The following is a 57,671-nucleotide window of genomic DNA, read 5'->3' as shown; positions in this document are numbered from 1 at the left end:
TACCTCTTTGGCCTTTTCCTTGCTCCACAATTTTTTGCGGTAGTTCAGGTCAATGCTGGTAGTCACACCTTTGGCTTTCGCAGCTTTTAACGCTGCTTCGGTCAGTGCTGCTGCCTTGTCACTTAGTGCAGGGGTGATCCCTGTGGTATGAAACCAAACGGCTCCGTCAAATATTTTATCAAAATCAAAATCAGCAATTTCAGCTTCAGCTATGGAGGCATCTGCGCGATCATACACCACCTGGGAAGCCCTCATGGAAGCTCCTGTTTCCAGAAAGTAAATGCCAAGTCTTTTTCCTCCCTTAGCGATAAATTGGGTGTCCACGCCATACCTTCTCAAATGATTGATGGCAGATTGGCCGATAGGGTTGTCAGGTACCTTGGTTACAAAGGTTCCTTCCAGCCCGTAATTACAAAGTGCTCCAGCTACATTTGCCTCTCCACCGCCATAAGTGATGTCAAAAGTGTCAGTTTGGACAAAACGTTTAAAGTCAGGGGTTGATAGACGAAGCATTACTTCACCAAGGGTTACGACTTTTTTGGACATGATTATTTGATGTGTTTAATGATGAATTGAAATATTGATTTGAAAGCTTAATGGGTTAGCTTTTCGAAAGCAATTACGCTACAAAAGCCCTTTTCAAGACAAGACTACTGCTTTATTTTCGAAAAACCAAATAACATCCCTGGTTCGGAAAGTATTTGATTCGTAATCAATAACATAGAAAAGAGTATCGATTTTCAGTGATTTGTACATGTATAGAATAAAACCTTTCGCTTTTGGGAAGATTGTTTGAAATTTACCCAAAAAAATAGGGGGAAAGCGGTGGTGGTAGTTCCTGAGGTACTTTTATTCCTTTATTCCGCTATTCCTCCTGATTTCCCCGGTATTTTTTTTGCATTCCCTGGAGAAAGTTGCGCATGATCTGGTCTTTACAAACACGGTACTGGCTTTGCTCTGGTTTTCTGAAAAAAGCACTCAGTTCATGTTTGCTGATTTTTCGCCCGGCCAGCTCCAGTATTTCCAACATGTCTTCATCTTTCAATTGTAAAGCTATTTTTAACTTCCTTAGAATGACATTATTGCTAAGTCTGCTTTCAGGCACAGGCTGAGAGCCGTCTTTTTTACCCCTTTTATAATTGATCAAACCATTTAGAAATACAGCTAGCTTAAAATCACTGAGTGGGTGAAAGGCTTCATCGTCATTTTTTTTAAGCCAGTCGCTGACTTCAGCCCGGGAAACTTCCATGTCAGCCTGAGAAAAAATGTGAATCATCTGATCATCACGGAAATCAAAAGTATACCGAAGACTCCTTAGAATATCGTTGTTGTGCATAAGATTCAAATATAGCTATTACATTTGGAAGGGATAAAATCAGTTTTAAGATTAAATGTCAAAAAAAGCATTGTCGCTGAAAATACCCAAAATCATTTCGGTTTTTTTTACCTTCAGGCAATGAAAATGAATACCTACACCCTGATTACCGGAGCTAGTATGGGCATTGGTAGGGCATTTGCCTTTGACTGCGCCAAAAGGGGCATGAATTTGCTTTTAGTGGCTTTGCCGGGTCCTTTATTGGAAGAAACCCGGCAACAGCTTTTGCATTTGTATCCAGTTAAGGTCCTTATTTATGCCACTGACCTAACCATAGCCCATTCAATTATTGAACTATATGAATTTTGTAAAGAAAACCGGCTTGAAATCAACATGTTGATAAATAATGCAGGTGTAGGGGCAGGGGGGCGATTTGAAAATATTCCCTTGGAAAAATACCTGAAGATAATAGACCTGAACAACAGGGTTTTGGTATTAATGTGTCATTATTTTTTGCCGATCTTAAAAAAACACCAGCATGCTTACATGTTGAATATGAGCAGCATGGAAGCCACTTTGCCCTTGCCTTATAAGGCCGTATACACGGGTACCAAAAATTTTGTATATGCTTTTTCCCTGGCTCTAAGAGAAGAGCAAAGGAAAGGACCGGTAAAAATAACGGTAGTCTGTCCCGGCCCTGTCATGACCAATGCGGAAGCCCTAAAGCGCATGGAGGCTCATGGCAATCGGGCCAAATGGCTTCTGAGCAGTCCTGAGGAAGTGGCTGAATTGGGGTTAAATGGTTTATTGAAGGGAAAGGCCGTCGTCATACCCGGCAAAATCAATTGGATTCTGGTAAAACTGATGAAAGTTTGTCCAACTGGATTAAAGATGAGGCTTTTGGAAAGACTTTTTCGGGTATATAGCAAACATTGATTTATTTCGGAAAATACGTTTTGATCCCACACATGTCCATGCTCAAGTCCCAAAGTTTGGCTGCATTTACGGACGAATCGGCTGAAGAAGAGGTACTTTTTATATTACAATTGTCCCAGTATTTGCCAGATATTCCTTTTACCTGATCGGAACTAGCGAGGTAAATACTCGTCTCGGCCCCCTTTTTAGGAGATTTTCCACAAAGTCTTCTGATTTTCCACAAGAACCCGTGCAAGGAAAAAGTATGTTTCAGGCCGATATCTGTTTTGACCAAACCAGGCTGTACTGCATTAATGGTAAGTTTCTTTTCTGTTTTTCTTACTTCGAATTCATGTGTAAAGAGCACATTGGCCAGTTTGGATTGGGCATAGGCCCTTAAACCATGGTATTTTTTTTTCAGGTTGACATCATCAAAATGAATTTTACCATGAAAATGAGAATCGGAACTCAAATTGATGATTCTCGGGTCTTCTGCTTGTAGCAATAAAGGAAGCAGCAAATGGGTCAAAAGAAATGGGGAAAGATGGTTGATGGCCCATTGCCTTTCAATTCCGTCTTCTGTAAGTTTGAATTCAGAAAACCAGGACCCTGCGTTGTTGATCAGGACATCTACTTTTGGATAGGACGCTGCGATTTCCTTGGCCACTTTCCTGACCTGTTTTTGGGAAGTCAGGTCGGCAATGGCCAGGTCAATTTCTGCATCCGGGTTGGATTTAAGGATTTCTTCTTTGGCGCTTTTGGCTTTTTCTGCCGAGCGGCAAAGCAGGATTACACGAAATTCCCTCTGAGATAGTTCTTTAGCTGTTTCAAAACCTATTCCTGAATTGGCACCTGTTATCAGGCAAATTTTTTCTTTCATATTTTAGAATAATTAGGATTGGGGAAAAATGAAAATTCAAATAAACCTGGAAGGGTACAGTTTTATGTAAATAACAAGTCATATGTCTTTAAAACCCTTTCTTTGAAAATCAACAGAACATTTCGAGGCTTCCTTAATGTTTATGTTTTACCTTTGCCGTTCAGAATGGAGAAAAGCACCTATAAATATGCCAAAAATTATTGTGAGGAGAACGTATGGCAATTGTGTGTTCATCCGGATATCGAATCACAGGAAAATGTAGTATTGATCATATCTAATACAAGTAGAAATTGCCCTTTTTGGTTTCATAATCCTGTAGAAAATGAAAATCCAGTCTGCTGGGATTACCATGTGGTCTTATTGGCCCGGAAGCAGGAAAAATGGTGGATATATGATTTTGATTCTACCCTTGAATTCCCCTGTAGCCTGGATTCTTATCTCAGTCAAACTTTCGGAAAGGAAAGATTATCTCCGGAAACTGCGCCTTTATTTAAAGGATTGCCAGCCAAAGATTTTGCCAGCAACTTTTTTTCCGATAGAGCACATATGAAAGATGCCATTGGCAACTGGATTTTCAGTCCGCCTTCCTGGCCTGAAATTGAGCATGGCCATGACAAAAGGTTGGAAATAGCAGAAATCATGGATTTTAGCGATTCCAGCCAATATGAAATCATCCAACTGGATGAATTGAAAGGCAGGTACCTGTAGGGTTCAATTTTCAAAGTTTATAAACCTCAAAGTTGAAAGGAAATCGGCTACTCATTTTGGCTTGCTTTTAAATTTTCTTTTGCCTCCTTAATGTGGGGATACAGGTCATAGGTTGGGTAAAACTCTGTAGAAAATGCCCCCCAGACACTTTTCTCTACGGCCATATTCAGGGTACGCAATTCACTTGCCGGTATTTTCAAGGTGACCACCTGCCCAATACCCATCAGTACGTACCAGCTGACTACTTTTGCAGAAGGGGGAGGGAAATTTTCCAAAAAGCCGTTGTTATTCCGGATCTCCCGCAATTCATCAATATTCTTGTCCTGGTGGTGCTTCATAAATATTGTGATCATCAGACTGTCAGAGGGAGTGGTTTGCGCCTTATCCTGGGCATAGGAAGAAAAACAGCTGAGGAACAAAAGCAATACAGGGGTTAAGATTTTCATAAGCCTGTTATATTGGTTTAACCAAATGTATAAAATAATTTCATGTGTTTATAATTTGTTATTAGCGGTCACATGCCTGCCCGGATGATGTCAGTCGGACGGGGAATCTCGCATGTTTGATAATCATCCCTCCGTTAGTCGCTTGCGTCATGCTTGATTTCTTATGTTAATTGGAGTCCGCAAACCTGAAATTGTTGGTCTGGAAGAAAGGTAATGCCCAAAATGCCTAAAAAATTGGCAAACATGACCAAGGAGGCTTTATTTTTATAAAAATAGCATGATTATCCCGGGCCAATTTGATGTTAAGATGTAGAAAGCAGAGATCAAAAAATCCCGGGAATATTTCCGGGGATTTTTGGTCTCTGCTAAGGGTATGGATGCATAACCTTTATTTGCAAAACAATACCCGGTCCCAAATACCATCATGTTGGGATTCACCATTGGTTAGTTTAAGTTCTGCATTCAACCTTACCTCATAAGAGCAATTGGGTAAAGCTGTTACATCCCCCGTATAAGCTGATGTTCCATGGGCTTCTTCTCCCGGAGAAGGAAAGACGATCGGAGCAAAATTATGGGGACCTCCCGGACCTGTCATTCCTAAACTGACGACGCCTAAATTGGGATTGGCAGCGGTATATTTAACGGTCAGGGAATCTGAAATGGTGCTGCAGCCTCCCGCTGTAGCCAACTCCTCCAGATCTATGGAAGCCACACCTAACTCGTTGCTGTTGGTTGTTGGAAGCCATGATCCACGTTGGGGAACATTGAGGTATTTGGTGTTGAAAACGGCTAAAGGTCTGGACACCCCTGCTACTACTTCGGAGGCTGAATTTCCCGCCTCCCTCTTAACCATTCGCAAGCTGAAATACCTGTTTTGCTGAAGGGGATTTATGGTGGTGGTACTATTCCCTGGAACCAACCCCCCCATATCTACAGGTGTATTGGCAATGGTAGTAGAAATCAATTTAATCAAAGGCCCATTATTGTTCAAAACTAGGTTGTACCCCATAGGCAAGGTCCCACTCTGGGGTACTTCGATCCAATTTCCGTTGAAACTTACCGGAATCTGGCTGCCAATGGCATTGATTGCGATATCCTCGTATTCAAATAATGGGGTTAACCTCCAACCATAACCGATAACTGTATTCGCAATTTGACTGGGAATAACATCCGTCCATGCCCCTGGTGCTCCCGGTACCGGATCTGTGGGATTGGCAAGTTCGGTATATTGAAATTTGTATTCCATGGGCTGTCCGTTGAGCTTTTCAGTAATGGCACCTACCAGAGCCAGGTTATTGTAAAAGGCCAGGTCGTTCCAGGAAGCTGTAGGCTTGCCAATGGTTTTTCCGTTTGCCGGATTGATGTTTAAAATAGAATTATACCGCCTTAATTCTCCGATGGCAAAGAAATATCCCACAGGTTCCGTACCATTTCCTCCATCAGGTTGGTCCTTGAGGCACAGTCTAACGCAGAAGCAGTTACCCACATTTTCACGATCCGCCTGCCTGGCACGTGAGGGAGGTTCTTCGGAAAAAACAGTCCCGGCAAAGGCAAATTTAAAGTAAATATCAGGGCCGTTTCCCCATGGAAACAGGGGCGTTTCTACATTTATCAATGGAGAAAGAAATGTCTTTTTAAAATCTTTCGACCTGTAGTAAATGCAAAAATGACCATTGGCATCCGTTAGGGCAGTACCCAAAAGGTCATCAGAAATAATATCATCATCCATGGCCTGCACCTCAATACCTGACAGTGCCTGCTGTGTTTCACAATTAGTCAGAATACCACAAATCACCCAAATATCCAAAATAGAAAGAATCCTGCACCATATTCTATTCGAAATGCGGTAATTCCAACTCGCTTCCAACCCATTGTTGGTTTCTCTCCATTTGGGCTGAATCACATTCAAGGTTGCCTGAAATGGTTTGAAATTCTTCGGTTTCGATGTGTCTTCTTGACCATAATCAGGAATTTCAGCATAATGGATATCAAATTCGACTGCTTCCCCTTTATATTTAGATTTGTCACCATCAATTTGAAAAATGTAGTTACCCGATTCGTCTGTTTTGGTCTCAGCCAGCAGTTGTTTTTCTTTGGCCTTTATTCCTTTTTCGTCAATGAGCTGAAAAGTCTCTTTGGCTTGTGCGGCTACCAAAACGGTAGCCTCTTCAACATTTGCTCTCGATCTGTAAAGTCTGACAGTCGTGTTTGCCAGGGGCATAAAATGATCATCACATTTTACCCCAATTAGGTTACCTTTGAGTGTGTATAGCATTTTTTTAACATTTAGGGAATTGGAAATGAGTTACTTATAACAAAATGTAGCCATTTTATTATATTTAAACAAAAAAAATTCAAATTTTTTAGGAATGTATTTTCACTCTTTTACTAATCGTTCTTCCAGAATGAAGCCTCAGGTTAAACTACAGCTTATCCCATATCCGGAAGGACATTAAGTGCTATCAAATCAGCCTGTTATCCAGGCAAAAATCGGCAGCAATAATTCTGCACTCTGGTCTTGACTTGCTGATGTATATTCAAGGATTTAAATGTTGAGAAAGTCGCCGAATAGGCTTAGGAAATGATACAAATTAGGAAATTTCTGAGATAAAAAAGCATTTGGAAAAAGTTAAAATGGGGGTTAATTTTTTAGTGGCTTGGAAAAATCAGGTGACAATTGCCGCGCTGCTTCCTCAAAATCGATGAATTCTTCCAAATCCAATAAGGATAAAACCACAAATTCATTTTCGCTGAGGTAATCCAGATATCTGCCAAAAAGCTCCGGCGAGGTATTTACCCATGGATGCTCCAGGTCAGGCACCCCATGTAGGGTCAGAATAACCACCTTTCCATCCTTAGCTTTTGTAAGTGCATCAAAAATCACCTGTTCGTTCGTATCATCCGTGGCCCAGCTAGGCAGGAGATAGGGGTGGTCATTAAGGGGATCGTATACCCGGCTTCCACCCGCTCTTGCTATCCGGTATTCCTTCTCCTCCAGTACATCTAATACCGTTTCGCTCATGCTATAACCCGGATAAGCAAAACTTACAGGACTTCCCATATCCAGAGAATCCATTTTACCCTCAATGTATTCAATTTGATTGAGGATTTCATCTTTTAACAGTTTTCCCACAGGTGCATGGGTATGGGTATGGTTGGCTACTTCAAACCCCATCCTGTCAAGGGCTTGCATTTGCCGCCAGTTCATGTATTTGCTGCTATCCGCATGGTTAGGCGGAAATTCGCAAACAAAAAAAGTAGCTCCAAAGCCCCTTTCCCTTAGCAGTGGTGCAACGTGGGCATAATGGCTTGCGGGTGCATCGTCAAAAGTCAACACTACCGTTTTATCTGGTATAGGTTTTTTGAGGATCTGTGCCTGGCCTAAACCCGGAGAGAACCCCAAAGAGAACAGGAGAGAGACAAGAAATACCTCTCTCATGTTATTTGCTATTATATGTTGTGCCAAATAAAAGATTTGGATCATTTCAATTTTTCTTTATCAACGGGCATATAGTTTAAGGTTCTTCATGGCCCAGGTTTCATCCCGACCTTCCTTCAGCACCATGCGAACATGTGTTGCAGGGCTTTCAGCATCCCATGGAATCTGATTGATTCCTTTTTTACCTTTTTCTGAGGCCACTTCTTTCCAGGAATTACCATCGGGAGAAACCTCTATCGTAAAATGTTGCGGATATTGTTCATCTCCTGCATCAAACTGTATTTCCACCAGGGTTTGCGGACTGGGGAGGTTTATCTGGAACCACATACCCTTTTCTTGTTCGTCCTCTGTTCTCCAACCCTTAAAGCCAAATGCATAGCTTGGATCACGTGTTGAGCCTACACCTTGCAGGGCAGTACTGCTGGCACTTACCTTCCAGTTGTCCTGGGGAAAAAGCTGTTTGGGAACTTCCGCCACCAGGGCATCATGGGAATAATTGCCACTTTGTTCTTTGGTAGCTTCCCGAATTTGAGAAACGTATTCCGGGCTGATAAAGCTACCCTGATTGCCAAAGTCATTGCGGATATAGGATACCACAGATGCTATCCACTCGTCTGTATTTTCTCCCATGGCTATCATGACCCCCTCATATTCTTTCCCTTCTATGGCACCTGTGAGGCCATGCAATAAGGTCTTAACAGCATATTCCGGGTGACCTTGTATCCTTGGAGATCCGGAAAAACCAGGTGCAATAAGGTCTCCATCATCTCCTGTTGGCGTTCCCAGCCCTTTTATCCCATGGCAAGTGGCGCAATAACTGTCAAAGATGGATTTTCCATGATCAAAAAGCACCCTTTCTTCTGCCGTATACCGGGTGGCTGCACGCTCCTTAGCAGCAGCGATTTTCTCAAGTATTTGCCGGGCAACGGTTTGCACCCCTTTGGCTTGATTGTTGGAAAGGACCGTTTGTAACTGATCTTCAATGCCTTCAAAATTCAGTAGATAGGCACTCAGCAAAGCCTGCACAGCAACCTCAGGATCAGAATCTCCGATCATTTTTTTGTAATCCATTTCAAGGCTTTTTTCACCGTATTTATAGAGGGTTTCTCCAGCTCTTAGCGCCTGAATTCGAAGGTTTGGATTACTTTCCTCAAACCATTCACGCAGCAAATTTGCCTTTAAAAATCCTAATCCCTCTAATGTCCATAAAGCATGGATGCGGGCCAGTTCATTGTCATGATCTCTGGCCATTTGCTCTAGTTCGGGAACGACCGAACGGTCCTGGCGCAAGATCAGTAGTTGCTGGGCTTTGTCCCGCCACCAGCCATTGGAATGAGTCAGGTGCTGAACGAGTTCACTAGCCGATTCTTCAAACATGCGTGGTTTCTCGGTACCTCTGGAATGGTCCTTATGTGTCAGCCGCCAGATGCGTCCATTGCCGACGATATCGTCCATTTGGTACTGCTGCAGTTTGGTACGCAGGTAACTGCCTTCCTGGGTCCAATTGCCCTCCTGTATGATACCCCGGTACATGTCAACAATGTACATGGTGCCATCCGGGGCTGTGGCCATGTCTACTGGTCGGAACAGCGGATCCGTAGATTGGATAAACTCCGTTCCCTGCTCACGGTATTCGTTTTGAATATAAGTCAGTCCTTCTGACTTATCAGACCTGACCTGCCTGACAATCCGGCCTACGGGTTCCCCGTAAAAATATTGGTTGACCAGTTCTTTGGGCAGCCGGTCCCCACGGAACACATCGTTTCCTGCTGCGCCGGTCACGTTATTTAAGGAACCATCGGGTTTGGTTTCTCTCATGCCCGGTTCGAAATCGGCCAAGGCGACCAGGCTAAAGGGTTCCCGAAACCCCTCCTGAAACTGTCCTTCAATCCTGAAATTACCGTAAACGATAGGGAAATTAAAATTTTGAGGTACACCCCCGGCACCATCCTGAAACCATACCTGACCATAATTGTCCTGGGTTACGCCCCACTGTCCATAAGGATTTCCGGTGGGTTCCTGGATCACCCCATCGGGTGTCCAACGGATCCGGCGCATGTTATAAGTACTGTACATCCAATTGTCCATGGTCCAGGTCAGAAAGCTGGTTTGGTGCTCCACATTGCCCGAGCGGCCTAATCCAGTGGCAAAAAGCTCCTTGGTATCCGCCTGGCCATCATTATCGGTATCGGTGTATTTATAAACATGGTCTTCATTGGATTCCATGGATAGAATGGTATTGGGTCCGAAAGGAACCACAAACCGAGGGAACACCAGGCTGTCCAGAAAAACCACTCCTGTTTCGTAGATACCATCGTCATCCTTATCCTCCCAACGGGAAATGCGACCTGCTGGCATCAGCTCCCCCGTGGCATCAATATCTTGCATATAGGTCCTTAATTCCAATACGTACATCCTTCCATTGCCATCAAATTGGATGGCTGCAGGTTCCTGAATATGTGGTTCGGCCAGAATTGGCTCTATTTGATAGCCAGGTTGAAGGTGAAAGGTCTTTTGCTCTTCAACAGCGGATAAGGGAACTACCGGTGCGGTGGGGGTAAGGTCAATGCCATTCCAGCGGGCAGACTCCATATCCACTCCATCGGGGATGCCGACTTGGGGATAGGGAGCTTCGGTTCTTTTAGGATCCAGGCGGTCTGCAGGAGAAATATCAAAAACAGGTTTTTGTAATTCCTGTTTTTGACAGGCGGCAAGCAGGAAAAACAAATAAAAACAGTAAGCGAAATATTTATTCATCAGTAAAATGGTGTTTTTTCTCTTTCAATTTTGAGGGATTCAATTCCAGATGGTGCAGCTGAAAATGAAAAGCAACGGCCAAAATAGGGCATTTTTATAAAAAACCACGTACCGAAAAAATAATTTTTAGCGGTTTTTCTGTCAAGTTCACCAATTATGTACTAATTTGATTGGATAACCAAATGCAATATGAAAACAGAATGGCAACCGACCGGATATATTTTACTTTTCATTTATTCATTTTTGGGAATGGCTTGTGGGTCCGATTCCAATAATTATACCTTAGAGAACTATTCTGAGGTCCCCAAAATGGACGTTCACGTCCATATAGAGACCGATCGCAGCCTGTTTGTGGAAAAGGCTGCCAGGGATGGCTTTAGGTTGATCAATGTAGCCCTGGAATATACCGATGGATGGAATGATGTATACCAGAAATTTGACTATGGCAGGCAGCAGGAACAGGCCAATCCTGAAAAGTTAGCCAATGTGACCGCTTTTGCGGTATCAAATTGGGACAGTCCGGATTGGGAGGAAAAAGTGATCCACTGGTTAGACAGCTGCTTTGAACAGGGAGCACTGGGCGTCAAAGTCTGGAAAAATATAGGCATGGTCTCCCGGGATACAGCCGGAAACCTGATACAAATTGACGATGCTCGTTTTGATCCCATTTTTGAACATATTCAAAAGCGGGGTAAAACCCTTATGGGTCATCTGGCTGAGCCTAAGAATTGCTGGCTTCCCCTGGATGAGATGACCACAAATAATGATAGGAATTATTATGGCAACCATCCCGAATACCACATGTACCTGCAGCCCGAAATGCCCAGCCATGAGGAGCTGATCCAACGTAGAGACAACATGCTGGAAAAGCATCCTAACCTAAAATTTGTAGGAGCCCACATGGGAAGCCTGGAATACGATGTGGAAGAATTGGCCAGGACCCTGGACCGTTTTCCCAATATGGCTGTGGATCTGGCGGCACGCATGGGGCAGGTATTTTACCAAACAGCTGAAGACCGTGAAAAAGTGCGGGAATTCTTTATCCGGTACCAGGACCGCCTCCTTTATGCCACAGACCTGTCCGATAACGGAAGCAGGACTGAGGAGGAGTTGTACGCTGCCATGGATGCGGCCTGGAAGCGGGATTGGGAATTTTTTGTTAGCGATAACATGATGGAAAGCGACCTGATCAACCGGCCCTTTAAAGCGCTGCAATTGCCCAAAGAGGTGGTCGATAAGGTGTTTTATGAAAATGGCCTGAAGTGGTTTGGGATGAGAGATTAAGGGATTTTTACAATAAATTTATAGGGTGTAAACAAAAAATTCCAGTCAATTTCACATAAACACGATTCAACTAAATAATTTCTTTTGAAAATGAAAACAACTTTACTCACATTGCTGGTAGCAACGGTATGGACTACTGTCGTGTCACAGCAAATTCAGGGTGAAATTCGGTCTCACCCCAAAAAAGCAATGGACATGGTGCTCATGCCATTTGGTTTGGATCATTCGATTTCAACCGGGACAGTTGATAAAAATGGTGCTTTTTCCATTGACCTGGGGAGTAAAGATTTCCAGAATGTACCGCAGGAGGTTAAATCCATGTTTATGAGTGATTTGTATTTTAGCTTTCATTTCAATTGTGGGGATGGCGATGATTTCGGAGAAAATCATGATGTGCCGGCTGCCCGGGTAGACTATGTTCGGCTTCTTCAGAAAGACCAATGGGCCGGAACCGTTTTTTTGGTATCTGAGGAAAAACTCATACCCTGGCTGGAAGACGAAGCCTATAATCCGGCTGTAGTAGGCAAGTTTTGGGAGGTAGTATATTTGGAAGGTGATTTGAAAGTGAATACAAGTTGCACTTTCCCGAAATTTGTGGACTCAGATACGAATGTTGAAGTCACCTATGCCTATCAATTGGACTTAAAGCCGGGATTCAATTGGGTTGAATACCAAATAGAGGAGGTACACCAAACCGAAGAAGGCCAAATGGCTTCTTTTCCTTCAAAAGTAAATATCACAAACTTGTCCGACCCTTCAGAAATGTTATGGATAGGTAAATATTATTGACATGGACAAGGATGGTGATAAGGATATTGTGATAGCAGACAGTGATCAGACCGCTTGCCGGATTGCCTGGCTTGAAAACGATGGGCTTGATTCCCCTACTTTTAAGGCCCACTATTTGCCTGTGACAGCACCGGGTACCAATGGCTCATTTCATTCCCTTGCTCTTGCGGATTTTGATGGAGACGGGGATATGGATATTTTTACTGTCGAACAGGAAGACCCTACTATTTTTCCTGAGGGTAGGGGACCACGCTGGTATATTTGGGAAAATATGGATGGCAAAGGGGGTGAATTTGAGGAGAGGGTGATATTTGACGGAAACCTGGGGGGGCACGATGCATTGATTGGAGATATTGATGGTGACGGTGATCCGGATATCGTATCCAAAATCTGGAAACGCTGGCCTGGCAATGCCAATGGTGGTAAGGAACATGTTTCCTGGCTGGAAAATCTTGCGATATAATAAAATAATTTCAATGACAAATTTTTAAATGGCTACTGCAGAGCGATAAGTTTGCAGTTCTCAATTTAATGATTGTAACTAATCCATCTGTTTAGAGAATAATTTGATCCTTGCCTTTATTCAATGCTGTTGAGTAATTCAGTACTTAAAAATATAAAATTAGTTTAAAACCTGCTATGCCCGAAATCGTCATTAATGCCCGAGAGGCTGCCATAGGACCAGGAATGAAGGTCAATCGTATTTTGCCATTTCGCAAACGCCGCATGGTAGGTCCTTTTATCTTTATGGACCATGCCGGACCGGTCAGCCTGGGTACTGAAAAAGGCAAGGATATGGACGTGCTTCCTCATCCTCATATTGGCCTGTCTACCGTAAGTTATTTGTTTAAAGGCAAGGTTACCCACAGGGATAGCCTGGGTGTAAAGCAAATTATCGAACCTGGAGAAGTCAACTGGATGACGGCTGGAAAGGGCATTGCCCATAGTGAACGCTTTGAGGATCCTGCAGTGCTGGCCGGAGGGCAGCTGGAAATGATCCAGACCTGGGTGGCCTTGCCTGAAAAAGACGAAGAGTCGGATCCTACTTTCTTAAATTATCAAAAAGATCGGTTGCCTGTATTCGAGGAAAAAGGAATATGGATGCGGCAGATAGCAGGGGAGGCCTATGGTTTGAAAAGTAATGTACCTACCCACTCCCCGCTGTTTTACCTGCATGTGGAATTGAAAAAAGGTTATCGCCTGGATGTTCCGCTGGGGTACGAAGAGAGGGGATTGTATGTAGCCAAAGGTACATTGGCATTGGGTAGCCAACAGTATACCAAAGGGCAATTGCTGGTATTTTCGAAAGAGGAGCAAGCCAATATCTTTGCGCAGGAAGATTGTACGCTGATGTTGCTTGGCGGAGATCCGGTAGGAGAGCGCTTTATCTGGTGGAATTTTGTGAGTAGCCGTAAAGAACGCATAGAGCAGGCGAGGGAGGACTGGAAGCAAGGAAGAATTGATTTGCCACCGGATGATAAGGATACCTTTATTCCACTACCTGATGACAAATTCCGCAGAAAAGATCCTCCACCGGAAGCCTTATCATAGGGCTGTTTGTTGGGATTAGTATACATCCATACCCTTAAGTAATTGGTAGAACTGGATTTCCATTTAAGTTAGCTCTGGTATTCTACCCAGAATGATAAAGATTTCACTTTCATTTTTGTTTGAATTTCGAACTGTTTATTAGGTAGACAGGTAAGTGGCTGTTTTGATTGAATTTTTTGTTTGTTTATTTGAAAAATTTACCTGCTTATTTGCGGGATATTGTCGATTTAATTTCAGCCGTAATGAAGAGAAAAAAATTTTACCTGGCACTGTTCTTATTTCTCCTTGGAATGTTGGGTATGTTGTCCATCTTAACCCTGGATATCCCCTTGCCGGAGGAGCTTGTTTCGATACTGGTAGAAAAGTTTACTCCTTTGCAAATTAAGCTGTTGACTTTGGTCAACCCTACCATTATTTTGATAATTGCGTTGATTGTGGGTACTCTCCTTTACCAGAAGGTAAATCTGAGTGTTCCTATTATTGAGAAAGTGGTGGGAATAAAGCAGGAATCGCCAAACCTTCGCGAAATCGCAATTTATGGACTTCTTGGGGGAGCGCTCACAGGTTTGTTACTCAGCATTCTCGGTTTATACAGGTACATTTCCCCCACGGAGTTTGAACTTCTGAACACATCTCTCCAACTTACTCTTTCAGCAAGGTTTTTATACGGTGGGATCACCGAGGAAATCTTTATGAGGTTTGGATTGATGACGCTGATGGTTTGGATCGGTGCGAAATTTTTTAAGAGTACCCCTGTCTATGTGTATTGGATTGGGATTGTCCTCTCCGCGTTTATTTTTGCCATTGGGCATTTTCCAGTAGTTTATCAAGTTGTGGAAAACCCCAGTATTATACTGATAGCTTATGTCCTTACCGGCAATTTTGTAGGTGGCCTTGTTTTCGGATGGTTATATTGGAAAAAAGGATTGGAAAGTGCATTTCTCGCCCATATTTTCACCCATGTTGTGTTGGTTATCACCGAAAAAGTATTTTTATAATTTTCCAATTGCATTTTTGGATTTTGGAATTCTTATTATTGATAGTAGGAGTAATTGCCTTGCTATCAGTTAAAAAAAATAACGAACTATGATTCATTACACTAAATAAAAAAACCCACACCAAAACTTACTTTGATGTGGGTTTTCGGATTTTTATTCTGGTTAGTTATTTTTTAGCCAGTAACACCACCGCCTTTACAGCAACTTCGCTCCAGGTTTTGCTTACCCCATCAGATCCTGTATGCAGGGCTTCGCAAGCTTTATTGATAGATGCTACGGCATCCAAGGCATCCCAGTTGCCCAGTTCCATTACCCCATCAAAAACGAATTTGGTATCATCTACCACCGAATATTCCAAGGGGATGGTTTCTGTTTGTCCGTTTAGGGTAACGTCGATGGAGCATTGCTGATTGGCATCCACTTTGAATACACCTGATATCAGCTCGGTGTTTTCCAATGCACCAAAGAAAAATTCTAAAATTTTGGGATCTCTGGTTCCTGTTGGATCATTGGTAAATAAACTGCTGACCGGAATGCTGAATTCCGTACCGTTCATGGCTTCCAGTGCCGTTTCCCCGGATCCGAAATTATTGATATTTATATTGGTAAATTCACCGCCCACTGGTACCTTATCCGTGGTCTTATAAGCCACGAAACTTACTTTTGTCGAGTCCCTTACCAGGCTAAAGTTTTCTTCGCTTGCCTGTGTTTCGGTTTCTTCAACTTTGGTGGAATTGTTGCAAGAGTAGAAAGCAAGCAATGCCAGGCCTAGTGCAATTTGGGATAGTTTTTTCATGTGTTCAGAAAATGTAGTTTTAGTTATTAATTTTTGTGAATTATATCTGTTGCATTAAAATACGCTGACTATTATTAAATTTCATTACTGGGTAACAATTTTCTCGATAAAAACCGAAGCTACGCTATCTGGGTATCAAATTCAAAAATTTATTTAAAAATCGACACCTAGAAGCGTTAAATTCATGTGTACAAGAGGTCCTGGGCTGAGAAAGAAAGGAAGTATCCAATATAATAAGCTGAAGTGGCTCCTGGATATCGAAAGACCATTGGGGGATGATTTGTTAACATTTATCCGGATTCCAGTTCTCTGTTCAAAGGCAATTTATATCCTGCTGCTGTCATCTCCTCAAACCATCTTACTTGTGGTTGGTAAACCTTGCAGCTTGGTCCATTTTTATTTGCATTTTTCAATCTTAAATTTTTTTCTTTGCCAGGCTTTCCACAATTCAATCCAGAAAACACCAACAAAAGAAACGGCCAACGTTGCACCGATCAATTCCATATTGACATTTTCAAATTCAAAAACCGATTGGATAGACGGAACGATCAATATTATTACCAATAAAAGCAGAGAAATGCCTAAAACCAAAGGCACCAGTTTATTGGGGTATTTGATCGTTTTCAGTACCGAATAATAAAAGGATCTGTTTACTAACGTGAGAAAGACATTGCTTAATTACTTCATTTCTTTTATCACCCTACGAAATTTTCGAACTGCCTTCTTGCCTGTTTTATTCAATTCTCTAAAAATCAGCGGTCTGGTTTCCAAAGGATCCTCGCTAAGGTTGAAAATTTCACCATTGGCATAATATTTCCAATGGGTATTGTAAACAAAAGTCCGGGGAGTGAAATTTCCCCAATTGGGCGCATAATGGCAATATACCCATTCCCGCACTTGTCCGGAATAATCGGAATCTTTCAATTGGGGATAAAAGCTGACGCCATCGATCGGGTCTGGCAAATCTGCCGGATCTTTTCCGGACACTTGCAGCAGGGTTGGTAAAAAATCCGTCAAATCGATCAGGTTGGCGTTCCGGATTCCTGCTTTAATTGTCCCCGGCCAGTAAGCAAGAAGGGGAACGTGGGTTCCCAGATCATTGGTATATCCTTTATTGCCACGTAAGTCCTGCCCTTTAAACGGGGTGACTACATCCCGGTCCGTTCCATTATCACCAACAAATAAGATCAGCGTGTTTTCTGCCAGGCCTAAATCTTCCACTTTGTCAATGATCCGGCCAACCAATTTATCCATATGGCTGACCATACCTGGAAAATACTTTGGATCATTGATGCGGTTCTCAGGGTAATAGGAGGCAAAATCGGGGGAACCTGGATAGGGTTCAAAGGGATCATGGGTCAAGGCCATGGGGTAATAGGCAAAAAAGGGTTGACCGGCCTGCGCTTCCACAAAGTCTTCCAAATATGCCGTAAAGAGGTCCGGCCCATATTTACCGTCAAACTTTTCCACGCCACTACCTTTGGTTTCCAGTAGGGGATCCTTATACCGGGAACCGAGATCGCTTACCTGCCACAGCCGATAGGCATCGAACCCGGCTTCCTCCGGCAGGCTACCCACTTTTCCCCCGGCCAGTTCCCGCTGTCGGGCATTTCCGTAAAGCTGCCATTTGCCCACCACGCAGGTAGCGTAACCCTGTTCTTTTAGCCAGTGGGCCATCGTTTTTTCAGTAGGATCAAGCAGTCCGAAACCAATGTAGTTTCTGAAATTGTACTTCCCTGTCATCAGTTGTACCCTGGATGGGGTGCATAGGGGAGTGGCATGGGCATTTTCGAAGACCATACCCGCTGCAGCCATACGGTCGAGGGCAGGGGTACGGTGAAAGGTGTTGCCATATGCGGGCAACACTTCATATCCCAGGTCATCTGCCATGATCAATATGATATTGGGAGCTTGCTGGCTTTGAGAGGGGATAACAATGGAAATGCCCATTAGGAGGGTAATGGCCATCTTTAATCGTAGGGATAATTTCACAGGAAAGAGCTTTTGATTATAACTATCCATATTTGATTGATGTAGTATTAACTTAAGGCCTTTGTATTTTCAATATGTAGTCATTTGCGTTGCCACAAATCCAGGGAAACGGACTTGCCCGCATACACGCCCTGGGGCAAGTCGATCAAGATTTGAGTGGTATTGGCACTTCTGTTATATTTTGTACTGAATTCTCCGGTGGTATTTTTGTACCTTCCAGGAAGGTTTATCAAGAACTGCTCCCTTCTCCGGGTCGGGTCGGCAACTGTCAGGGATTGAATGGATTCCTGGTTCTTTTTGATCAGGACAATTCCAGGATGATCTACCACAACCGAACTGCCATCAGCCAAGGACAGCGTACCTTTCTGGTAAAATACAGCCTGGGTTTGTTCCAGGCCGGGGTGATGAACCGCCTGTATCCGCATGTCATTGGATAAAACGCGAAGGCCAGATTGAGCCATGGAAGCCAGTTCATCGGTAGTTGTCCCTGGAAGAACGGCATAGGCATAAGTTCCTTTCTGAGGTCGAATGCCGTGATTAAAATAAGCGGTCAGGACTTTTTTCCTGATTATTTTGGTGGAAACATTTTTTTGATCTGTAATATCCGCCCAGGCACCACTTTCTACCTGGTTCCTGACAGTCAGGGCTGCATCCTGGGGAAACCAATATCCTACACCATCGTGATACAACCATTCGAGACCTTCCAGAAGGTGCTCACCTTCCGGAAGTTGTCGCTCCGTTGTTCCCTGTTCCTTTACACGGATAGGAGCCCGGAGCAATACCTGATCTATGGTGCTGGCCACGGGATATGGTTTTTCTGAAGTAATTCCTGCTCCCAGGCAAACGTACATCCTGTCGAAAAAAAACCAAGCCTTTTTCGCCATTGTACTGTCGTGAGGACTGATAAAATCAAAACCAACGGCTCCAAAATAACCGTCTTCGGCTGCACCTACAAAGTCGGTTAAACCATCCATTTGGATATCCTCGGGTCCATGTAACTCAGGTTTTTGCAGGATGGTGGTACCAGAAATTTTTTGCCAGTCGTATACCGGCCAGATATCCTGATATTCATTGCCTTTCAGTAGCAGGTAATTGGTGCCATCAGCCCGGTGGTGAGTGGTTTTTCCCGGACCATTATAAGGTTTTTCCATATTGCGGTTTCGGGTAGAAAACATGCGCACAGTGGTATAAAAATCCGGTCTTTGCAGTACAAAATGCTCCGTTTGCCAGAAAAATTTGGCAAATGACAGGGAAGGGGAGCTTTCTCCCTTGCGCAAGCTAAGTACCTTTTCCAGCTCTTCTTGCCTGTAATCAGTACTACGTAACAGGCGTTCAATTTCCAAGGTTCCCCTGGGCTGAAATTCAGATTTGTTGGAAATGGACCTGTTTTTTACACTGATATCCTCATAGATACCATATACTAGCTGTTTGTACACCCCATCAAGATAGTAATCTACCAGCTGGTTGATCCTGTCCTTATCGAAAGCATATGAGGTTCCTGCTACATAATCTGCCCATTCACCGAAAGCATTGGCATATTTCCCATATCCGTAGGAAGTGGTGTTGTTTACCCGGTCTACCCGGTGGTGGAAGCTGTAATCGTGTTGAATGCCCCTTTCTCCGGTGCTGAATTTTATCTCATTGGCAATGATGGCAATGACATCGTCAAAAGCCTCTTTGTTTTCCATGAATAACATGTTTTTTGCCAATATGCCTGCTATAACTATCCGGTCTCCACTGGGTCTTGCTCCAGACGCTTCCATGTGGGCCCTGCCAATGATGGGCTGTGCTTTTTCTACCAAATCATCCGGTAATTCTTCTCCCATAAGAAGCATAAGATTCACCAGGTTTGTGGGGGTTGTGATTTGGTTGTTGTGCCAGTTATCACCTACAAAATCGTGGTCTACCCAATATTTCAAGGATAAATTGATCTTTTCTTTTAAGGCCGGATCATGATAATAAGGGGAAGTTTTTTTTGTAAAGGCTGTTGCCAGGTACACCAGATTTGAAGTATGTCGCCTGTGTGGGAATCCTGCTGTTCTGCTTAAATCCTCATAATTGATAGGAGTAAAAGCGCCTTTCGAATCCATCTGATTGAGTATTCCGTTTACCTCAGCCTTATTGATCTCGGTTTGTAATAATACAGCCACCACCCTTTTACGGATGGTATCCAATTCATTGGAAAGGCAGTTGAATGATTGCAGAAAAAATAAAATCATTATCGGCAACCATAACCTCCTGGAGCCTGTCCCTTGCATAGTGTAATTATTTTGGGTAATTTGGTTAAATATGGATTAAGAATAAAGGACCAACATACCTCCTTAATCTCCCTCTTGCTGCTTTTTTTCCTTTTCTTCCATTTTTTTCCTCAATGAAAGGGGCCGCATATCGGTCCAGACTTCCTCGATATAATCCAGACATTCCTGTTTGTTTCCTTTTTTCCCAACCGCATTCCAGCCCAGAGGCAATTCCCTGTCCGAGGGCCAGATGCTGTATTGTTCTTCATGGTTTACCACTACCTGGAATTCTTTATTTTCATCGTCCCACATCAAATAAATTGTTTTAAGTTATTTTCTAAAATGCGCAGGATATTCCTATATATGATGATCTAATCATATGGTGAATAGAAATACCTTTGTTTTTAATCCAAATGGATAATTTTAATACATGAAAGGTTTTGATATACTTGTTTATATTAAATGTACGGATTATTCCAAAATGTACAAGACTTAATTTTGTTTAGTTCAACAAATAGGAGATTATGACGGGTAAAGAAAGGTCCCCAGGAAAAATTACAAGAAAATAGGATATAGATTAGCTTAATTTCAATATTTATAGCTATATTTCAAAGTAAGTATTTGGTTTATAGCTTTTTAATTTTTCAAGGATGTCATCAAAAAATGGAATCATACCATCTTTTTCGGGGATTTTGTCCAATGAAGAAATTCATGCCTTGACCGACTGCTCTTCGGAAGGAAAATACCTGATGGTAAGCGTTTTTGATTTAGGGAAAAAGAAATTTTTATTCCACAATGATTCATTCAAAAATATCCTGGGCTACAGTTCCGAGGTAATGGAAAAGGGGGGCTGGGAGTTTTGGTTCCAGAAAATAAAACCTATGGAATTGTCAGGTATCCGTCAGCTAATTGAATCGCTGATTTCCAATCCTGACTGCTTGAATCATATCCCGCCAAGAAATTCTTACACCTATCATATTCAGGATATTTTTCAAAAATGGTACCTGATTCAACATCAGGTTTCACTTCTGATTAAATCAAATAATGATTTGATAATCAGTTATTTATATAATATCACTCATAAAGAACGTATTGAAAAGGTTTTTTCAGGGTTTCAGCTCTGGAGTCAGAATAGAAACATCGAAATTTCCAATAGGGAAAGGGAGGTGCTTCATTTGATTGGGGAAGGTTTTTCATCAAAACAAATTGCCGACAAACTTTATATCAGTATCCATACGGCCATTTCTCACCGCAAACACCTGATTGAAAAGTTTGCTGTCAAGAATACAGCCCAGTTGATCAAAGAGGCCTCCAAATCCGATATGATATAAATATCCCCATAAATGGGGATTGTGCCTTTTTTCAGATTTATATAAATTTATATTTAGTAATCAACTGTTTTGTTTTCAGGTGGTTACTGGATACAATTTTTCAAGCCAGCAAACCATCTACATGAAAAAACGAAATCCAAAATCCGCAATAACCGGACTCATAGGTCATCTAAGCCTAAAAACTTCGGTAGAGAAAAAAGCATCCTTAGAGCTAACATCACTTTTGACAAGGACAAATTTGGAATCCGGGACTGAACCGAACCGCCCCAATCCATTCTCATTCGAGAAATCTGATTTATTCCAGTCCGATACCATCAGCGATTCTCAAAAGAAAGCCATTCAGAAAATTGAAGAAGCCAGAAAAAAGAAAAATCCAGACACCCAATTTAAGGTTTTCCGAAGAGAAGTAGCCCTTAGGGATCCACTGATTTCCCAATCTGTATCTGACTGGTCTGCAGGATCAAAGGTTGATGAGACTGTAGGCCCTTTTAAAAACAAAGATGGCAGGCAATTTTGGTTTGATTTTTTGCCCATTGGTGCATTTACCGCCTTATACAAACAAGGGATTACTTCACCGGTATTGCTTTTCCAGGAAAGAAAATCCAGTGGAAAAGCCCCCATTAAAGCAAGGGAAGCTACACGAAAACTCCACCAATACAATCTGGGACAAGGAGGCGTCTGGATCAATGCCCGTCTATTTTCACCGAATGCGCCAGAAGGAGCTTTTACTGGACTGAGTATCAAATCGGGACTGATAAAAATGAGCCATCCGACCAAAACGGTCAATAAGAAGATAACGCTTCCGGCAAATGCCAAAATCGAGGTGGAGCTAAAACTTGAACAACAGGAAGTCAAGGATATTAACAAAAAAAGTCCCTATAGCAAGGCCGCTGCCTCTATGGTGCTCAACCTTCCAGCTACCCTGGATTTCAATATTTCAGGGAATACGGCGTCCATTTCTGCAATAGGAAGAGCAAGTTGGGACCTGATGGGACAAAAAATTGGTTTTAGCTGGCAGAAAAATCAATCGCTGAGCTATCATCCCCTGTTGAAGCGGATACTGATACCCTTTCAAGGATCAGCCAAAGCATTGAATTTGCAGCAAAATGAGTCAGATTTTAATTTTTTAAGTAACAAAGCCCTTATAGAAAATACTGGCTGGCTCCTTCCTATTACCCAACTGGACTTGTTGCAACCAACTTTTCCCGAAGGAACCGGCCAACTTTATGTTCGTACCGGACCAGGCCTGGTCAATTCCTGGGCAGGCCTGCAGGGTAGTGGTTTTAATCTTTCGCAGACCCACCTGTTGGCGGGTCCGGGACAATTGCTTTTGGTGGATTTTAGCGTTTCTAATGCGCATGCGAGCCAGGAACTGGAATTATGGAAAACGGAAGACCAGTTGGTGCCTTCAAAAGTTCAGCTTACGTTTCCACAATCCGGTCCTTTGATTTACCTCAGTCATGCCAATGGAAATGAGCTATTGATACGATTTTGTAATACGGATTTTCAGGTGGACCGTCCGGTCAAAGTGGATGGTACCTCACCATTGCTACAATCCAGGCATTCCCTGCTCATACTATCTGCTACCCCTGAAAACCGTTTGGTGTATCTTTTTGACGACAACTTGATTGCGGATACTGCCGAAATTGAAAATCAGGATCCCTATATACCGGAGCAGATGGCTCTGGCGATGAGCAATGCTTTATTTAAAGTCACCCAACCAAATGGCTGCTTGCTCTTTGGGGAGCTGGATGAAAATTTTTCCAAGGTCAGCGAAGGGTTTTTGTTCTTGTCTTTTGGACTTTTGGCCTATATTCCTACGCTACCGGATCCCTATGCCGCCAATCTGGGTTTGGTCAGGAGGCAGTTCAGGGAAGGTGAAAATCAACCCGGTGGGGCAGGAGCTACCTTACAAGGCTGGCTGATTGGAAGAACGGCCTTGTCTGCCGGGGATGCCGGGGATCAGGTTACAGTGTCGTTCCATTTTTCGCCTCTTGAGCAGCTTTTTGGTGGGATATCTCTGGATCAGCCAGAAGAAGAACCCGGGACCAATCCCGCAACACCAGGACCTGGCAATTTTTCATCGATTCCCGGAGAGTCAGCTTTTGTAGGGTCAAACTTTTCGGATCTTGAAAATCCGGGAGGCAGGCTTTCCGCCATGCGTTTTTCCGGCAACCTGGAACAATCCAATGTAATTGGATCTAATGACAATACAAGGTTGGCCAGCAGCACAAGCAGTGCTGCACCCATTCGAATTCCGGATTACGGCAGTCAATGGGATAAAGAATCCAGCAGGTATAGGAGGGATGTATTTGCCCTATTGGATGTTAGTACCAATGCAGACCTTTTCGGCATTAGCTTTGACTTGCTAAACCGCCGGGAATTTCAGGTGGATACCGAAAGGGATCCTGCTACCGGTGAAATTTTTTACAGTTTTTTCTCCCTACAGGTGCAAGGTCTTGATGTGGTCAGTGCAGGTGAAAATGTGCGTGCTTTTACCGTACCCCAAATTTCCTGGGAGCCGGTCATTAACCTTACCCCACCTGTACCACCACCCGATGATCCAATTTCAGGCGATCCTGCCGCAGGATTTAACTACTACCCCAATGATGGAGGTCCTACCCGAATAGCCAATAACAGCGAGGACAAAGTAGTGCTGGCCCCATTGCCTCTCACTGATTTTTTATTGGAAAAACGGAAAAATGAGGAAAATTTCAAAGCTTTCTCGTTTTTTACCCTGCCCTTTGGAATGAAGGCAGCAGCACTGTTAACGGAGAACTATCGGTATAACAATGTGAACCGGGAGGGGGGTAACCTGAGTGGACCAAAATTTAACTTTCAGGATCAGCTTCAATCCGGGCTTCAACTGCGCATGGATGCAGGTACCCCACTGAGAGAAGGAGACAGCCAAATGTTTATGGGAACCACGGTTCAAGTCAACAATATCCTCGATTTTTTGGGTAATGAAACGGGAAAAAGCACCCTGGGTGGTAGTGTTACGGAAATTTTCAACCGGGAATTTTTTTATGATAGCAATTACCCCTTTGAATTGTACAAACAGCGGGGCGTACCCGTAACCCGAATGGACCTGAGCGGTTATGGTGCCAATATGTATAGCAATTGGCTGAATACCAAAGCTGCTGTGGCAGAAACCAGCCAGGCAAAATTTGATGTCATGATGGGAAGATGTTCCCACGAGATCATCCAGGTCAAAAGTATCCTATATCCCTGGGCTATAAAAGTGGTACGGACCATTACCCTTTTTCGGGTAAGTTCGGGATACGTTTACCGCTTTGATAGTGGATGGCGGGCAGAAAGTGACGGTAAATTTGATTTCAGGTATTATGTCTATGAAGACAATCCAGCCTTTCCTGGTGGACCTCCGGAAAACCCCGAACCACAGTTGATTGGAGTGGAAAAATCGGCCGAATTCCCAATTCATCCCGGATTGATCAAAGGATTGTTCAATGTATCCAATATCATCGAAACCAATGAAGTGGCGCCCTTTAATGAAAATGTGCTATTTGAAGAATCGGTAGACCAAGAAGGCAAGGAAGTGAATATTCCTCAAAATTTTGACATCAGTCTCCAGCCGGTTTATTTTGATGCAGATGTAGAAATTGAGGGAGTGACCGCAGGAATGGAAACCAAACCCACCGCTGAAGGGGAAAAGGCAGTGGTACCTTCCAGCAGGATTCTGGGATTCGTACAGCTTGGCCCCAAAGGCTTTCCATTAAATAATACAGCTTTGAAATTGCTGGTACAGCGGCAGGGTACCATAGGAGGAAGCATTGACTGTGAAGTAGAGGTGGTAGGAAGTAGCCAGAAAATGCGGTTCAGTCATTTTGACTTTAACAATTCTTTCGGTGAAAATGGATCGGATCCGGTCTTTTGCCTGGCAGGCAGAGGCAATGTTTTATTGCCTAAAGACGGCAGCTGGTCTATGGTCAAGCATGAACGGGCCAACGGAGAAGTTAGCCCTGTCCCTCCCAATTTTGGTATTCCGGTAATTCGCCCGGGCAAAGTGATCAAAGATGGGGAGGGTACAAAAATAGACCTTCCTGTTGGCACTGTACTGACCCGAATTGCCGAACCGCTGGAATTGTTTCGTCAACCGGTAAATGGTACCGTCAATTACGGGTTTTTGCAAAGTACCGATACACAAAAGGCTTTGTTACTCACCCCTTCTTTTCAAAATGGCGTAAAAAAACTGCTCAGCAAAACGCCTCCTTTGTTTGTAGATGCTTTTCGAATAGTCAATACCAAAGGGATTTTCCCCAATATAGGTGCCGGGGATAATTTTTCTGCACAGACCCTTGGCGAAGCGATACTGATGAAGAAAAACGGTTCCTTTCCCTTCGACCTGAATGCGCTGAAAGATCTGGGCCAGGATGTATTTGAATTGATGGATGTACAGGATACCCTTGATGGCATCAAGGAACAAGGCTTACAACTCCTGCACAATCCTGAGGAAATGTTTGACCTGCCCACTGAATTTGAATTGATTGATGTGGGGGAGGGCAATTTCAGGATATACATAGAATATGACAAAAAGGACAAAAACGGGAATGTGGAAGAGCCCGGATCCCTGGATTTTGACATCAACTCGGTGACGGAGAGCTGGAAAAGCAAAATGAACAATATCGGCCTGGTCATTGATCTGGCGGGAATAAAGCGGCTGATGACCATTAGGGGCAATTGGGATTCCGAAAATGGGAAGGAAGCTACCTATCCCAAACCCGATCTGGAATTTGCGCCTGCATTGGATCCTTTGGTTGATTTACTGGAAATACTTCAAAGTTTGCAGGAAGGTGATTACGGGGCTGCCGTTCAAAATGGCCTGCAATTGGCCATGAGCAATAAGGCGGGTAGCTGGGAATACAAGTTTGAAGCTTCCAAGGAAATACCTGTGATCCGCTTTCCCATTCCTGATGCGGTTTACAACGATCCCAACACACCTTTCAAGCTGGAAGCCGGCCTGAAAATCGGCGCCTACTTCAATGCGGCCCTTAAAGTAACTACAGATGCCAACGAACTGTTGCCTTCTGCTGGTGGAGTCCTAGGTTTTTATGGCCGGCTATCGGTAATGTGTGTATCCATTTCGGCAGCCACCATTTACGCCATTGGCCAGGCAGATGTGGACATTGCGGCAGACACGAAATTGGGGCCTTCTTTACGGATGAAATTTGGTTTTGGCGCTCAAATCGTTGTAGGGCTTCCTGTAGCGGGCAATGTGAGTGTATTGTTCGTCGTGGGTGCAGAAATATTTATTGCGGAAGGCATCGTGAAAGTTTCTGCATTTCTGCTTTTTGAAGGGCATGCCGAAATTCTGGGAGGGATCGTTTCCATCACCATCCGTATAGAAGCTAAAGGGACCTATGCCAGAAAAGAACTGGGTGGGGGAGACACCCGTACAGATCTGCAATGCCAGGTGACTTTTGGACTGGACATTAGCATTGCCTTTATCATCAATATCAGTTTCACCGAATCCTGGCAGGAACAACGCCGGATTGCATAATACATTTTTGCCATGAATCCCAACCAAAGACTTTCGATCATGACTTTTCCGCAATATTTTGACGGAAACGAATTGCAGGTAAATATTGTGGTGCTACCAAGAGACCATAACCCATTAAATCCGATCATCACCGGACAGGAACCGGCAATTCCTGATGCTTCAGTGGCTTTTGCTGATGCCAGTTTTTCCTTTGGGGCCCAATTGGTCCAGGGATTTGGCGCAAATCCTTTACCACAACCACAGCCATTGGCAAACGCGCTCCCTGTAAACATCCAGGCTCCCCAAAACCCCAGGGAAATTTTCGAAGCCATGGCCAACCACCTGCAGATCCTGGATGTGAGCATGATAAACAGCAATGCCAGTTTACTGAATATTCCCCAATCCAGGCAATTTGAGGCTCCCAGGCCACGCAGTGTATCCGTCTACAAACACCTGCCCAAAACCTTCTTGAAAGCCACTGGGTTAAAAGCCATTAAAAGTAAAAATGCTTTTACGGATGATACCTATCATTGTGCCGTCAAAGCAGCAAATTTTTACCAGGGCTTTCAGCAAACCGGCCCCTCCATCAGTTGGGGAAAGGTTTTTGCCCATATACTCCGGCACCCCTTGCTGGCACGTGCTGCCGGATTTATTTATTCCTTTAATCTGCCCATTGCGGCGGATACTTTTCCGGAGGGAGGATTTTTGTACCTGGATTTGGCCGATGGTAGTAGTTTTAGTCCTCAGTTTGCTGCTGATGATACCTTTATCAAACGCTATGCAGCCCGTATTCCCATCTTGCGTCCCGGAGAACCGAGACAGGTATTTGCACCTTTGCTGTACCCGGTATTGAGTGTGCATGATGGGAATTATGATGAGCTTTTTATTGAAACAGCTATTTACGACGATGGTTTTGCAAAAACGGTTCATTGCCACCAGTCACCCCACCGGGATCCGTTGATAGAAGAAGTGGATGGATCCTATCCTTTAACGGATTCAGGTATTCAATTGGGATGGGATGATTTACAGTTACTGAATTGGTACATGCGGCAGCTGGCAGTCGATAGCAGCGTAGCCGGGCCGGTCAAAAGGCTGGATGCGCCTATAGGTATCAATGGTTTTGTAATTGATGTGCGGCAACAGGCTGCGGAAGGCGAGGAACCGGGAGTATGGGAATCTTTGAATTGGGTCAGCAACCGCAATACCTTCAGCCTGAGCCGAAACCCGGCCAATCCAGCCGATGCCATTGTATTGGGGGATTTTTCTGGTGATTTGCCTTACCAGGTATATCCCACTCAGCTGGATGGGACCGAACAGGTTACCGGAGAACGACAACCCTATTGGCTGCCCATGTATTTTGCCAACTGGACAGGACACAGCATGGTCCTTCCTGATGAGGATGCGGCTACGGTATACCAGACAACAAATCCCAACCTGGATGCTGACCCTGATGGACAGGCAGCCACCGACAAGGATGGAAATCCGGTAACCACAGGTACCGGCGTTTCCGGAGCAGCACAAAATCAACTGAACCAAATCTATCAGGCAGGACCTGTTAATGCCGTATTGCGTTATGGGCAAGGTTACGAATTCCGTGTCCGGATGCAGGATATCAGCGGTGGCGTACCGGCCATAGAGCGACAGCCCATCAATGAAACCCCTTCTGATATCGGATTTTGCCGTTTTAAGCGATTTATTTCTCCCATTCAGCCCCGAATTCTGGAAGTTGAAGCCAATCCCGAGGCTCAGCCAGGGGATGAACATCCTGTTACTGGCGTGGACGGACCAAACCAACTGGAAGCATTGACCATTCGCAGGCCTAAATTGGGCTATCCTGCAGTGGTATATACCGGTAAATATTCAAACCCAATTGACCGACTAATCGAACAGTCTAATCTGGGGCTCAGTCCTGAGGCAGGAGATGCGGAACATCGGGTGGGGCTGGGCATAGCCGACCCGGATGTGGACCGGGTGCAGATCACTGTGGAAATAGCCACATTGAAGCTGGACAAGTTGGAAAGCCTAAATGGAAAAGACGATTACATCCACCTGTACACCACCTATAGATACTTTCCGGCCATAGGGAATAATGAAGACGAGTATGAAGCTAACCTGAATATCCCCATCATTTACAGGGATATACAGGGAACAGACAAGGTTTTGCATACAGGGCCAACTTTAAATCTGGCTCAAGACCTGGGGTTGGAAGATGATATTGACCAGTTGAGTGAATTGGTATTACCTACAGGGAGAACAGCCAGGCTTACCATCAGGGCTGTTTGTGAGGATAAGGAAACAGATTCCCAAACAGAAGCTTATTATGGAGTAGTGGATGCAGCCAATCCCCAATTGGACGTCCGTTATGGCGCTTCTTTTTCCGTGTTGCTTTATCAACCTTCTCAAGATGAAACGGGGCTGTTGGTTCAGACCGCTGGCATTCCTGTTCTTCAGGGCTTGTACATGCGGCCTGATGCAACAACAGTCTTTGACGGTACCTGGAATACCCTGCTTTTCGGAAAATCTCAGGAAAATCAAAATAGTAATATTCAGCAAATTGCAGATAGATTGAACCTGGAAAGCAATGGGCTTACACTGTATGCTCCCAAAGGAAAAAGGGTGGTTTTTGGTTGCAGCAGTCGCATCCGGCACAGCCTGGCACCGGATGGCTCTTCCATAACTTTCGCATCCAAGGGTGATTTGTACCATCACTGGATCTGTTGTCTGAATTATGAGTTGGATCGTGACTGGATGTGGGATGCCATGCAGACCGAAGCATTTTGGGTTAGGCGATCCAAAAAATTCACGCATGATGCTGAAGGTAACGGTGAAACGGATGTAAGGGTAGGCAAAATCAAAATGATCCGAACTGCTTCATTTGAATCACTTGACAGTCCACAAAGAAACAGTACTCAATTGGTGTTTTTTGATGCCGTTGAGCCTAAACGGGATAATACGGAAAGCTTTCCTGATAGCATCGACCTAACCTACAGCCTGGAAGCAAGGTTCAAGTCCGATCATGGAGCCAGCCGTGATGATCTGGAAGCAACTGAAATGACACTGCCCATCACCAGTCCCCCGGCGCAGGTGCCTGTAATCGTGTCGGCTGGTTATGCTTTGTCCCCCTATATGCGGGATGAAAAGTACGAAAACAGCGAATCAAGGAAAAGGTATCTTTGGATTGAGTTTGATCAGCCGGTAAAGGATCCGCAAGACTGCTACTTTGCCCGGGTTTTGGCCCAGGCACCTGACCAATTGATCAGCAATAACCATCCTTCATTGTTTTTGTCGCCGGAGGAACCAACTTTGCCCATTGATCCTGAGTTTATTCGCATCGTTTCTCCTGCTTCTTCCAATGACCTGGCCGGTCTGAATGCCATGCAGGCCATGATAAAAAGCAAGGACAGCGATGTACATTATATCCTGCCCCTGCCACCCGGGCTACATGCCAACAGTGACGAAATGTTTGGCTTTTTTACCTATGAATTTCGGGTAGGACACTTTGAGCGGCCCCCAGTCAATGAGGGAGACGAAGGAGAAAAGGTGTGGACCACTGCTCAGGGTAGGTTTGGCCGAAGGTTAAAGATGCAGGGAATTCAACATCCCGCACCCGCCTTGTCTTGCATGCCCAATAGGGATAAAGATAAAATTTGGGTTACCGCGCCTTATGCCTCAGCGGTCCACAAAGGTAAAAATGTAACAGCAAATCCCCCCCGAACAGGATTATGGGCCTTGCTGTATGCACAAGTGAAAAGAGTCGATAACCAGGATTACCGCAACATCCTCCTGGATGACCGGCCCCTTGACTGGCGCGTTCAGGTAAAGGCAGCGGTACAGGAAAACATTCAGGAGTCTTACTCACAGCAGGAACTTCAACTGCTTAATCAGATCGCCATAAAAACCCTGAAAGGGCAGGGGGATATTTCTTCAGCAAGCAAATTCCTTAAACTAAAAACGGCAACGAACAAAAACAAGAATGCCACTAAATATGGAACCACTATATGGAGCAATACCGAAATCAATCAATTCTTACGTCTTTACGGATTGCCTACTGATGCCTCTTTGAGCGTGGTAGTGGTGGAAGTATTGCCGCATATTAAAAATGTATTCGACCATGTATCCGGACTTGAAGATGCGCTGGTCGCTCAATCTACCAGTAATTTTATGAGTTCAGGTCAGCGAGAATCCTTTAATCAAAGTTACAAGCAGCGTTTTGGCACAGCAGCGGGCAGCACAGCCGCCCCCGTAAATTTAAATAGTCCGGTCAGTAATGAGTTGGGCCATCACCGTATATTGCGTACTTCCAGGCTGACCAAGGTGCCTGATATATGTTGCACCGATTGTGATTGATTTTGGTTTTTATTCAGATAATTTCACTCTAATAACTTGAGTTCGATTGAATTTCGTTAAAAAACCGTCATTCCGAGAAGTAACATTTTAAAAAAACGCAGAAAGCGGGCTTCGGCAGGCTCAGCCTAAAAGCGATCTGTTTCGGAGCGGCGGCATATATCCATCGGGAAATGGGAATAGGATCGAAAGGTCGTCCCCGTACCCCCTCAGACTGCCGCGGGTGCATGGCTATTTTCGATTCCCTTTTTATTCCCGTCTGCGCCCTCGCAGTGACGACAAGACCCGTCATCGGTAGACTTAACATTTTATAAAACGCAGAAATCGGGATGACGATAGGTTTTTTGCATTATAGGGGAATATAAAATTCTCATTGTTCAATGGATAATGGTGAGTCATAGGCTGTTTATGGTATTTTAGCTTGTTTCTATTGTACTTTTTGTCCCGATTTTTCATCGGGAACAAAAAAATCCTTCTCCCCACAAACCTGCCGCACCCCCGGTTTTTTGTCGGGCCAGCGCTCTTTTCGTATTAAAATTTTTCTCTTCTTTATCTAACAGATTTTTTAGGGTTTCTTCTTTATAAAAACAACTGATTCAATTACTTCACAGGTAGGCTTAACATTTAGAAATTACACAAATCAGGATGATATTGTTTGTTTTTCAATACATTGATTTACAGTGATTTAACAAAAACGTCATCGGTAGGCTTAAAGCCGGTTTTGAGCGGTGAAAGCCGTGGGAATCACTGGCCAAAGGAGACTGCCACCCCCTTTCCCAGCACCTATACCCAGGACAAAGGGTTCGCAGTGACGATTCAATTGGCTTTTATTGACGGTCTTAATTCGAATTCAGTTCATCAATATATAAATGTTTGATTTTCAGTATATTTCTCTTTTTATGTTCTAAATTAATTGAAGTAAACTGGCAAATGTATCGGGCATCGATTCATAGAGGATCCCGTTTAATTGTTTGAGATAGGGAGCCTTGCAAGAGACTGATTAAGGATTTTTTTTTAGGTATTTTTCAGATTGGAGTCTTTCCTTTCCGGTTAATTCGTTTATCACATGTTCTTTTTTTCGAAAATGGGTATATTTAAAACTTTTCTACCCGATAGGGCAATTCGAACGTTTCAGATAAAAAACACCATGCAAATCCCCAGTTTAAGCACAATAAGAAAAGAACTACAGCACAAAGAGCCAAAAGAATTGATTGAGTTGATACTACACCTGAGTAAACTCAGCCGGGATAACAAAGCTTTCCTTTATTTTAAATTATTCGATACCGAAACATCCACACTTTTTATCGATACTTTGAAGGAAGAACTGGAAATTGCATTTTTTAAGGCCAACAAGAACAATTATTACCTGGCAAAAAAATCAGCACAAAGTATTCGTAAAATCCTGAATAAAAACCTGAAACTTACAAAGGATCCTACTGCAAGGATTGAAATCATTGCCTTTTTTTGCAAAAAACTACAGGAATTTGGCTACCTGGAGTACCGGCACCCGGTTATAGAAAATTTATATGCATTACAAGTAGGTAAAGTGGAGAAATTGATAGAAAAGTTGCATGAAGACCTACAGTACGATTACCAGAAACTCCTGGAAACCCTTAAAAAGCCTTATCAATAGATTCAGATTTTCTTCAGATTATTGCCTTACTTTGCAAGCTATCCTTTTATGTTGAACCATAATTTGTAATTTTAGGAGATTATCAGCAGTAGCATTGTTGGTCAACTGTAGCGTAACAAAATATATCCTATCATGGAAGTAAACCTTTATTTATATCTAAACTTAAAAAAATAGTTCTTTTGCCTGATACCCAACAATTTAGAAATAACCGTTTTCCAATTTCCCTGTATAGATTACAAGGCAGTTTTAATTTTATTTTTTTTCTTTTTCTTGTAGGGATTTCGGCAGGATGTGGGAATAAGGTTACTACAAGAGATGTACCGATAACCACTCCTGATGCTTTTTCCCTTCCCACCGGCTCTTATGAGCTGGAGGCTGACTGGTGGAAAGCTTTCGGGGATCCCGAACTTAATGGAATGGTTGATAGTGCCCTTTTTCATAACCTGGAATTAAAAGGTTCCTGGTATCAGGTAGCACAGGAAGCCAGTAACGTTGCCATAATCGCGTCAGAAAGGGTTCCTCAGGTTTTTTTGGAACTTCAGGGTGGAGCAAGTCGTCCTGTTCCTGATTTTGTTGGAGGAGAGAATACTCAGTTGTCTCTCCGCAGCAGCTATGAAGTGGATCTTTGGGGAAGGGTAAAGCAAAGTAAGTTGGCTGCGGAAAGCAGGCTGAAGGCGAGTTACCTGGACTACCAAACGCTGGCCATAAGTATTGCTGGAGAGGTGGCGCTCACCTGGTTTTCCTTGCAGGCTTTTATGGAGCAACTCGAACTTATTCGCCAACAAACCGAATACAACGAACAGGTTTTGGCATTGATCCGGGCGAGATTTGCCAGCGGACAGGTGAGGGGAGTGGATATTCTCCGTCAGGAACAGCTGATTCAAAATACCCGGGAGCAGTCCATGGCCATACAAATTGAAGTAAAAACCCTACAAAACAGGTTGGCGGTATTGCTTGGAAGAGCTCCGGGAAATCTTTCCCTTCCTTCGGAAAGTCAATTGCCTGAATTGGGACCTTTGCCAGATGCCGGCCTACCTATGGAATTGATCAACCGTCGCCCTGATATTCAAAGTAGTTTTCATCAAATGGAGGCAGCAGACAGGGAGGTGGCAGTCGCCATTAGCAATACTTACCCCAGGCTGACTTTTAACTTCACCGGTGCACTCCGATCCAATACCCTTACCAATCTGGTAGAATCCCAGGCAGCCTCTTTGACCAGTAGTTTGCTGATGCCTCTTTTTTATGGAGGAAGATTAAAGGCTGAAAAAAGACAAGCCGAGGCTTTCCGGGAGCAACAAATACAAGCTTATGGGCAAACAGTTTTGCTAGCATTGCAGGAAGTGGAAGATGCCCTGAACCGGGAAAACCTACAAAAGGAGCGTATCGGTTACCTTGAGAATCAGCTTAACCTTGCGGAAAGGGCCTTTCAGCAACTGCGTGTGGAATACCTGAACGGCTCCATCGCTTACCTGGATGTCCTGGTTACGCTGGACCAGATGCAGCAATTGAAACGAGATTTAGTAAATGCCAAATTGGATCAGCTGTTGTTTAGGGTGTCTTTGTACCGCGCCCTGGCCGGTGGCTTTCCAACACCCAATGAAACCGGTGGAGAATTTACCATGAATGAAAACACAATTCCTACAAAATGACGAAAAAGAAAACCGTATGGATTAGCCTGGCTTTAGTGGCAGGAAGTATCCTTGTAGCCTTGATCTTTTTTTGGACAGCCCCTGAGGCAGAAATGGAGGGTGCTTCCAAAACCACCGCCATGCTGGTGGATGTGGTTCAGGCAGAAAAGGGCGATTTTTCACCTACTGTCGTGGCTACCGGAATTGTGCAGCCGGCTACTGATATTTCGCTGAGCAACCAGGTAGGAGGGGAAATTACGCGTATTGCTCCTCAATTCCTTCCAGGAGCGTATGTGAATAAAGGAGATTTGTTGCTACAGATCAATCCTGCAGACTTTGAAAATACACTGATGCTTAGGAAAAGTGATCTGGCTTTGGCGGAATCAAATTATAAGGTAGAATTGGGACGTCAGGATGTGGCACAAAAAGATTACGAATTGATTGGAGATGAATTATCAGTGGAAAATCGCGATTTGGTCCTCCGGAAGCCCCAACTTGAAGCTGCAAAGGCCAATGTAGCTGCCGCAGAAGCTGCAGTCAACCAGGCATCACTGGATTTGGAAAGGGCCGGCATCCGGGCACCTTTTGATGCGCATATTTTGAGCCGAAACGTGAATCTGGGCTCGCAAATACCGCCGGGATCTGATCTGGGAAGATTGGTTGGGATTGAGGAATACTGGGTGGTAGCCAATGTGCCACTTTCCAAGGTCAACTGGCTGGATATTGAAGAAAATACCGACGGCTTGGGGGCTCCCGTCAAAATAGTTCATCCTGCAGCCTGGGAACCCGGGCAATTCCGGCAAGGCAGGGTTTCACGCCTGGTTGGCGCATTGGATAACCAAACAAGGTTGGCGAGAGTTATCATTGGGGTGGAAGATCCATTGGTTAGGTTAAAACCTGATCCGGAAAAGCCACCGCTGATCATCGGGACCTTTGTGGAAGTACAGATTGAAGCCCGTAAATTGGAAGATGTGACCCGCCTGGAAAGGCAATACATCCGACCTGGCAATACTGTTTGGGTCATGCAGGATGGAGAATTGCAAATAAAGCAGGTCAGCATCCTTTTCGAAGATCAGGATTATGCCTATATTAATGAAGGGTTGGAAGACAATGCTCAGGTAGTGGCCACCGATTTGGCTACAGTCGTGGATGGATCACCACTTCGATTGGATGAAGACTAAAACACCATAGCCATGAAAGAAGGAAAAAAACCGGATACAGAAAAAGGAGCCATCGCTTTTATGGCCAGGAGGCCCATCATCACCAATCTTTTGATGGTCATCTTGCTTGCCGGTGGTGTATATACCATGTACACCATCCAGAAAGAGGTGTTTCCACAGTTCCAGCTGGATATTGTTGAAGTGTCTGTGGTTTATCCCGGCGCAGCTCCGGAGGAAGTGGAACAGGGCATCGTGCTGCCGGTAGAAGAAACAGTTCGACAGGTGCAGGGTATCAAGGAAATCATTTCTTCGGCCAATGAAGGCTCTGGTACGGTGGAGATATGGTTGATTCCGGGTACCGATCGCATGAAGGCTCTACAGGACATCAATCAGGCTGTTAGTAGGATACAAACTTTTCCTGATGATATCGAAAGGCCTCAGATTATCCTGCAAAACCAACAAATGGATGTGATACAGGTAGGTATTTATGGCGATGTGGACGTTTGGACACTTCGCATATTGGCTGAAAGATTGCGGACCCGTTTTCTAAGTAACAACGAAATATCCCAGGTAGAAATCGGCAATGTGCCTGATTTTGTAACTCATGTTGAAATCCCCCGAAATACCCTGTTGAAATACAACCTTACATTGGGGCAAGTGGCGGATCTGATTGAAAATTCAAGCCGGGATATTCCTGCCGGATCCATTGAAACCCTTTCTGGAGAAATTCTCCTGCGAATGGAAGAACGCAAACTCGTGGCTGATGAATTCGCAAAAATTGATATAATTTCTTCCGAGTCCGGATCCACTGTTACTTTAGGGGATATCGCCAGTATACGGGACGGATTTGAAGAAGTAGGATTTCACGGGCAATTTGAGCAACAAAATACAGTAGATCTGGAAGTGTTCCGAATAGGTAACCAATCTCCCCTGGAAATAGAAGCAGCTGTAAAAACCATCCTGGAAGAATTTAAACCAAGCCTGCCACCAGGTGTTCAGGTTCGGGTGGAAAGCAATAGGGCCGAGGATTTTCGTGAAAGACTTTCACTGCTCACAGAAAACGGATTAATGGCCATTTTGATCGTTCTCGTTATCTTAGGCCTGTTTTTGGAATACCGGTTGGCTTTCTGGGTAATGATGGGCATGACCATTTCTTTTATTGGTGCCATGATTTTTTTCCCTGCAGTAGGGATTAGCATCAACATGATATCCATGTTTGGCTTTTTGATTGTCCTAGGTATTGTTGTGGATGATGCTATTGTAGTGGGAGAAAATATTTATGAATACCGGCAAAAGGGTTACTCTCACATGGATGCCGCCATTTTGGGAGCCAAAGATGTATCCAAGCCGGTGGTTATCAGTATTCTGACAACCGTAATGGCTTTTGTACCGCTTTTATTTATTCCGGGCGAAACCGGTAAATACTGGTGGCCACTTCCGGTGGTAGTGATAGTGGTACTATTTGTCTCGTTATTTGAGGCATTATATATTTTACCTTCGCATGTCACCAAGGCCCCCAAATCAAAAAAACATCCCTGGGTAATAAAGCTGGAAACCTGGCAAGGTACTATTGCCGAAGGTTTCAACCGCTTTGTCAATCGGACATACAAACCCTTTCTGGACCTGTGCTTGCGAAATCGCTACCTCACCTTTTCTGCTGCCATCTCCTTACTGATACTGGTGGGTGGTTTTGGCTATAGCGATCACATGGGCATGGTGCTGATGCCCGAAGTGGCAGCCGATGAAATTGAGGCCGCTGTACGCCTTCCTGTGGGTACAACAAATGACCAGGCAGCAAAAATTGCTAAGGAAATTACTACCAATACCCGAAAAATGTTTGAAACCCATAACCTTTACGAGGTGGCAGAAGGGGTGAAAACGAATGTACGGGGAAAGGATTTTATTGATGTAGAGATTGTCATGAAACCACCGGATGAGCGAGATATGAGCCCTAAGGAACTGATTGCCCTATGGAGGGAAAACATTGGCGATATCAAAGGTGTGGATCAAATTAATTTTGAGGCGGAGCGAGGCCCGGGTGGAGCACGTCAGGATATCAGTGTGGATCTAAGTCACCCTGATATTGAGGTGCTGGAGCGAGCCAGCGAAGAATTTCTGCAAAGAGCCAATGAGTTTTCTGAAACCCGGGATGTCAGTGACAATTACAATAAAGGGAAATTGCAGTTGGGTTTTGAACTACTACCAGAAGGCCGAAACCTTGGACTTACTCCCAACATCGTGGGGCAGCAAATTCGTGATGCTTTTTTCGGGGCCCTTGCCATGCGCCAACTTCGGGGAATCAATGAATTTGAGATTCGCGTAAAATTACCCCTTGAAGAACGCAAAGATATGGACTACCTGGAGGATTTTATCATTCAGGCACCCAATGGTACCGCTGTTCCTTTATTGGATGTAGTGCGCATCAAGGAAGGTGAAACCTTTACCAATATCAATCGCAGGGATGGTAAAAGAGTAGTAAATGTGGGCATGGACGTGGAACCTCCTGCCGCCCAGACCCGGGTACTCAAGGCGATGAATGAACGGGTATTGCCCCAGTTGCGGGCTGACTTTCCAGGATTAGCCTGGACCTATGAAGGCAGTCAAGCGGAAATGCGGGAATCTACGGAGGCGCTTTGGTCCGGTTTTATTATTGCCATGTTGTTGATTTTCTGTCTGTTGGCAGTGGCTCTAGGCAGCTACACTCAGCCTATAGTGATCATGATGGCCATTCCATTTGGCATCGTAGGGGCAGTTATAGGTCATATTCTGTTAGGGTATGACTTGTCACTTGTAAGTTTAATGGGCGTAATTGCCCTTTCCGGAGTTGTGGTAAACGATTCCCTGATCATGATTGATTATGCCAACAAACACCGTGGTGAACACACTTCAGCATTTGAAGCCATCCATGAAGCGGGAGTAAGGAGGTTTCGGCCCATTATTTTAACCACCCTGACTACCTTTGGAGGTTTGACCCCCATTATTATGGAAACCTCCAGTCAGGCCATGCAATTAATTCCTATGGCCATTTCTCTGGGTTTTGGAATTATTTTCGCTACCGCCATTATTTTGGTAATCGTACCGTGCCTCTATATGATCTTTGATGACCTGGTACAGGCAGCCAAACCCGAAAAAGAAGAAAAAATACCGGCATGATAATTTGAAATTTGGCGTATATTCGAACAAATTTAAAAAAGTTATGATATCATTTGTTCGATTTATTCTGCTCGTATTATTTCTGAGCAGCCCTTTTCTGCTCAAAGCACAAGTAGTGGATCAGGAAGTTCACCGCGTAGTATTCCAGGTCACCAAAGGAGAAGCCGCGGATCAGGAGCAGGCCGTCGGTCAGCTCAATAATATCCTTAAAGCCTTACCCAATGCGGAAATTGAAGTTATTTGCCACGGAAAAGCCTTGCCATTGCTCCTTGAAGCAGAGAGTCAGGTAAAAGATGGTATAGTTGATCTGCTTACGCGAGGCGTGGTATTCGCTGCTTGTGAAAACACCATGCGCAGGGCCAAGGCGAGTAAGGAGGACCTGATTTCCGGCGTGATCACGGTTCCATCAGCCCTGGCAGAAATCATTCTGAAACAGGAGCAGGGCTGGGCATATATTAAGGCAGGTAATTAATCTTTCACCGTTTTCCGGGAAGTGGCTTTTTACCGATAAGCGCCCAAATTGGTTTGCCGTCCTCGGATGCCCTGGCACCAATATCGATAAGCAAGCGCTTGGTTGTAGTCTCGTCTGCACCGATCACATGTTTTAGTGTATCCAGTTCCCGCCATTGATGTGCTGCATCATTTAATAAGCGGAGAAGCAGGTCTTTCCTGGATTTATCTTTTTTGGCTTCCGATTTTTCTTTAAGATAATGCCCTAACCAAGTCCCTGCCAGGGTAGCCAGGGAACCGATCACCGCCCCTGAAAAACCGATAAAGGCTATCCAAATAGTATCAGACATGTTCTATATGATTGTTTTTCAGTAATTTAATACAATGTATTTTAGGTGAAAATCAAATTTTAAAGGTACGTAGCGGCAACGGTTTAATTATCCGTATCTACAGCGGAGCCGCCTTCCATCCAATTGGGAAAAACCTCTCCTAATCCCTCTACCATAAATTGGACCGCAATAGCAGCAACAATTAAACCAAACAACCTGGTAAACCCCGCAAAGACAATATCATCGACTTTGTTTTCTACATAATGGGAAAAACTGAAAACAATAAAAAGCAAAAAGTAACTCAGTAATAACACGCCTGATAAGCCGGCATAGGTACTTGCATTTGTAGCGCTAGAACTGTACAGCAATACTGTGGTGAGGGAACCCGGTCCAGCCAACATGGGAATGGCCAGGGGAACCATTACTTTTTCGAAACGTAATTTTGCCAATTTCAGATCCGTATCCGCTTCCTCCTGTATGTCCTGAAGTTTGGTGGCGGAACCCTGGATCATAGACAATGCCGTAAACATCAACAAAAATCCCCCTGCAATTTTAAATACTTCAATGTCAATACTGAAGAATCCCAAAATATATTTTCCAAGCAATAAAAACACCAGTAAAATAAAAAAGGAGGTGGCGGTAACCATCAGGGCTACCGTTCTCCTGATCCCTGGGGTTGAATCTCCCGTTAATTCATACCAAATGGGTATCTGTCCAATGGGATTTACCATGGCCAGCATGGCCGCCAGAAAATTAAGATTCAGACTCCAATCCATAGTTAATACAAGAAATTTTTTGGTTTACTAACCTCAAGCAGGATGTATGCCAAAAACAGAATTGGCGTATTACCTAAATTTATTTGTACCAAACCCTTTCCTCCAGACCCCTGGGACCAAAGATCGGAGGCTTTTCTCCGGCTTCCAAGGCGCCCAAATCCGGTGCTTTTCCGGCATAATCATCGTTGACATTGGGTATCACGGTGCCTTTATCCACAGCACTACCATTTGGATTTAAAGTAAAATTCAGGTCTTCAGCATGGTAAATACGATGGGGTTTTTCGGGATCCGGGGCTTCCATTTCGTTGAACACTCCATAATCTAGCAAAAGGCCATTTGCCTCCAGACCACTGGCAGCAAACAAGGTTTCCAGGGAGGAAAAACCTTGCACATCCCCGCTGCTTGCCTCATAATCGTATACCTTATTATTTGCCGGCCCAAGATAAAGGAAATGATTTTCAGTTTGGGGATTGGTCCGGTATCCGTTGTAATCTGAGGTAGAATAAGCCGTTGCAAAGGGAAAGGCATTCACCGGCCTTCCTGAAACGTTGGTACTCATAAAGAGGTTGTTCCTGAAATGGGCATTTGAAAAAGTCTGGGTATTCCTGTTTTCCGAAATAATGGTGTTGTGGTAAACCAATAAACCTGCAGGCTTGGCCATAAATTTGAAGGCATACCCGTTGGGTATGTGGTACATGACATTTCTTATAAAATAAGCCGGCCCCCCAAAAACCGGCTGGGCGCTGAGTGCACATTGGGCTGCATTGACCCCCCGGTTTCTCATGACCCGGATATTGTGGACGCCTCCGTCTGCTTCTATAAAGTCATCTACCATCAAGTGAATGTCATTGTTGTAGATATCAATCGAAACGGCCTTCAGTTCCTGTTCTTCCTCCGGCCTGCCGTAGGTGGATATATTGATCCCATCGTGAAAATAGGCCACTGCGTTGTGGCAAATAACATGCCCCGAACCATAGACTTTTATGCCCATATAACTTTTCAAAGGGCTGGGAGGATAAGGGTCCGGATTGGCCCAACCCACCAGGTGGTTTCGGGGATCTCTTCCTAAAATTACATTATCTGCAATATAGAAGTCTCTTGATCCGGCAAATTCCGAAATCAAACCAATACCTACTTCTTCCATCCGGCAATTGCGGACGGTAAGGTTACTGGCACCCACCACTCCCTTGGTACCCGCAGAAAACACAATATCCGTATTGCGGAAGGTTAGATTTTCAAAAATATGGTGGGTTGTTCCCATAATATCAAATAATCGATGGGCACCATTTCCATCAAAAATGGCTGCCCCATCGCCGGCGCCCCGGATGACAATGGGTTTTTCTTCGGTGGCTTTGACATTCAGGACATAAGTCCCATCAAATGGGATCCCATGTGGGTCAACATAATTCAGTAAGTCTGCCTTATAAGTACCGGCATGTACCAATATAATGTCTCCGGGTTGAACAGTTTTCTCACTTACCACAGACCAATCACCCAGTCCGGAACCATAATAGGCTTTTTTTAAACCCTTAAAAGATGGTTCTTCCTTTTCACCTTTAAAGTCCGGCGGGTAGACATGGAGGGTTCGCCCTCCCTCATAAGCAACCGGCACTGCCCGTGTGTTAACCTTTATTTCGTGAAATGCAATTCCTTCGACCCCATCCGGATCGGAAAGTTCAAAACGACATTCGTACCTGGTGTTCGGTTTAAGATCCAAAATGCTCCCTGCAAATTGATGGGGAACCGTATATGCCAATTGTTCCATTTCCCGAAACACCTTTTCGCCACCAATCCGCAATAAAGGCATGCCATCCAGCCATTTGGAAGTACCCTCCTCCCGGTAGCTGACTTTTACCGCTGCATTGCGGTTTTTATCTCCTTCAATTTTCCACTCAAATCCAAGGTTTAAAAGGGTAGGGGGTTCTGTGATAAATTCCCCGGAACTTACCGCATCCTGTGCGCTCAGCCTCCCTAAGCATAGGAAAAACAGTAAAAATAATAAAGGAATAAAGGATTTTAAATGGAGAATGCAGTTGTGCTCGGGTTTCATGTGTGGTAATTTTTTGAAACAAGATAAAAAATTACCAGTATTAATGCATACTTAGGCCAGGCAGAAACTGATTAGAAGTTCGAAAATAGATAGACAGCCGATTTGGAATCGCTGGGAATTGATTGGTTAAAAAGGAAAAATGCGCTTTTCGGATATGAAATGATTAAAATAGGTTAAGATTTAGTTGCTTAAACCAGCCAACCAAAAGCCATAAAAAAAACATCGGCAGAGAGCAACCTAAAAACAATCTATAAAAGACTTTTTATTGACCAGACAAAAAACCCTGTTTTTTTTTAGTTATCAGGCCTTTCAAACAGAGAGGCATCAATGCCAGGAATCACCTGTATAGCATTTTTATAGTAGATTTTTCGCAAGACAGGGTCGGGGAGGGCCAGGCCATACATTTTCCAATGCGCATGCCGTTTTCTGTAATAATCGAAATACTCGTCACTGGTCTCCAGCACACGGAAATAAGTGTAGTACTCTTCCTTGTTATAGGCATCTTTTCCCATCATAACCCGGTCCTGATAGGCTATCAACCAGGCCCTGGCCGTCACCGGTTGTCTTCCTAATTCCGCCAAAACGGCACCTAATTCGGTATACACATTCGGCATTTCATCCAGCAAATTTCCCAATCGCGCAAGGTCGTTGCCAAACCAACCCAAATGGGCTGCAATGAATTTGGTATTCGGATGTTTTCGGAAGACATTGTGCTGTTCGGCCATTACTTCCTCAAAAGAAGGATTTGCCTCCGGATCCTTGTACCTCGAAGGGTATTGCTTGAGCTCCAGCCATCGCTCATTGTGCTTGTCTTTAGGCAGCCAGAAAGCAGCAGGTTCACCGGTATGGATCAACACCGGGATGCCCAATTCACCACACTTGGCCCATATAGGGTCCAAACGGGGGTCATCAACCTGTATTCTATTACCCTCATTATCCGTCTCAGTGAGGCCTAAAGTCTTATATACTTTCAAGCCTTTTACACCCATCTTAACCGCCTCTTCCATCATGGTCAGGGTTTCATTTGGCCAGCCCTCGTCATCCAGCTTTTCGAAATCGAGATTCATGAAAAGGATAAATCGATTGCTATACTTTTCGTTGACATTGCTCAGCGACCACTCCAGGTATTTTCCTCTAAAACCACTTAAATTAACCATTACGGCCATGTTCAGATCATCCATCTCCTGTACCAATTTGTCCAGATTTTGAATGGGCATGGTAAACTGGTGGTTATGCACATCTACGAAAGGATACTTCGCACTGGTGAGTAGGTGTTCTGGCACTTTAAGCGTGGATACAGGTGCATATTCTTCTACATCCATCAGGTTAAGCCTATACTGAATTTTACCTATAAGCCAATACGCCAGGCCCAGAAACAATAAAAACGAAAGGGGCATCCAAACCCATTTCTTTTTAGAGAATGCCATTAATTATTGTAGGGCAACCGGTACGGTAAACCGGGTTTGATCCCAACTAAAGGCAATTGTGGCACCGCCGTCTGAGGAGCTGATAGCAATGGTAAAGGTTTCCACTTCCGAAGGAGTTGCTTGGACCGGGGCATCAACCTTCACCACATCCAATTCCGAATCCGGCTCTACCGCACCAAAGAAAACATCGGTTTCGCTGTTTAAAATCACTTCAAATGCATCCTCTCCGGGAATGGCATACATGCGGTAGGTTCCTGCCTTTACAGGTTCGCCACCAAAGGTTACATCCTGGCTGAAGGTGATTTCCGTAGCGGCATTCGCACCCAACCTCCAATAAAGTCCATAAGGCTGCAATGCACCATCACTTTCCTCCCCAAATATCAGCCGGCCTTTTTTGGACGGTTGGCTATACTCCACAGTGATTTCCAACCCGTCCTGGCTGTAGGAAGTAGTAGCCGGGGGACTTACCGGTGTGGCGAAAAACAAGCCATAAACCACCCAGATAATAAATATCAATACGATTATTCCAGCTCCAATTAAAATATTCTTTTTCATAATGAGGATTTTTAGATATTGAAGTTACGAAATAAATGGTAAACCTGAACTACAAAAAAAATTCTTACTAACAGAATCAAACTGAAATAATCAAGGAACAGGTTATTGATCGTTTATTAAATAAAATTGATACGCACATTTTTTTTATAGGAAATTTGGAAAGGAAGACTTGTTGATGAGTGAAAGAGAAATATAACCCAATTTCGAAGACTTGAAAAAAAGAAACCGGAACAAGCCAGGGAACTCAACCCAACTTTCCAGCAGAATCGTACCCCGGAAATATGGTCCAGCCTGTGTAAATCTCCCTTTATACAGCTTCACTGGTTTCATCACCATTGTATGTACAAGGATAGGCGTGTAAAGCTTTTTTAGCATCTATCAGTCAGGCAATGAAAACGCCATTACCGATCCGGCCGTGTTGTCGGAATTTCCTCCTACAGAAAGTACGATGTACTGCCTGCCATCCACCTGAAAGCTACTGGGATTGGCATTGGCAAAACCCGGTAAGTCAATTTCCCAAAGTTTTTCACCTGTATCCTTGTCAAAAGCCCTAAATTTGTTATCCCTCGTCCCGGCTATAAACACCAGTCCGCCAGCGGTAACTGTGGGTCCGGCGGAACCCGCTTCACCTGTCTCTTGCTCACCAAACTGGAGTTCAATATTATTGCCCAAACGGACGCTCCAGGCATACTCCCCGGTATTCAAATCGATGGCATGAAGCATGCCCCAGGGCGGTTTGATACCCGGTCGGCCCTTTGAATCCCTGAAATATCCATAGGCGGTAAGGTTCAGGTATCGCGGAAGGCTATCTATGGATTGGGTTTCACGGGATGCATCCTGGTTGTTGTTAATTTCGTTCAGGAAAGATGTTTCCCTTCGGGAACGTTCTTTGATTTCGTTCTCAAAAAGGTAAGCCAGAATAGCTTCTTCTTTTATTTTGTCAGAAATGACGCTGGAGAAGTTGGGCATTTTACCTCCTCCCTGCTTTATCTTGGTAAGCACATCTTCCCGGCTCATACGTCCCTTTAACCCTACCAGGGAAGGATTTCCCTGTTCGTCTCCATTTCGATCCCTGCCATGACAGCTCACGCAATAGGTAGTATAGATCGATTCTCCCTGTTTGTAAACGGAAAGGTTGGTGATGGCCTTTTCAGGCGCTACTTTTTTCAGGCGCATGATTTCAGGTGAATCATTTGACCTGACATACAGCAGGCCGGTCGAGGCATCAAAGGCCGCACCGCCCCAACTTGAGCCCCCCCGGGAACCGGGAAACTGCAATGTTCCACCTACGGATGGAGGAGTAAAAAGTCCTTCATAACGAAGCGAACGGAAAACCTGGATAAGAGAATCCCTTGAGGATGGTGTATAATCAGCGATGTCAGTTTCGTCCAAATATTGCCGGGCATAGGGAGCTGGTTTCAGCGGGAATGGCTGGGTGGGCCAGGCTTCCTCTCCGGGAACATCTGAGGATGGTACCGGCCTTTCTTCTATGGGGAATAAGGATTCCCCGGTTTCTCTGTCCAATACATAGAGAAATCCCACTTTGGACGTTTGGGCAACCGCATCGATTTTACGGCCATTTTGTTTCACCGTTACCAGATTTGGAGGAGCCGGTAAATCGTAGTCCCAAAGGTCGTGGTGTACTGTTTGGAAATGCCAGATATAGGCCCCGGTTCTGGCATTCACCGCTACTACCGAGTTGCCAAACAGGTTCATGCCTTTGCGGTCTGCGCCATAATAATCGTAGGCAGGAGATCCCGTAGCAAAAAAGACCATCCCACGGGAGGCATCCAGGCTTAATCCTCCCCAGTTATTGGCACCTCCGGCATACTTCCAGGCATCCGCAGGCCATGTTTCATGCCCTACTTCACCGGGCTGTGGGATGGTGTGAAAAGTCCATACCAACTCCCCCGTACGCACGTTAAAGGCCCTTACATGGCCAGGCTCTGCACCATAGAGCTCCGAAACCTCCGTGCCCAGTATCAACAAATCTTCGAAAATAATTCCCGGTGAAGTGGGTATCACCGAGATTTTATCCGGGTCGCCCCGCATGCCCTGGTTTAAATCTACCTTACCTTCCTTGCCAAATGAAGGGATGGGAACCCCGGTGCTCGCATCAATGGCAAAAAGTTTATCGCCGCCGGTGAAAAGTATGCGTTTGTCCGGACCGTCCTCCCAATACGTTACACCTCGCTTGATTCCGCCTCCGCGTTCCCCGTCAAAAGGGTCAAAACTCCACTTTAATAGGCCGGTGACCGCATCGACTGCGAATAACCTTCCTCGGGCAGAGGTGGTGAATAAGACATCTTCAATGATGATCGGATTGCTTTCACTGTTTTGCGGCCTGCCATCAGCAATGGTGTCATTTGGTTCGAAAACCCATTCCAGGGTAAGTTTAGAGACATTTTCTTTGTTGATCTGATCAAGGGGGGAGTAGCTGCTACTTTCCCCGTCGGCTTTATAGATGCCCCAATTGGAATAGGTACCGCGATTTTGCGTACAGGCTCCACTTCCTAATAGAAGGAGCGTACCGAGAATCACCCCCAAGGTTACCGGATATTTTTGATTTTTGGCCTTAGTTAAAATGGCAGTTTTCATTTTTCAGCTCGCTAGCATTGAATACCTGTAAATTTATAAAGTTTTGGCTAACTAAAACGTGAATGTTTACTTTACCACCTTCTCCCTGATTTTGCTGACCTCACTCGGGCTGATGGGACTGGCTTTGTTTCCCCATCTGTTTCGGATATAGGAGCTTATGGAAGCTACTGCATGATCATCCAGGATATTGGCATGCGGAGGCATGTACCCGTTGTAGGTTTTTCCCCTTACCGTAATCTCGCCCTGTATGCCGTTTAGGATGGAGGCAACGAGGGGCTCAATCTCCCCAAGCACGCGATCGGATTGGGCGAGGGGTGGAAATCGGTTATTGTCCCCTTCGCCGTTGCGCTGATGACAGGTAGCGCAGTAAGTATTGTAAAGAATTCCTCCTTCAAGAAGCGAGCCCTTATCCAGATTATCAACACCCTCTACCGGTGTTTTGATATAGGTTTTGTGGGCGGTTAGCCGCTTCATTTCCTCCAATTGCTTTTCGCCAAATTCCTTTTTGCTTCCCTTGTACATTACCCGCCAGATTTTCCCTTTGTTCGAATCGGATATATACAGGGAGCCATCGGGGCCTTCAGCCAGGCCCATGGGACGGTAAAGGGCATCACCGGTATTTTCTACCGTATCTACTCCGGCAAATCCATCTGCAAAGACTTCCCAGTCGCCAGGTACACCGTCGATCAGGGGAACAAAGCAGACGATGTATCCGGCTTGCGGGTAGGGAGATCGATCCGTGGATCCATGAAAGGCGACGAACACGCCTTTCTTGTACCTTTCTGGAAATTGGCTTCCCTGGTAAAAAAGCAATTCCATGGGAGCCCAGTGACCGGGAAACCCGATCACAGGCTTGTCAAATTCCGCTGCCCTGCCAACGATCTTACCGTCACCGCCATATGCCGGGGACAAAACGTTTTTCCCCTGCAACTGGTCGTAATACGCATAAGGCCAGCCAAAATCAGCACCCTCCGTCACTTTCACCAATGTTTCCGAGGGCAGGACAGCTGCCTGCCAGGAGGAGTATAGCTTTGGATAGAGGGTGTGAAAATTGTCTATGCCGTTGACTACTGCATAGAGCTGGTCATCCAGCGGGCTCCAGGTCATGCCGACAATGCTCCGAAGACCTGTGGCGAATTTGGTTCCGTCAGTTTGAACCTGACCCTCTTTGTTGGCGTCAAACTTCCAGATGCCGGCATTCATCTCCCGTTCCGGACTGGGATCCAGCCCCTTTCCTTCAGGGATTCCGGTTGGACCATAGATTTCGATATCCTGACCCGCATCAGAAGGCGATCCAAATGGGATGTACATATTGCCTTGCCCGTCAAAAGCAGCAGGCTTCGTGGTGTGCCAGTTTCTGGCTACATTCGGGTTCGTATCCGTGAGAATGACTTCTGTTCTGCTGCCGGGTACTAATTCCCCGGAACTTAGTTTATTCCTCAATACCTGCCTTACCGTACTGGTATAAAGGTATCCATTGTGGATGGTAACCCCCACGGCAGACCCACCTACATCCTCATAGTCACCAAAGCGGACGAGAGAGTCGATTTTTCCATCCCCATTGAGATCCCGCATGCCAATGGTGCCACCCTGCTTGTCTCTTGAAAAGCGGAGTTTGGCATAAATGTCTCCATTTTCGTTGACCGCAATATGTCGGGTCGGGCCGGCACTATCAATGACCACCAGTGCTTCAAATCCACCCGGAAGGATCAATCCACCATTATCCGCATCACTGGCCGGCAATTCGCTTTGCTTTTTTTCGCAGGAAACGCTGAAAAGCATTGCCATAATGAGGCTGTAAATCCAAAACAGTTGGTTGGAGCCAAAATTCAAATAAACTAATTTGGTTAATCTGCGAATGCGGGGCATCATTTTTTGTGTATTTAAAGGGATATCAGCATTTTGAACAGGTAATTTAACTTTATTCGGTCTATTTATGCTATTGGTCTTACCATTTTATTCCGGATGATATATGTTATTCTCAAAAAATCCCCCTGGCCCTCCGCCGCGGCAGAAAGATTTTCTGAAATGGGAAGTTGAAGCTGATCTGGTGTCATTGAAACGGGTTGACCACATGCAAAAGTCGGAAGGTCCCTGCCAATGCTGAAAATTCAGAATCCCCCTTAGTAAGGGGGATTCTGATTTTTCATTTTGTCAAATTCAATGCAGCATTCGTCAATAAGAAGAAAATTTCGGTAATTTGGATATCAGTTTACCTCAGCTAGCAAGTAAAAAGCCAGTAGTTTATTTTCCAAACCACACAACATCTCAATAACTATAAAACCCTATACAAACCATGCCCACAATAGCCTCCCAAATTCTTCAATATTCCCGGGCAAAAGCCATTAAAAGCACCGAACAGGTACAAACCCTATGGAGTGGGTATGGCTCTATTAAACGCTATACTTTAGAAGGAGGGGAGTATCCGTCGGTAATTGTCAAGCATATAGTACTACCTGAGTCCGGCAAACACCCGCGAGGCTGGAATACCGATTTGTCCCACCAACGCAAAATCAAATCCTACGCCGTGGAAAGCTACTGGTACAAGCATTATGCCCGGTTAACAGGCCCGGATTGTAAAGTGCCTCAGTTGTTGCATGAAGAAACGAAAGGAAGCATGCGCTTGCTGATTATGGAAGACCTCAATGCCTTAGGTTTTCCTGTCCGATTGGTACCTGAGACCGTATCACTGGCAGCTGCCAAAAACTGCCTGACCTGGCTGGCCCGTTTCCATGCGAAATTTATGCAGGTACCGCCCATAGGCCTCTGGGAAATGGGAACGTATTGGCATTTAGCAACGCGGCCTGATGAGTTGGCGAAAATGAATCATATTCCGCTGCAGCAGGCAGCTTCGGCTATCGATCAGCGGCTCAATGAGGCTACCTTTCAGACCCTGGTGCATGGCGATGCCAAGCTGGCCAATTTCTGTTTCGGCCTGGAAGATCAGGTGGCAGCAGTGGATTTTCAATATGTCGGAAAAGGCTGTGGCATCAAGGATGTCGCCTACTTTATCAGTAGTTGCTTTTCCGAAGAAGCCTGCGAAGCGTATGCCGGGGAACTGCTAGATCACTATTTTAATGCACTTGAACTGGCGATTGATAAACATGATGATTTTCAATTGATTAAAGAAGAATGGATGGAGCTTTACAAATTCGCCTGGGCCGATTTGTACCGCTTCCTGGATGGCTGGAGCACCGGTCACTGGAAGATGCACGACTATAGCGAGCGACTTACACAGTCCGTATTGGAAGAACTAAATTACGTTTAAATGCTGAATAAAAGTACCCTTTCCACACTCTGCCAAAGCGCCATTAAAGCAAGTATTGAAGCCGGGCAACTGATTCAATCGCAAGTGGATCAACCCTATCAACAACATGAAAAGGAGGGGGGCTATTCATTGGCATCCCAAGTAGTAACCGAAGTCGATTTTAAGGCACAGGAAATTATTTTAAAGCATTTGAGGCCAGGGATTGCCCAATACGATCTGGGCTTACTGACGGAAGAAGCAGCCGATGACCAATCCCGCTTATACAAGGACTATTTCTGGTGCATTGACCCATTAGACGGTACCTTGCCCTTTACAGAGCAGCGTGCGGGATATGCCGTTTCCATTGCGCTTATTTCTCAATCCGGAGATTCGGTGATCGGCGTCGTTTATATACCGGATGAGGACCTTTGTTACAGCGCCATTAAAGGAGAAGGTGTAGTACTGAACGATCAGCCTTTTCAATTAGGAAATTCCAGTGATGATCACATTTTCCATATCTATATGGATAGCAGCATGGAGTCGGCCGACTATTTTAACGCCTTAAAAGACCGAATAAAGCAATGGGCCGAAGCCCAAAATTATGGTGACGTGGTCTACCACCTTGGTTTTGGCGCAGTCCGGAACGCCTTGGGTGTGTTGTCAAACAAGCATGCCTGCTACATTAAATTCCCCCGGCGGCAAAAGGGAGGGGGTAGTATCTGGGATTTTGCCGCCACCCGCCTGATTTTTGAAGAACTGGACTTACCGGTATCTAATAGCAAGGGTGAAAAACTACACCTCAATGCGCCGGAAACCACCTTTATGCACCGGCAAGGGGTGGTGTATGCGACAAGGGAAAGTATTAGTGAGATGGTTTTGCGGTTAGAATTTTAACTTGAATTTCCGTATGCCTTTTTGGAGGCATTTGGTAACAAATAAACTATGAGTAATCGTCTAAGACTGGTAACAAGGACAAAGTGTTTCTACCTCCCGAGCCCAATTAACCACCCCCCGAGCCCCCTCCTAAAACAGGAGGGGGAGTTAGTTGTTTTAAAATAGTGGTATTCTTTAAGCCACGGTGGTAGGTGAGGTGAAAAGAGATTATAAAAGAACCGTCCAAAATGGCAAAATGGGAATATAGAAAATAAATCGGAATATTAGTATCTTGGGAATAGGTGATTTTCGCACTTCTCAGGATAAAATAGCCTCTCTCTCGCCCCCTCCTGTTTTAGGAGGGGGAATAAGGGGGTGGTGGAAACAAGGAGGGGAGGATTAATAAAATTTAATAAAGAAAATTCAATTCTTTTTTCAGCCATGGCACGACTCAACAATAAAAAATCACTAAAAGAAACCCGAAAAGACCTGCGTAACAATTCCACGAAAGAGGAACAGCTACTTTGGCTACAATTAAAAGGAAGGCGTCTAAAGGGTAAGAAGTTTAGGAGGCAGCACAGCTACGGGGATTTTATCTTGGATTTTTACTGTCCGGAGGAGAAACTTGCCGTGGAGCTGGACGGGTCACCACATTATACGCAAGAAGGACATCAATCAGATTTGGAAAGGGATTCCGCCCTTACATTATGTGGTATCCGGGTGTTGCGCTTTGAGAATAGGGAGGTGAGGGAAGATATCTTAGGGGTGTTAAGGGTGATAGGGGAGTATTTGGGAACGATAAAATCGCCCGTTGGTCAAAAGGATGATGAACCGCCAGACGGTAGTGTTTCTACCTCCCGAGCCCCGTCAACCACCCCCCAACCCCCCTCCTAAAACAGTAGGGGGGTTAGAGTAGGTGGAAAAATGGAGGGGAGTCAGAATAATATAAAACAAGAAGACACAACCTTATAATAACCCAACCATGACATTCCACGAATTGATCCGAAGGCAACGCTGGCTAAGCATTGAAACAGAACTAAATCGGCTTTATCCAGATCAAGAAGAGCAGATCGATGCATATAGAGAGGTGTTCAACCAGCTATTGGAAATGAAACCTGATCCTTCCAGCGATATTGTCATCCGGCTGACTGAAATCAGGGAAGAAGATGAAAATTATGTGGATGTAGATGGGTACCACGCTGATGGAAGAGTGGATCCGTTATCTGGAAACGATGGCTTGGCCCGTGAATTTACTCCCTGGGACATTTGGCTTGGCATGAAGGTGGATGAGCGTGCATTTAAGGAGTTTACGGAATTGGAAATCATTGCCTACTGCCTGTATGAAATGACATTTTTCTCTTTTGACCAGGAGGAAATAGCAGAGCAACTTGAAGACCTGAACAAGACTATGGAGGAATTTAAGAATATGACCCCTGAGGAGAAAAGAAGAAACACCAAATCAATGGATGACTTTTTGAGTGGGTTAGGCGAGGGGGAAGATGAGTGAATTCGCCTCACTCAATTAAAGAAGTTACTCAAATCTCTTTTTCAACCAATACCGAAAAATTAAGAATTGAAATATAGATTCGAAATATGAAAAAAACGATTTTATTCGGCTTAGCCCTCTTTCTTTTGCGAGGACTGGTGCTTGCCCAAACGGGGCTTTCTCTCCCGCCGGATCTACAAGGAAAAATTCCCTGGGATTTGGAGACTTTATCAGCCGCTCCCGACTTTCATTGGGTAAACCAGGAAGACGCTGTCTGGTCGCTGGTCTATACCGGTGAAGAATATGAAGGTAAAGTAACGGAAGTTTTTGCTTACTACGCCAGTCCGGCTACATTGGGTGAAAAAAATCCAAGAACTGGGGAGTTTCCCGGCATCGTGTTGGTTCATGGTGGGGGAGGAACAGCCTTTCGAATTTGGGCGCAGGAATGGGCCGAAAGAGGATACGCCGCCATTGCCATGGACCTGAGTGGAAACCAGCCTTTGCCCGAAGACCAGCAGGACAAGCCCTGGGGCTCAAAAAGCACCCGGCTAGCTGCTGGAGGCCCCTTGCAGGACGACGAGCACAAGTTTTTTCGATTGGATGAAGAATTTACCGCCCAATGGCAATTTCATTCGGTATCGAATATAATCCGGGCGCACTCCCTGATCCGCAGCTTTCCGGAGGTGGATCCGGATAAGACAGCCATAACGGGTATCAGTTGGGGCGGTTATCTGACCAACCTGGTAGCCGGAGTGGATCATCGATTCAGCGCCGCCGTGCCGGTATATGGAGCGGGCTTTCTCCATGAAGGAAGTGCCTGGGACAGCCATTTTGATTCACTTGGAATTGAGGGAACAAAAAATTGGGTTGAACTTTGGGATCCTTCCAGTTATGTGGGCCATGCAAGGGTTCCCATGCTGTTTATCAACGGCACCAATGATTTTGCCTATTTCGTTGAAAACTGGCAGAAAACGGCTAATCTGGCCGGGAATGCCCAGTATTCCATGATACCGGAACTGAAACATAGCCATTTGCACGGAGCAGAACCCGGGGAGATTTACCGCTATATCAGTACCCATCTCGAAAATAAAGCCGAATTTATTAGTTCAATTAAATTAAGCCAAAAGGGGAGTCAGGCCAGGTATTCGATTACTCCTGCGCCGAAAGAAGTTTACCTGGCATACACTGCTGATGACAACCGTAATCCGGAAAGGGAGTGGAAATTGAAACCACTTGATATAGCCAAAGGTAAAGTCACAATTCCCTCAGATGCCAGGCTTTGGTATATCTATTGGATGGATAGATGGGGGAATAGAAGGAGTGGGGAAGTGTTAGGTAATTGATTTTAAACAAACAACAGATTTTACAATTTCATTTTTCAGGAGAAATTACTTGTTTTTCTGCCCATTCCAATCCATTTGGTAATTCCATGGTATTGAATTCAAGTTGAAAAGCGTGTTGATGCTTGTAAAAAAAAATAAATAATTTGTTTTATTCTTTCAAATGACTTATATTAGAAAGTCAAATGAAAAAAAACAAGAAATATAAAGACCTTAATTCTGAAGATCATTCCCATATCAGTGATTATGAAAAGCCTTATGGCATTTCTGATACTTTTTTGGTCAAAAAGGGAGACCAGCAAGTCAGTTATGAGGTCAAGAACGGTTATGGTTATTTTTTAAATGGTTTTAAATGTGCAAAGAGTTTGGCTGAGGTGGCTAGAAAGCTGGAAGATAAACTGACTTATGCTGAGATTACCCCGATAATTGATTTTTTGGATCTTAAAATGGTTGATTTGGCCAAAGCTGCAACTGTTTCTCAAAGCACTGTTTCCAGGTGGTCTGCTGACAGTAAAATCGGTATACCGGGTTCCTACCAGTTTTTTAAAATGGACGAAGTGATCAAAAAGGGGATGGAGATTTTTGGTCGGGAATCCAGCTTAAAATCCTGGCTGAATACGCCAAATATGGCTTTGGGTCAGGTCAAACCTGCGGACCTAATGGTATCCATGACGGGTATAGACCTGGCGCATGAGGCCATAGATGCCCTTCACTTCGGAAATGTCATGTAGGCATGTTGACTTATTACCGCATGATGTCAGAAAAATACCACCGGGAGCCTTTTAGTAGTTCATTATCAGGGGGGAGGTGGAATCCCAAGGCTTATCCTATGATTTACACCGGTAGTTCGGCGGCTTTGGCGGCTTTAGAATACCTTTGTATAAAAGGTACTTCGTCTGCGCTTGAAACATGGTATGTGGTTATTTATGAAATTCTTGATAGTGAACTGATTGGTACGCTTGAAAAGCAAAGCCTTCCACAGAACTGGGACATGTTGCCCCATAACAAAGCAACACAAGATTTTGGCAAACTGTGGCTGATAGAAAATAGTTTTCCATTTTTAAAGGTTCCATCAGCCCGGTTGCACCTATCTTTTTACCCGGAAGAACATAACCTATTGGTCAATCCCAGATTCCCGGGTATCCAGGATTTGCTCAAGGTGGTGGATGTTAGAAAGTTTGATTATAAATTGGGAAACTAGTGGATGGAATTTGGATCAATCACTAATATAATAGTAGAATATTTAAACGATACCCTGAGATTTTTTTTACAAATGAATTGATTTTATGATAATTATCCGATAGAGCTCAACGTACAATTCATGAATTTATCAATAAAATTGCCGTGATTTGCTTTAACATATATGCCACCAAAATCGGATTCACTCAGGATTTGAAATTAAGAATTGAACAACATAATGACGGACTCGTTCAATCAACGAAATCAAGACGGCCACTTCAATTAATCTACTACGAAGCTTGTATCGAAAATTGGGATGCGATAAAGCGGGAAAAATATTTGAAGACACACTATGGCCGTCTTTTTTTTCACAAACGCCTCAAAACCTGGTTTGAGAGCAATGTTGTTTAACTCTTATTCCATCGGGTGTTATATAATTTATATTATGTTAAATACTGATAATTCCGCCCCATCAATTAATAATGAAACCTGCACTGAATAATCGTTCATTTCTGGTCCCTCCCTTTTGTTCCTGACACCACATAAACCAATAGGTGTTCTTTATTGATACGCCTGGACCAATATCTTCTATAATTACCTTGTTCATCAAGGTTTAAAAGGAACTGCTTTCTCGCCTTTATGCTGTTGGATTGATTCTTCCAGACGTTCCCTATTCGCCTTGGTTGACATCAGGTGAAGCGTTTCGTTAATCGAGTTGTACTCCTCCTCCGATATCATTACCACTGCATGCTGACCACTTTTTCTGGGAACGATAATCGTCCCTGAATCCTTGGATACGTAGTCAAGATGCCTTTTCATGGACTTACGCAATTCGGTCATTGTTATGGTTTTCATCAGACAAAATTTTATTGATGGAATTTAATCAATGAGTCTATTGAAATTCGAATTGTTTTATTTTCGGGGGATTCTCATTAAACTGCTTTTCAGCTTTCCTCAGATCATGTGAAAGCTGCATCCTTAACCAAAAGTCTGCATTTCCTCCAAAGACTTTGGCTAGCCTAAGGGACATATTTGGAGTGATTGATGCCTTTTCATTTACAATGTTTGATAATGTAGGTCGCGTAACCCCAAGCAGCTCAGCCGCCTTTCCAATCGTCAGTCGATTGGCACGAATCACTTCTTCCTTTAAAACCTCCCCAGGGTGTGTATTGTGTTCTATTCCACGTTTCATATGCAATTTAATTTAGTGTGTATCAATATAGGTTAGATCATAAGCCTTACCATCCTCAAATCTGAACAGTATCCGATAGTTCCCGGTAATGTCCAGACTCCAATATCCTTGAAGATCTCCTTTTAACGGGTGTGGTCTCAATCCTCTGAATGGCGACAGGTCCTGAGGTACATCACTTAAATTATCTATAATATCCAGTACCCTACGGATCTTATTAACCTGAATGGCGGGCAAAGACTTACTGTTGCCTGTTTCCCAAAACAGCTTTATACCCTTATGTTTAAATGTCTTGATCATTTATTTTGTATAATGTAAATATAGACTTTACAAATTTGAATAAAATCTTTTATTGAGAAAAAAGACTTTCCGAAAATGTGGAAATGGGCCGGGATTTATCGGTTCAAATGGTATAACAAACTCATGTTTGGTTCATAACCCCCTCGCACCGTCTGTAGTGGTCGTAGTCCATTTTGCGTCCTTTCCTTGTCTAGCCCTTATTTATTATTTTCTTTCCGGTAAAGGAACCCCTCTCAAAAATTGCTTTCGAACGAATACCTACTTATGTCGTAGTATTTGTAATAAAAAGTCTGCACCAGCTGTGTCATCTCCCCCATCCTATTGCGGTTTTTAACTAACAGGCACGTTGATTAAGTAGCAACCGATTTCCAGTACTAAATGGATAAAAACGAAGAAATATCTGCTATAATCATTCGAAATTAGCAAGGATAGCCCTTTTTAATCCACTCCAAATAGGCACTTTTTCCCATTTCCGGTATATTTACCAAAAACCAACAAATCCATGCAGTACCGTTTTACCCCCAGCCTTTGGTTACGCTTTTTCACCTGTCAACTGTTGTTCATTTGCCTCTGTGCAGCTACGCTGGCTCAGACCGAACCTGCCGGCATCCTGCTTACCTGGCAGCAAGACCCTACCAGCACCATTAGCATTGACTGGCATACCCTTCCGGAAGATGACGCCCTGAAAACGCTTTCCTATCGCTCGAAAGGCACAGCCGAGTGGCAGACAGCTTCTTCCACATCCTTTTCTTTCCCCCATTCAGATCGTCGCATTCACCGCATCGAACTGACCGACCTGAGACCTGATTCAAACTATGAATTTCGTGTAGGGGAATTTCAGCGGGTCTTCTCCTTTCGCACCCTACCGGCCAAAAACCACCGCCCCCTCCGCTTTGCTGCCGGTGGGGATACCTCCCACGGGGAGCTATTTCGGCAAATGAACCGGGCCGTGATGCCGTACGATCCGGATTTTATTGTCTGGGGCGGTGACCTGGCCTATGCCAATGGAAACAAGGAGA

Annotated in this window: 45 protein-coding genes and 1 pseudogene (2 of these 46 only partly in view); 24 read left to right on the top strand and 22 right to left on the bottom strand. The window is 44.4% G+C overall.

The window, feature by feature from the left end:
- Positions 1-546, bottom strand: partial view of a sugar kinase gene (locus tag G9Q97_RS18640; RefSeq protein ID WP_166149588.1) — the 5' portion only. It extends 480 nt beyond the left edge of the window; only the first 546 of its 1,026 coding nucleotides appear in the window; it begins with the start codon at positions 544-546; its stop codon lies beyond the left edge, outside the window.
- 319 nt (positions 547-865) lie between these two features.
- Positions 866-1,336 carry a YehS family protein gene (locus G9Q97_RS18635; protein WP_166149586.1) on the bottom strand — a complete coding sequence of 157 codons (471 nt, stop codon included), beginning with the start codon at positions 1,334-1,336 and terminating at the stop codon, positions 866-868.
- Between the two features lie 120 nt (positions 1,337-1,456).
- Between G9Q97_RS18635 and G9Q97_RS18630 the strand changes: the two genes are divergently transcribed.
- On the top strand, positions 1,457-2,251 hold the full coding sequence (locus G9Q97_RS18630) for an SDR family NAD(P)-dependent oxidoreductase (protein WP_166149584.1): 795 nt from the start codon (positions 1,457-1,459) through the stop codon (positions 2,249-2,251).
- Between the two features lies 1 nt (position 2,252).
- Here the strand turns inward: G9Q97_RS18630 and G9Q97_RS18625 are convergent, their stop codons facing one another.
- Positions 2,253-3,110, bottom strand: a complete 858-nt coding sequence (locus G9Q97_RS18625) for an SDR family oxidoreductase (protein WP_166149582.1) — start codon at positions 3,108-3,110, stop codon at positions 2,253-2,255.
- Positions 3,111-3,212: 102 nt separating this feature from the next.
- On the opposite strand from G9Q97_RS18625, the gene G9Q97_RS18620 reads away from it, so the two are divergent.
- Positions 3,213-3,818: a protein N-terminal glutamine amidohydrolase gene (locus tag G9Q97_RS18620; RefSeq protein ID WP_166149580.1), complete on the top strand. Its 606-nt coding sequence runs from the start codon at positions 3,213-3,215 to the stop codon at positions 3,816-3,818.
- A gap of 47 nt (positions 3,819-3,865) precedes the next feature.
- Here G9Q97_RS18620 and G9Q97_RS18615 read toward each other — a convergent pair whose 3' ends face one another.
- The 4 genes from G9Q97_RS18615 to G9Q97_RS18600 form a co-directional block, all read right to left on the bottom strand.
- The gene (locus G9Q97_RS18615; protein WP_166149578.1) at positions 3,866-4,264 is read right to left on the bottom strand and encodes a hypothetical protein; all 399 of its coding nucleotides are present in this window, start codon (positions 4,262-4,264) and stop codon (positions 3,866-3,868) included.
- Between the two features lie 388 nt (positions 4,265-4,652).
- Complete coding sequence (locus G9Q97_RS18610; protein ID WP_166149576.1) at positions 4,653-6,539, bottom strand: hypothetical protein; 1,887 nt, start codon at positions 6,537-6,539, stop codon at positions 4,653-4,655.
- Between the two features lie 366 nt (positions 6,540-6,905).
- Positions 6,906-7,703: a polysaccharide deacetylase family protein gene (locus G9Q97_RS18605; RefSeq protein WP_166149574.1), complete on the bottom strand. Its 798-nt coding sequence runs from the start codon at positions 7,701-7,703 to the stop codon at positions 6,906-6,908.
- A gap of 60 nt (positions 7,704-7,763) precedes the next feature.
- Positions 7,764-10,460, bottom strand: coding sequence for a DUF7133 domain-containing protein (locus G9Q97_RS18600; RefSeq protein ID WP_166149572.1), 2,697 nt, complete (start codon positions 10,458-10,460; stop codon positions 7,764-7,766).
- A 189-nt stretch (positions 10,461-10,649) separates the two neighbouring features.
- Here G9Q97_RS18600 and G9Q97_RS18595 point away from each other — a divergent pair, with 189 nt between their 5' ends.
- From G9Q97_RS18595 to G9Q97_RS18575, 5 genes are all read left to right on the top strand, one after another.
- Positions 10,650-11,744, top strand: a complete 1,095-nt coding sequence (locus G9Q97_RS18595; protein ID WP_166149570.1) for an amidohydrolase family protein — start codon at positions 10,650-10,652, stop codon at positions 11,742-11,744.
- Between the two features lie 90 nt (positions 11,745-11,834).
- Positions 11,835-12,533 carry a hypothetical protein gene (locus tag G9Q97_RS18590; RefSeq protein ID WP_166149568.1) on the top strand — a complete coding sequence of 233 codons (699 nt, stop codon included), beginning with the start codon at positions 11,835-11,837 and terminating at the stop codon, positions 12,531-12,533.
- A 1-nt stretch (position 12,534) separates the two neighbouring features.
- Positions 12,535-12,996: an FG-GAP repeat domain-containing protein gene (locus G9Q97_RS18585; protein ID WP_166149566.1), complete on the top strand. Its 462-nt coding sequence runs from the start codon at positions 12,535-12,537 to the stop codon at positions 12,994-12,996.
- A gap of 176 nt (positions 12,997-13,172) precedes the next feature.
- The gene (locus G9Q97_RS18580; RefSeq protein WP_166149564.1) at positions 13,173-14,084 is read left to right on the top strand and encodes a pirin family protein; all 912 of its coding nucleotides are present in this window, start codon (positions 13,173-13,175) and stop codon (positions 14,082-14,084) included.
- A 242-nt stretch (positions 14,085-14,326) separates the two neighbouring features.
- Positions 14,327-15,082: a CPBP family intramembrane glutamic endopeptidase gene (locus G9Q97_RS18575; protein WP_166149562.1), complete on the top strand. Its 756-nt coding sequence runs from the start codon at positions 14,327-14,329 to the stop codon at positions 15,080-15,082.
- Between the two features lie 166 nt (positions 15,083-15,248).
- On the opposite strand, the gene G9Q97_RS18570 is transcribed toward G9Q97_RS18575, so the two are convergent.
- The 5 genes and pseudogenes from G9Q97_RS18570 to G9Q97_RS18550 all read right to left on the bottom strand — a co-directional run bounded on the left by G9Q97_RS18570 (position 15,249) and on the right by G9Q97_RS18550 (position 20,419).
- Entirely contained in the window at positions 15,249-15,878 is a 630-nt protein-coding gene (locus tag G9Q97_RS18570; protein ID WP_166149560.1) for a YceI family protein, read from the bottom strand.
- A gap of 396 nt (positions 15,879-16,274) precedes the next feature.
- Positions 16,275-16,544, bottom strand: a pseudogene (locus G9Q97_RS18565) (cation transporting ATPase C-terminal domain-containing protein); the annotation flags it as partial.
- Positions 16,545-16,556: 12 nt separating this feature from the next.
- Positions 16,557-17,870, bottom strand: a complete 1,314-nt coding sequence (locus G9Q97_RS18560) for a sulfatase-like hydrolase/transferase (protein WP_317168782.1) — start codon at positions 17,868-17,870, stop codon at positions 16,557-16,559.
- Between the two features lie 80 nt (positions 17,871-17,950).
- Positions 17,951-20,089, bottom strand: a complete 2,139-nt coding sequence (locus tag G9Q97_RS18555; RefSeq protein ID WP_166149556.1) for a polysaccharide lyase family 8 super-sandwich domain-containing protein — start codon at positions 20,087-20,089, stop codon at positions 17,951-17,953.
- Between the two features lie 102 nt (positions 20,090-20,191).
- The gene (locus G9Q97_RS18550) at positions 20,192-20,419 is read right to left on the bottom strand and encodes an MbtH family protein (protein ID WP_166149554.1); all 228 of its coding nucleotides are present in this window, start codon (positions 20,417-20,419) and stop codon (positions 20,192-20,194) included.
- 338 nt (positions 20,420-20,757) lie between these two features.
- Between G9Q97_RS18550 and G9Q97_RS18545 the strand changes: the two genes are divergently transcribed.
- The 8 genes from G9Q97_RS18545 to G9Q97_RS18510 all read left to right on the top strand — a co-directional run bounded on the left by G9Q97_RS18545 (position 20,758) and on the right by G9Q97_RS18510 (position 39,325).
- Complete coding sequence (locus G9Q97_RS18545; protein ID WP_222852026.1) at positions 20,758-21,438, top strand: response regulator transcription factor; 681 nt, start codon at positions 20,758-20,760, stop codon at positions 21,436-21,438.
- Positions 21,439-21,559: 121 nt separating this feature from the next.
- Positions 21,560-26,956 carry a hypothetical protein gene (locus G9Q97_RS18540; RefSeq protein ID WP_166149547.1) on the top strand — a complete coding sequence of 1,799 codons (5,397 nt, stop codon included), beginning with the start codon at positions 21,560-21,562 and terminating at the stop codon, positions 26,954-26,956.
- A gap of 12 nt (positions 26,957-26,968) precedes the next feature.
- On the top strand, positions 26,969-31,282 hold the full coding sequence (locus G9Q97_RS18535) for a hypothetical protein (RefSeq protein WP_166149545.1): 4,314 nt from the start codon (positions 26,969-26,971) through the stop codon (positions 31,280-31,282).
- Positions 31,283-32,426: 1,144 nt separating this feature from the next.
- Positions 32,427-32,912, top strand: coding sequence for a hypothetical protein (locus G9Q97_RS18530; RefSeq protein WP_166149543.1), 486 nt, complete (start codon positions 32,427-32,429; stop codon positions 32,910-32,912).
- Positions 32,913-33,091: 179 nt separating this feature from the next.
- Positions 33,092-34,561, top strand: a complete 1,470-nt coding sequence (locus G9Q97_RS18525) for an efflux transporter outer membrane subunit (RefSeq protein WP_166149541.1) — start codon at positions 33,092-33,094, stop codon at positions 34,559-34,561.
- Complete coding sequence (locus tag G9Q97_RS18520) at positions 34,558-35,721, top strand: efflux RND transporter periplasmic adaptor subunit (protein WP_166149539.1); 1,164 nt, start codon at positions 34,558-34,560, stop codon at positions 35,719-35,721. The genes G9Q97_RS18525 and G9Q97_RS18520 overlap by 4 nt, the downstream gene beginning before the upstream one ends.
- 12 nt (positions 35,722-35,733) lie before the next feature.
- Complete coding sequence (locus G9Q97_RS18515; RefSeq protein WP_166149537.1) at positions 35,734-38,853, top strand: efflux RND transporter permease subunit; 3,120 nt, start codon at positions 35,734-35,736, stop codon at positions 38,851-38,853.
- Between the two features lie 43 nt (positions 38,854-38,896).
- Entirely contained in the window at positions 38,897-39,325 is a 429-nt protein-coding gene (locus G9Q97_RS18510) for a DsrE family protein (protein WP_166149535.1), read from the top strand.
- A 4-nt stretch (positions 39,326-39,329) separates the two neighbouring features.
- Here G9Q97_RS18510 and G9Q97_RS18505 read toward each other — a convergent pair whose 3' ends face one another.
- The 7 genes from G9Q97_RS18505 to G9Q97_RS18475 all read right to left on the bottom strand — a co-directional run bounded on the left by G9Q97_RS18505 (position 39,330) and on the right by G9Q97_RS18475 (position 48,907).
- Positions 39,330-39,653: a hypothetical protein gene (locus tag G9Q97_RS18505; RefSeq protein ID WP_166149533.1), complete on the bottom strand. Its 324-nt coding sequence runs from the start codon at positions 39,651-39,653 to the stop codon at positions 39,330-39,332.
- Positions 39,654-39,736: 83 nt separating this feature from the next.
- The gene (locus tag G9Q97_RS18500) at positions 39,737-40,408 is read right to left on the bottom strand and encodes a MarC family protein (RefSeq protein WP_166149531.1); all 672 of its coding nucleotides are present in this window, start codon (positions 40,406-40,408) and stop codon (positions 39,737-39,739) included.
- Positions 40,409-40,487: 79 nt separating this feature from the next.
- Positions 40,488-42,458 (bottom strand): right-handed parallel beta-helix repeat-containing protein, encoded by a 1,971-nt coding sequence (locus G9Q97_RS18495; RefSeq protein WP_166149529.1) that lies wholly within the window; start codon positions 42,456-42,458, stop codon positions 40,488-40,490.
- A gap of 293 nt (positions 42,459-42,751) precedes the next feature.
- A complete protein-coding gene (locus G9Q97_RS18490; RefSeq protein ID WP_166149527.1) occupies positions 42,752-43,885 on the bottom strand; it encodes an amidohydrolase family protein in 1,134 nt (377 codons plus the stop codon).
- A 3-nt stretch (positions 43,886-43,888) separates the two neighbouring features.
- Positions 43,889-44,440, bottom strand: a complete 552-nt coding sequence (locus tag G9Q97_RS18485; protein ID WP_166149525.1) for a DUF2911 domain-containing protein — start codon at positions 44,438-44,440, stop codon at positions 43,889-43,891.
- Positions 44,441-44,818: 378 nt separating this feature from the next.
- Positions 44,819-47,038 carry an outer membrane protein assembly factor BamB family protein gene (locus G9Q97_RS18480; RefSeq protein WP_166149523.1) on the bottom strand — a complete coding sequence of 740 codons (2,220 nt, stop codon included), beginning with the start codon at positions 47,036-47,038 and terminating at the stop codon, positions 44,819-44,821.
- A gap of 66 nt (positions 47,039-47,104) precedes the next feature.
- Positions 47,105-48,907 (bottom strand): c-type cytochrome, encoded by a 1,803-nt coding sequence (locus G9Q97_RS18475; RefSeq protein WP_166149641.1) that lies wholly within the window; start codon positions 48,905-48,907, stop codon positions 47,105-47,107.
- Between the two features lie 427 nt (positions 48,908-49,334).
- On the opposite strand from G9Q97_RS18475, the gene G9Q97_RS18470 reads away from it, so the two are divergent.
- From G9Q97_RS18470 to G9Q97_RS18435, 8 genes are all read left to right on the top strand, one after another.
- Positions 49,335-50,306, top strand: coding sequence for a phosphotransferase (locus G9Q97_RS18470; protein ID WP_166149521.1), 972 nt, complete (start codon positions 49,335-49,337; stop codon positions 50,304-50,306).
- Positions 50,307-51,179: a 3'(2'),5'-bisphosphate nucleotidase CysQ family protein gene (locus G9Q97_RS18465; protein WP_166149519.1), complete on the top strand. Its 873-nt coding sequence runs from the start codon at positions 50,307-50,309 to the stop codon at positions 51,177-51,179.
- Between the two features lie 420 nt (positions 51,180-51,599).
- Positions 51,600-52,052, top strand: a complete 453-nt coding sequence (locus G9Q97_RS18460; RefSeq protein WP_166149517.1) for an endonuclease domain-containing protein — start codon at positions 51,600-51,602, stop codon at positions 52,050-52,052.
- An 88-nt stretch (positions 52,053-52,140) separates the two neighbouring features.
- Entirely contained in the window at positions 52,141-52,665 is a 525-nt protein-coding gene (locus tag G9Q97_RS18455; RefSeq protein ID WP_166149515.1) for a DUF6557 family protein, read from the top strand.
- An 86-nt stretch (positions 52,666-52,751) separates the two neighbouring features.
- Positions 52,752-53,987, top strand: a complete 1,236-nt coding sequence (locus tag G9Q97_RS18450) for an alpha/beta hydrolase family protein (protein WP_166149513.1) — start codon at positions 52,752-52,754, stop codon at positions 53,985-53,987.
- Between the two features lie 182 nt (positions 53,988-54,169).
- On the top strand, positions 54,170-54,715 hold the full coding sequence (locus tag G9Q97_RS18445) for an antitoxin Xre/MbcA/ParS toxin-binding domain-containing protein (protein ID WP_166149511.1): 546 nt from the start codon (positions 54,170-54,172) through the stop codon (positions 54,713-54,715).
- A gap of 2 nt (positions 54,716-54,717) precedes the next feature.
- Positions 54,718-55,185, top strand: coding sequence for an RES family NAD+ phosphorylase (locus G9Q97_RS18440; protein ID WP_166149509.1), 468 nt, complete (start codon positions 54,718-54,720; stop codon positions 55,183-55,185).
- Positions 55,186-55,328: 143 nt separating this feature from the next.
- The gene (locus G9Q97_RS18435) at positions 55,329-55,574 is read left to right on the top strand and encodes a GIY-YIG nuclease family protein (RefSeq protein ID WP_317168781.1); all 246 of its coding nucleotides are present in this window, start codon (positions 55,329-55,331) and stop codon (positions 55,572-55,574) included.
- 195 nt (positions 55,575-55,769) lie between these two features.
- Here G9Q97_RS18435 and G9Q97_RS18425 read toward each other — a convergent pair whose 3' ends face one another.
- Genes G9Q97_RS18425 through G9Q97_RS18415 form a run of 3 tightly spaced genes read right to left on the bottom strand, consistent with a single transcriptional unit; the run spans position 55,770 to position 56,652 of the window.
- A complete protein-coding gene (locus G9Q97_RS18425) occupies positions 55,770-56,018 on the bottom strand; it encodes a type II toxin-antitoxin system Phd/YefM family antitoxin (RefSeq protein ID WP_166149507.1) in 249 nt (82 codons plus the stop codon).
- Positions 56,019-56,055: 37 nt separating this feature from the next.
- Positions 56,056-56,355, bottom strand: a complete 300-nt coding sequence (locus tag G9Q97_RS18420) for a HigA family addiction module antitoxin (protein WP_166149505.1) — start codon at positions 56,353-56,355, stop codon at positions 56,056-56,058.
- 12 nt (positions 56,356-56,367) lie between these two features.
- Positions 56,368-56,652 carry a type II toxin-antitoxin system RelE/ParE family toxin gene (locus tag G9Q97_RS18415; protein WP_166149503.1) on the bottom strand — a complete coding sequence of 95 codons (285 nt, stop codon included), beginning with the start codon at positions 56,650-56,652 and terminating at the stop codon, positions 56,368-56,370.
- 502 nt (positions 56,653-57,154) lie between these two features.
- On the opposite strand from G9Q97_RS18415, the gene G9Q97_RS18410 reads away from it, so the two are divergent.
- A protein-coding gene (locus G9Q97_RS18410) for a fibronectin type III domain-containing protein (protein ID WP_166149501.1) crosses the window boundary here: on the top strand, positions 57,155-57,671 show its beginning. 809 nt of this gene lie beyond the right edge of the window; only the first 517 of its 1,326 coding nucleotides appear in the window; it begins with the start codon at positions 57,155-57,157; its stop codon lies off the right edge, out of view.

Origin of the sequence: Cyclobacterium plantarum, assembly GCF_011290685.1 — a bacterium.
GTDB lineage: Bacteria > Bacteroidota > Bacteroidia > Cytophagales > Cyclobacteriaceae > Cyclobacterium > Cyclobacterium plantarum.
Note: the sequence above shows the minus strand (reverse complement) of the source record. Positions and strands in the feature narration are given on the sequence as shown.

Coding starts and splice junctions, on each gene's coding strand:
- G9Q97_RS18500 (WP_166149531.1), bottom strand. CDS start 40,408: ATGGATTGGAGTCTGAATCTTAATTTTCTGGCGGCCATGCTGGCCATG.
- G9Q97_RS18630 (WP_166149584.1), top strand. CDS start 1,457: ATGAAAATGAATACCTACACCCTGATTACCGGAGCTAGTATGGGCATT.
- G9Q97_RS18615 (WP_166149578.1), bottom strand. CDS start 4,264: ATGAAAATCTTAACCCCTGTATTGCTTTTGTTCCTCAGCTGTTTTTCT.
- G9Q97_RS18505 (WP_166149533.1), bottom strand. CDS start 39,653: ATGTCTGATACTATTTGGATAGCCTTTATCGGTTTTTCAGGGGCGGTG.
- G9Q97_RS18625 (WP_166149582.1), bottom strand. CDS start 3,110: ATGAAAGAAAAAATTTGCCTGATAACAGGTGCCAATTCAGGAATAGGT.
- G9Q97_RS18495 (WP_166149529.1), bottom strand. CDS start 42,458: ATGAAACCCGAGCACAACTGCATTCTCCATTTAAAATCCTTTATTCCT.
- G9Q97_RS18445 (WP_166149511.1), top strand. CDS start 54,170: ATGAAAAAAAACAAGAAATATAAAGACCTTAATTCTGAAGATCATTCC.
- G9Q97_RS18460 (WP_166149517.1), top strand. CDS start 51,600: ATGGCACGACTCAACAATAAAAAATCACTAAAAGAAACCCGAAAAGAC.
- G9Q97_RS18440 (WP_166149509.1), top strand. CDS start 54,718: ATGTTGACTTATTACCGCATGATGTCAGAAAAATACCACCGGGAGCCT.
- G9Q97_RS18470 (WP_166149521.1), top strand. CDS start 49,335: ATGCCCACAATAGCCTCCCAAATTCTTCAATATTCCCGGGCAAAAGCC.
- G9Q97_RS18635 (WP_166149586.1), bottom strand. CDS start 1,336: ATGCACAACAACGATATTCTAAGGAGTCTTCGGTATACTTTTGATTTC.
- G9Q97_RS18540 (WP_166149547.1), top strand. CDS start 21,560: ATGAAAAAACGAAATCCAAAATCCGCAATAACCGGACTCATAGGTCAT.
- G9Q97_RS18420 (WP_166149505.1), bottom strand. CDS start 56,355: ATGAAACGTGGAATAGAACACAATACACACCCTGGGGAGGTTTTAAAG.
- G9Q97_RS18580 (WP_166149564.1), top strand. CDS start 13,173: ATGCCCGAAATCGTCATTAATGCCCGAGAGGCTGCCATAGGACCAGGA.
- G9Q97_RS18610 (WP_166149576.1), bottom strand. CDS start 6,539: ATGCTATACACACTCAAAGGTAACCTAATTGGGGTAAAATGTGATGAT.
- G9Q97_RS18520 (WP_166149539.1), top strand. CDS start 34,558: ATGACGAAAAAGAAAACCGTATGGATTAGCCTGGCTTTAGTGGCAGGA.
- G9Q97_RS18455 (WP_166149515.1), top strand. CDS start 52,141: ATGACATTCCACGAATTGATCCGAAGGCAACGCTGGCTAAGCATTGAA.
- G9Q97_RS18465 (WP_166149519.1), top strand. CDS start 50,307: ATGCTGAATAAAAGTACCCTTTCCACACTCTGCCAAAGCGCCATTAAA.
- G9Q97_RS18530 (WP_166149543.1), top strand. CDS start 32,427: ATGCAAATCCCCAGTTTAAGCACAATAAGAAAAGAACTACAGCACAAA.
- G9Q97_RS18550 (WP_166149554.1), bottom strand. CDS start 20,419: ATGTGGGACGATGAAAATAAAGAATTCCAGGTAGTGGTAAACCATGAA.
- G9Q97_RS18585 (WP_166149566.1), top strand. CDS start 12,535: ATGGACAAGGATGGTGATAAGGATATTGTGATAGCAGACAGTGATCAG.
- G9Q97_RS18600 (WP_166149572.1), bottom strand. CDS start 10,460: ATGAATAAATATTTCGCTTACTGTTTTTATTTGTTTTTCCTGCTTGCC.
- G9Q97_RS18475 (WP_166149641.1), bottom strand. CDS start 48,907: ATGCCCCGCATTCGCAGATTAACCAAATTAGTTTATTTGAATTTTGGC.
- G9Q97_RS18425 (WP_166149507.1), bottom strand. CDS start 56,018: ATGAAAACCATAACAATGACCGAATTGCGTAAGTCCATGAAAAGGCAT.
- G9Q97_RS18485 (WP_166149525.1), bottom strand. CDS start 44,440: ATGAAAAAGAATATTTTAATTGGAGCTGGAATAATCGTATTGATATTT.
- G9Q97_RS18415 (WP_166149503.1), bottom strand. CDS start 56,652: ATGATCAAGACATTTAAACATAAGGGTATAAAGCTGTTTTGGGAAACA.
- G9Q97_RS18515 (WP_166149537.1), top strand. CDS start 35,734: ATGAAAGAAGGAAAAAAACCGGATACAGAAAAAGGAGCCATCGCTTTT.
- G9Q97_RS18595 (WP_166149570.1), top strand. CDS start 10,650: ATGAAAACAGAATGGCAACCGACCGGATATATTTTACTTTTCATTTAT.
- G9Q97_RS18450 (WP_166149513.1), top strand. CDS start 52,752: ATGAAAAAAACGATTTTATTCGGCTTAGCCCTCTTTCTTTTGCGAGGA.
- G9Q97_RS18545 (WP_222852026.1), top strand. CDS start 20,758: ATGTCATCAAAAAATGGAATCATACCATCTTTTTCGGGGATTTTGTCC.
- G9Q97_RS18510 (WP_166149535.1), top strand. CDS start 38,897: ATGATATCATTTGTTCGATTTATTCTGCTCGTATTATTTCTGAGCAGC.
- G9Q97_RS18535 (WP_166149545.1), top strand. CDS start 26,969: ATGAATCCCAACCAAAGACTTTCGATCATGACTTTTCCGCAATATTTT.
- G9Q97_RS18480 (WP_166149523.1), bottom strand. CDS start 47,038: ATGAAAACTGCCATTTTAACTAAGGCCAAAAATCAAAAATATCCGGTA.
- G9Q97_RS18575 (WP_166149562.1), top strand. CDS start 14,327: ATGAAGAGAAAAAAATTTTACCTGGCACTGTTCTTATTTCTCCTTGGA.
- G9Q97_RS18555 (WP_166149556.1), bottom strand. CDS start 20,089: ATGATTTTATTTTTTCTGCAATCATTCAACTGCCTTTCCAATGAATTG.
- G9Q97_RS18590 (WP_166149568.1), top strand. CDS start 11,835: ATGAAAACAACTTTACTCACATTGCTGGTAGCAACGGTATGGACTACT.
- G9Q97_RS18605 (WP_166149574.1), bottom strand. CDS start 7,703: ATGAGAGAGGTATTTCTTGTCTCTCTCCTGTTCTCTTTGGGGTTCTCT.
- G9Q97_RS18490 (WP_166149527.1), bottom strand. CDS start 43,885: ATGGCATTCTCTAAAAAGAAATGGGTTTGGATGCCCCTTTCGTTTTTA.
- G9Q97_RS18570 (WP_166149560.1), bottom strand. CDS start 15,878: ATGAAAAAACTATCCCAAATTGCACTAGGCCTGGCATTGCTTGCTTTC.